This window comes from Mycetocola sp. Y719 (assembly GCF_056713205.1).
Genome location: NZ_JBWYGY010000001.1, coordinates 572021 through 628892 on the forward strand (window position 1 = coordinate 572021; position 56872 = coordinate 628892).

The window sequence follows — 56872 nt, forward strand, 5'->3', positions numbered from 1 at the left end:
CACGGTGTTTCCTGACCGGCCCACGGCTCCCCGGCATCCCAGTGTTTATATGGTGGGGCGTGCGGGACTTGAACCCGCGACCGACGGATTATGAGTCCGCTGCTCTAACCAGCTGAGCTAACGCCCCCGGCGGTGCCTAGTCGTCTGACACCTGGATGGGAATCGCCTCGGTGACGGGATCCGTCACCGGTTCCCCACGATACATGCTCTCGAAGATGGCCAGCGTGCGCTGGATGTCGTGCGCCTTGATCATGTGCAGGGATTCGCGCTTCATCGCCGTGAGTTTCTCGGGTGACGCGGTGAGGACATCCGTCAGGCGCGCGGCCAGCTCGTCGACGTTGCCCGGCTCGAAGAGGTAACCATTGGCGTTGTCGTGCACGAGGTGAGGAAGCGCCATGGCGTTCGCGGCGACGACGGGCAAAGCGGATGCCATGGCTTCCATGGTCACGATGCTCTGCAGTTCGGCGATCGACGGCATCGCGAGAAGCGTTGCGCGCGTGTATGTGGAGCGGAGCTCCTCATCGCTGACGTAGCCGGTGAAGGTGACACGATCGCCGAGCCCGAGTTGCACCGCGAGGTGCTCCAGGTTGCGCTTCTGGTCCCCTCCGCCGACGATCTCCAGCTTTGCGTCCAGGGACGGGTCGAGCTTTGCGAATGCCTTGATCAGCACATCGATCTGCTTCTCACCTGTCACACGACCGACGAACAGGATCCGGTTCTCGGTGCGCGGTTCGAAGTTCGGCGTGTACATGTGCGCGTCGATGCCGCACGAGATCGCGTGCACGTCGGTGAGGCCGGTGTACTTCTCGAGGAAGTCGGCAGCGCGGCGGGTCGGCGTTGTGACGACCTCGGCGAGTCCCAGGTTTCCGCGGGCGAGCTTCCAGGCCCAGCGGACGAGACCTTCGCGGAAGCCCTCGGGAAGAAGGGTGAACTCGAGGGCGTTCTCGGGCATGAGGTGGTTCGTGGCGATGATCCGGATGCCCCGCTTCGTGGCCTCGTTGGACAGGCCCCGGCCGACGATCAGGTACGACTGCGAGTGAATCACGTCCGGCTTCACCGCATCGATGATGCGCGCCGAATTGCGGTTGATCGCCCACGGCAGGGCGAATCGCAGCCAGTCGTGCGGGTACCAGCGCCAGCTCTTGAGACGGTGCACCGTCATCTGCTGGCCTTCGTGCGTCTCGGTCCACGTACCCCGCTTGCGCGAGGCTGCTGGAGCGACGACGTGCACCTCGTGCCCGCGTGCCACCATACCTGCGGCCAGTCGTTCTGCGAAGCGAGCTGCCCCGTTCACATCCGGGGAGAAGGTGTCGGCTCCGATGAGGATACGCAACGGACGCTTCCCTGCGGGTGGGGTGGTGTTCGAACCGGTGCTGGTCGAATTGAGTGAGTCTGGCAAGATGGGGGTTTTCCTCCGTCATCGGCCGGAGCGGAGGCTACCGACCACATCCCTCGGCTGATGGCCTCCCGGGATCGATCGATCCATTCTACGGGTCACCGGCTCCGTGATTGCGAACCCGAACGGCGAGCCTGCTGGCGGCGTGTCTGCACCGAGCCAGTCACAACACCTGCGGGTGGTGACGAGCGAGCTGGAACACGCCCCAGACGGCGAGGGCTCCTGCCACGGCGAATCCGATCATCGCCCAGAGCGGTGCGCCGCTGGCCTCGTCGAGGACGACGATACCGATCGCAACGGCCACCATCGGGTCGACGACCGTGAGACCGGCGATCACCAGATCAGGAGGTCCGGATGAATATGCCGTCTGGACGAAGTACGCCCCGATGCCCGTGGCAGCGAGAAGCGCGACGACACACAGCATCGTGAGCCAGTCGAAGTTCTCGTTGATGATCCTGTTGATGACGACCTTGGCGAGTGTCGCCACGAAACCGTAGATGATGCCAGCCGCGAGGATGAAGAACAGAGCCTTCGACCGCTTGCGGAAGAAAACGAAGCCCAGGCCGAACAGGATGAGGACGACGCCGAGCATGATGAGAATCGTCAGCAGGTCCTGGTCGGTGACGGGCTTCTCCCCCGCGACGAGAGCAGCGATGGTGACGAACAGGCCGACACCGCCCACACAGGCGGTGATGGCTATCACAGAGGGTCGGTTGAGCTTCACCTTGTGGATCCGCGCGTTGAGGATCGAGGTGATCACGAGGGCGATGGCACCGAGCGGCTGCACGATGATCAGCGGCGACCAGACGAGTGCCGTGAGCTGGAACGCGATGGCGAACGCGAGCATCAGCGTGCCCAACACCCACGACGGCCGAGCCAGCAGCAGCTTCAGCTGCGCGATGCTCAGCCCGCTGCGGGCATCGACACCGCTGGTCGCCTCCACTTTGGTGACGCCGCGGTGCTGGAACTGCGCGCCGAGCGACAGGAATACGGCACCGACGATGGCGAGCGGGATGCCGATCAGCTGGCTGGGATTGCGAACAAACTCCGCCGTCAGGTCGCCGAAGTCGTTGCTCGCAAAGATCACCATGCGAGCCTACAACGGGCACGTCTTGGTTAGGCTCAGCAAATGGCCATTCTCCCTATTCGCATCGCGGGCGACCCGGTGTTGCACTCCCCAGCCGACCCGGTGACGGACTTCGACGACTCCCTCCGCCAGCTCGTCTCAGACCTGTTCGAGACGATGGATGCCGCGCCAGGCGTGGGGCTCGCAGCCCCGCAGGTCGGCGTGCCGCTCCGCGTCTTCGTCTACGGCTACGACACCGATGAGCACGGTCCATGGCGTGGCGTGGTGATCAACCCCGAACTCTGGATCACTCCTCCCCCCGCAGGTGAACCCGACGAAGAGCTGGAATCCGAAGGATGCCTGTCGTTCCCCGGCGAGCGATTCCCGCTCCGCAGGGCCGACGAGGCGCTCGTCACGGGGGTCGACCTCGACCAGAACCCGGTCGAGCTCCGCGTCGACGGCTGGCGCGCCCGAATTCTGCAGCACGAATATGACCACCTCGACGGCTATCTCTACGTCGACCGGCTGGGCCGTCACGACCGCAAGATCGTGCAGAAGGTCACCCGCAAGATGGGCTGGGGTGTGCCAGGGGTGAGCTGGATGCCCGGCGAAGACGATCTCGACGGCTGAACCATGAGGGCAAAAGAAAGGACCACAGGGGTGGAGCCCTTGTGGTCTTCTCAGCTCCTCGACTTGGACTCGAACCAAGAACCTACCGGTTAACAGCCGATTGCTCTGCCAATTGAGCTATCGAGGATTACTTGTTGCGCATTTACTTTACCAAAGGAATTGCAGACTCCAAATCGAGGGCGGGATTCGCCTCAATCGACGTCTGCGTGAACCCGGTGATCGGATTCTGAGAGCCCGACGAGGAACGGATGCTCCCCTCCGGCGAGCAGGTCGTCGATCGGCGCCAGTCCGACGATCCGGCCCTGGTGGAGAGCTGCGACGCGCCGAGTGGTGTGCCGCAGCAAGGGCAGATCGTGGCTGACGAGCACCGCAGAAAAGCTTCCCTCTGCACGCAGTCGGGCGACGAGTTCGTTGATCGAGCTGCGCACGGTCACGTCGATCCCGGCTGTCGGTTCATCCGCCACCCACAGCTGGGGCCCGAGCACGAGGGACCTGGCGATGGCCACACGCTGGCGTTGCCCGCTCGACAACTCGAACGGATACTTCTCGAGCACGGCAAGCGGCAGCTGAACGGCATCGAGCATCGTCGCCACCCGCAGGCCGACCGCCTTGCGGTTGTAGTGCTTGTCACGCTGGAGGATCGGCTGCCCGATCACCTCGGCCACGGTGAGCTCGGGCGCGAGCCGTGAGGCGGCATCCTGAGGAAGGTAGGCGACGTCGAAGGTCAGCCGGCTGAGCTCCCTGCGACGGATGCCTCTGAGCCGGTGGCCGAGAACCGTCGCGTCGCCGCCGACGATCACCGGGGCGGCATCGGAACCTTTCGGAGCGATCAGGTCGCCGGCGAGCACCCGAGCGAGCGTCGATTTGCCCGAACCCGATTCACCGATGACACCGAGGACCTCATCCGACGCGATGTCGAGCGTGACCCCGTCGATCGCCCGATGGACAGGGCTGGGCCGGCGCGCCGGGTACTCGATGGCCAGGTCGTCGATACGGACGCCTGAACCTGCGGTTCCCGAAGCAGTCATGGCTCCATCCTGCCCTAAACGAGGCACAGAGCCGCCAGCACGCGCCGGTCACCCTTCGCGGAGCCTCCGCCGTTCCACTTCGAGGGCCATGAGCTCGCCCTGCAGCGCGCGGTAGCTCTCCCTCTCCTTGGGGTCGATCCGCTGCAGTCGCCCGAGCATGTCGTGGGACTGGCGCAGCAGGTCACGATCGATCAATGCGACGGTGATCTCCCGGACGTAGCTCGTCAGGTCACGCTCGGCGCGTTCCGGGATCGGAGCGACCGCGAGCTGTTGCACCAGGCTGGCCATCGGCGTCGGCACGGTCTCGGTCACGGTGGCGAACCAGCCGGGAGTGCCGAAGCTGTCGAGGGTGGCGGCGATCGCATCGCGGACGACGGCGAGAGTTGCGTTTCCGAACCCGGTGAGCACGGCTCTCTGGACGAGCTCACGACCGGCGAGGTCGGGATGCTGGAGGATCGCCATCAGAGCGTCCCGTTCGAGGCGCGTGGTCGGGTCCCCTGGGAGGTCGCGGAGCGATGCGGGGCGTTCCACCGGCGGTTCATCGGCGGCTGCGGCCGAGTTCCGGGTCGCAGTTGCGCGGTTCGCTCCCTTGCCCGCCCTGGTGATCGCTCCCTGCACCTCACCGAGGTCCATTCCGAGATGGCGTGCGAGGACGCGGGTGTATCCGGGGCGCAGGGACGGGTCCCTGATGTCGGCGATGACGGGAGCGGATGCCTTGAGCGCCCCCACGCGGCCTTCGACGGTCTCGAGGTCATATGCGGCGAGGGTCTGCCGGATGACGAACTCGAACATCGGCTCCTTCGTGTCGATGAGCCGCCGAACGGCGTCGTCTCCACGGTTGAGGCGCAGGTCGCACGGGTCGAGGCCGTCGGGGGCGACGGCGACGTAGGTCTGGGCGGAGAAGCGCTGCTCTTCGGCGAACGCACGCATCGCGGCCTTCTGGCCGGCGGCATCCGGGTCGAACGTGAAGATGACCTCGCCCTTGGCACTGTCATCCCCCATCACCCGGCGCAAGGTCTTGATGTGGTCGACGCCGAACGACGTGCCACAGGTCGCGACGGCCGTTGTCACTCCGGCCAGGTGGCAGGCCATGACATCGGTGTAGCCCTCGACGACGACCACACGACCACTGCGGGAGACATCGCGCTTGGCGAGGTCGAGCCCATACAGCACCTGGGCCTTGTGGTAGACGGCGGTCTCGGGGGTGTTGAGGTACTTGGGTCCCTTGTCATCCTCGAGAAGCTTGCGCGCGCCGAAGCCGACGGTCTGGCCGGTGACATCGCGGATGGGCCAGATCAGGCGGCCGCGGAACCGGTCGTACACTCCCCTGTCTCCCTGGGAGACGAGTCCTGACGCCGTGACCTCCTCGACGCTGAATCCCTTGCCCCTGAGAAAACCGGTCAGGGCGTCCCAGCTCTTCGGCGCGAAACCGACGCCGAACCGCTCAGCCGCGAACTGGTCGAATCCTCGTTCGCCGAGGAATCGCCGACCCGGGTCCGCGCCGGGCGTGCCGAGCTGTTCCTGGAAGAACGTCGCAGCTGCCGCGTTGGCGGCGAGCAGCCTGGCACGGTTGCCGTGGTCTGATGCGCCCTCGCCGTCTTCGTAGGTGAGCTGGAAGCCCGCTCGCGCTGCCAGCCGCTCGACGGCATCCGTGAAGGTGACGTGGTCCATCTTCTGGAGGAAGGAGATGGCGTCTCCCGATTCACCGCAGCCGAAGCAGTGGTAGAAACCCAGTTGTGGACGCACGTGGAAGCTCGGGCTGCGCTCGTCGTGGAACGGGCAAAGCCCTTTCAATGAGCCGACTCCTGCCGACTTCAGGCTGACGAAATCGCCGACGATATCGGCGATGTTCGTGCGTGACTTGACCTCGTCTATGTCGCTTGAGCGAATGCGGCCGGCCATCATCCCATCCTATCGAGGATCGCCATCCCGGGTGCCCTCCCCACAGGGAGGGGATGCCGCCTACACCCGCAGCGTGAGCCGCTCGTGCCAGGCGAGTGCGGACTGGTCGGTGAGGCTCGCGACCTGGTCGACCACGACACGCTTGCGGGCCGCGTCATCGGGTGCTTCGGCCCAGTCGTCGGCAAAGCTGCGGTCGAGCGAGTCGGGGCCTGCCTGGAACAGCCCGTCTGCCAGGTCGGTGAGGATGTCACGCTGCTGGCGATAGATGGGCTGGCGGGCGTCACTCGCCATCACGAACGCGGCGACGACGCCTTTGAGCACGGCGATCTCGGCCTGGACGTCGTGCGGCACGATCACGCTGGCGCCGAACCGGATCAGGCTGGATTCCGGGTAGGCCTCGCGGGTGGCCTGGGTCGCCGACTGGGAGAAGTGGCCGATCATCTGGCTGGTGAAGTTCTTGAGCTTGCCGAGGTCGCGCCGTGAAGCATCCCAGCCGGTCATCCACACGTCGTACCCGGCCAGCCGGTCGAACGCGGCAGCCATGTCGTCGATCGTGAAGCTGTCCCCCGCCCACGCCTGCACGGCGCTGATCAGCGAACTGTGGCCGGCGCGGGCGCTGAGGAACGCCGGGTCGATGTACTCGTTGACGATGGCGTCTTCGAAGTCGTGCACCGAATACGCGATGTCGTCGGAGAGGTCCATCACCTCGGCTTCGATGCAGCGCTGCCGCTCAGGGGCGTCGGCACGGAGCCAGACGAACGCGTCGCTGTCTTCGTCGAAGAAGCCGAACTTGGCGCGCCCGCCCGGATCGTGAACGGCCTGCGCCGCTGGCCAGGGGTACTTGCAGCTCGCGTCGAGGCTCGCCCTGGTGAGGTTCAGCCCGTACGAGCGGCCGTCGGTGCCGAAGACCTTCGGCTCGAGCCTGGTGAGGATGCGGAGGGTCTGCGCGTTGCCCTCGAACCCGCCGATGTCTTCGGCCCAGCTGTTGAGCGCCTTCTCCCCGTTGTGACCGAACGGCGGGTGCCCGAGGTCATGGGCGAGGCAGGCGGTGTCGACGACATCCGGTTCGAGGCCGAGACTTGTGGCGAGCTCCCGGCCGACCTGGGCGACCTCGAGCGAGTGGGTGAGCCTGTTGCGGGCGAAGTCGAGGCCGGCCGTCGGGCTGAGCACCTGGGTCTTGGCGGCGAGGCGGCGGAGGGCGCTCGAGTGCAGCAGTCGGGCGCGGTCGCGGGCGAAGTCGGTGCGGCGGGACGAGTGCTGTTCGGGCAGGGCACGCTCGTTGTCATGCTCCGAGTAGGCCCCGCTATCCGCCACTGGTGTCCGCTTCCGTCTCGGTGAGTGTGCCGCGTTCGGCCGTGCCGAGCGTGCGGGAGTCGAGCCAGCCGTCAGGCAGCACGGTGCGCTTCGGTGAACCAGCACGGCCGCGCTGGCCCTCTGCCGCTTCTCCCGGGTACGCCTCGTCCCAGTCCAGGGTGCCGAGCAGGTCGTCGAGCTGGGCGAGCGACTCGACGGTTGCCAGGCGTGCGCGCAGGTCTCCGCCGACCGGGTACCCCTTGAAGTACCAGGCGACGTGCTTGCGGATGTCACGGCATCCGCGCTCTTCGCTCTCGAAGAATTCCGCGAGAAGTTCGGCGTGCCTGCGGAACGTCGTGGCGACCTGACCGAGCGATGGGGTGAAGCGTGTATCCGAGCCGGTGAACGCGGCGGCGAGGTCTCCGAACAGCCAGGGTCGGCCGAGGCAGCCTCGGCCGACGACGACGCCGTCGCAGCCGGTCTCGCTCATCATCCGGAGGGCGTCCTCGCCTGACCAGATGTCGCCGTTGCCGAGCACCGGGACGCTCGTCACCGTCTCTTTGAGCTTGGTGATCGCCGACCAGTCGGCGTGGCCGGAGTAGAACTCGGAGGCGGTACGCGCATGGAGGGCGATGCTGGCGACGCCAGCGCCTTCTGCTGCCTTACCCGCTTCGAGGTAGGTGAGGTGGTCCTGGTCGATGCCCTTGCGCATCTTCACCGTGAGCGGGATGTCGCCTGCCGCCTTCACCGCGCCCTCGACGATGTCGCGGAACAGGTCCTGCTTCCACGGCAGCGCCGAGCCGCCACCCTTGCGGGTGACCTTGGGCACAGGGCAGCCGAAGTTCAGGTCGATGTGGTCGGCGCGATCTTCGGCGACGAGAATCGTGACGGCTTCTGACACCGTCTTCGGGTCGACGCCGTAGAGCTGGATGCTGCGGGTCGTCTCCGACTCGTGGTGCGTGATCAGCCGCATCGTCTCCTTGTTTCGCTCGACGAGCGCGCGGGAGGTGATCATTTCGCTCACGTACAGTCCGACGCCGAACTCGCGGCAGAGCCGGCGGAAGGCGGTGTTGGTGATCCCGGCCATGGGCGCGAGAACGACCGGTACGTCGAGCTCGAGCGAGCCGATCGACAGTGCCGGGGCGTGGCTTATCGTTGGGATGACAGACATGTCCTTCAATTCTCCCAGAAAGCTGGCGAAATCATGACCGAGCAGGGCTCAGGCGGTGGACTCGACCGGATGCAGGCTGATGCCGCGTCCCGCGGACTCCAGGTCGAGGTCGTTCCCCGGCCCGCTGCGTCGAGTCTCGAGGAGGCGGCCGGCATGCTCGGCATCGAGCCCCGCGAGATCGTGAAGACTCTCGTGGTGAAGCGCCACGACGGCGACTTCCTCTTCGCGCTCGTGCCAGGTGGCCGGAAGATCTCGTGGGCGAAGCTGCGCGGTCTCGTCGGTGTGAACAAGCTGTCTCTGCCTCCTGCGGATGCCGCTCTCGCGGCGACCGGGTACGGTCGCGGCACGATCACCCCCCTCGGCAGCACCACGGCCTGGCCGGTGTACGTCGACGAGTCGGTGACAGGATGCCGCGTCGCCATGGGGGCAGGCGAACACGGCTACAGTGCCTTCGTCGACATCGACGCGCTCGTCGGGGCCTACGACGCGACCGTGGCCGACATCACAGACCCCGAGTAAAGGCCTTCTCGACTGCAGCGGTGACCTCGGCGAGGGAAGGAATCGCGCAGGCGTCGCCTTCGCAGGTGACGGCATCCGTCGCGCCGAGCAGGGTGAGTGGCTGGCGGGTGTGCTTGTCGGTCATGATCGTGCTCCTACTCGTTCGTTCCAGACCTGGTCGAGGACGCCGGCGAAGGTCTCTGCCTCCTGGGCGCCCGATACGCCGTATTTTCCGTCGATGACGAAGAACGGCACGCCCTGAATGCCGTACTCCTGGCCGAGCGCCTGATCTGCGCGGACGGCGGCGAGGTACTCGTCGGCCTCGAGGGCGCGGACGACGTCATCGCGGTCGAGTCCGATCTCGGCGGCGAGGTCGGCGAGATCCGCCGGGCGGCCGACATGTTTTCCTTCGGTGAAGTACGCCTTGAGCAGACGTTCCTTCGCCTCGATCTGCTTGCCGTGCGCCTTCGCGTAGTGGAGCAGCTGGTGCGCCTTCACCGTGTTGGTGTGCTTGAGCGTGTCGAAGTTGTAGTCGAGCCCGGTTTCGCCGGCGATACCAGAGACGCGGTCCAGCATCTGGGTGACCTGCTCGGCAGGCAGTCCCTTGTGGGTGGCCAGGAAGTCGATCTCGCTGCCGTCGAAGTCGACAGGGGTATCCGGGGAGAGTTCGTAGCTGTGGTACTCGATGACGACGTCAGGTGCGTCTTCGCCGGTCTTCCGGGCGAACGCCGCCGCACCGTTCTCGAACTTGCGCTTGCCGATGTAGCACCAGGGGCACGCGATGTCTGACCAGATGTCGATTTTGATGGATTCACTCACGATGGGTGAAACGTGCGCCACCGCTCAGTATTCCCCCGCATGCATGGAACTTCGCGTGGATGTCCTGGCGTTCATCCGTCGCGTGTGACGGGTCTCGTGGCCGAAAGCTGGCATTCGTGACGGATGAATCGCCGTGATGGCGGCGTCAGGCGGTACCGGGCTTGTCGACCGCACCGCCGAACCGCCTGTCGCGGTCGATGTAGAGGCCGATGGCCTCCCACAGGTCCTCCCGGGAGAAGTCCGGCCATAGGGTGTCGAGGAACACCATCTCGGCATATGCGCTCTGCCAGAGCAGGAAGTTACTCGTTCGCTGCTCCCCCGAACTGCGCACGAACAGGTCGACGTCGGGAAGTTCAGGCGTGTACAGGTGCCGCTGGATCGACTTCTCGGTGATCCCCGACGGCTTCAGCGTGCCCGCCTTCACTTCCTCGGCGAGCTGCCGGACGGCATCCGTGATCTCCGTCCGACCGCCGTAGTTCACGCACATGGTGAGCGTGAGGGTGTCGTTCCCAGCAGTGAGCTTCTCGGCGAACTGCAGCTCCTTGATGACGGATGCCCACAGTCGCGGTTTGCGGCCGGCCCACCGCACGCGCACGCCCCACTCATTGAGCTGGTCGCGCCTGCGGTGCAGCACGTCGCGGTTGAACCCCATGAGAAACCGGACCTCATCGGGAGACCTGCGCCAGTTCTCGGTCGAGAAGGCGTACACGGAGAGGTGCTTCACGCCGATCTGGATAGCGCCTGCGACGACGTCGAGGAGCGCGGACTCCCCCGCCCGGTGTCCTTCGACCCGCGGCAGCCCCTTGCGGTTCGCCCAGCGGCCGTTGCCGTCCATCACGATCGCGACGTGCTCAGGAACCGAGCCGGCGGGTACCTGTGGCGGGTGGATGCCTGTCCAGTCCAGTGGACGGTACTCGACGGCGTCTCGGTGAGTGAATGGCTTCGGGGTCAACTGTCTGCTCGCTCTCGGGAGACGTGGACGAGGGATTTCAGGCCGCGTTCCAGGTGCCACTGCGTGTAGGCGGCTGCGACCCCGCTGGCACGGGAGCGGGTGTCGTCGTCTGACGCGTCCGCGTGTTCCCAGTCCCCGGTGAGAAGAGCAGACAGCAGCGAGATGGTCTGGGTGTCGAGCCGCGGGCTCCCCGGCGGCGCACACTGGTCACAGACGACGCCGCCGAGCTGAACCACCGCGTGGCTGTGCGGCCCGGGGGCCTGGCATCGCGCGCAGTCGAAGAAGCTCGGCGCCCACCCAGCGAGCGACAGGGCGCGCAGCAGATAGGAGTCCAGGATCAGGGTCGAGTCGTGGTCGTGACGGGACAGCGACCGAAGAGCCCCGACGAGCAGCAGGTACTGCTGGAGCGAACCCTCGGACTCGGTGAGCTTGTCTGCGGTCTCCACCATCACCGTCGCCGCGGTATAGCTGTTGTAGTCTGCGGCGATCAGGGCACCGTACGAGGCAAGCGTCTCCGCCTGGTTGATCACGTCGAGCGACCGGCCTTCGTAGAGCTGCAGATCGGCCACCATGAACGGCTCGAGTCGGGCTCCGAACTTCGAGCCGGTGCGGCGCACCCCTTTCGCGACGGCGCGGACCTTCCCGTGCTGGCGCGTGAGCAGCGTCACGATCCGGTCGGCTTCGCCCAGCTTGTGGGTGCGCAGCACGACGGCTTCATCACGGTAAACGGGCACAGTCCAGTATCCCGCGCTTATCGTGACGAAGCCGACGCCTCGCCTAGACCTGTGCCAGCGTGCGGTCCCCGGTTGTCGTCCGGATCGCCCGGTTGACGGCGGAGACGACGGCCTTGAGGGATGCCGTCGAGATGTCGGCATCGATCCCGACGCCCCAGAGTCGACGGTCGCCGACCTGCAGTTCCACATACGCTGCGGCCTGCGCGTCGCCGCTCGCACTGAGGGCGTGCTCGACGTAGTCGTACAGGGTCACCTCGATGCCACGCTCGCGCAGCACACTGAGGAATGCCGCGATCGGGCCGTTTCCGGTGGCGGTAGCCTCTGTCACCTCTTCGCCGTCGCGAAGGTCGACGGTCAGTTCCACCGAACCGGCCAGACGGCTGGAGGTGCGGGTCGCCTGCAGTTCGAACCTGCCCCACTTCTCCGACTCGGTCTCTGACGGCAGATACTCGTCCTGGAAGACTCCCCAGATGGCGTCGCTCGTGAACTCGCCGCCCAGCTCGTCCGTCTTCGCCTGGACCACCCCGGAGAACTCGATCTGGAGCTTCCGTGGCAGGTCGATGGCGTGGTCGGCCTTGAGCAGGTACGCGACCCCGCCCTTGCCGGACTGGGAGTTCACCCGGATGACAGCTTCGTAGCTGCGACCGAGGTCCTTCGGGTCGACCGGCAGGTACGGAACGGCCCAGTGCAGGTCGTCGACGTCCTTGCCCTGCGCTGCGGCATCCGCGGCCATGGCCTCGAAGCCCTTCTTGATGGCGTCCTGGTGCGATCCGCTGAACGCGGTGAAGACCAGGTCGCCTGCCCAGGGGCTGCGCTCGTGCACGGACAACTGGTTGCAGTATTCGGCCGTGCGCTTGATCTCGTCGACGTCGCTGAAGTCGATCTGCGGGTCGATCCCCTGGGTGAACAGGTTGATGCCGAGGGCGACGAGGTCGACGTTGCCCGTGCGTTCGCCGTTCCCGAACAGGCAGCCCTCGATTCGGTCGGCGCCGGCCATGTAGCCCAGCTCGGCTGCCGCGACGGCGGTGCCCCTGTCGTTGTGCGGGTGAAGCGAGATGATCACGTTCTCGCGGTTGTTGAGGTGCCGCGACATCCACTCGATCGAGTCGGCGTAGACGTTCGGCGTCGCCATTTCGACGGTGGACGGGAGGTTGATGATGACCTTGCGCTCCGGCGTCGGCTCGAACACCTCGAGCACCTGGTTGCACACGTCGACGGCGTACTCGAGCTCGGTCCCGGTGTAGCTCTCGGGTGAGTACTCGTAGTACACGGTGGTCTCGGGGATGAGCTTCTCCATCTCGCGGCAGACGCGAGCGCCGTGGAGGGCGATGTCGATGATGCCCTGTTTGTCCGACCGGAAGACGACCTCACGCTGCAGCACGCTCGTCGAGTTGTACAGGTGCACGATGGCCTGCTTCGCTCCGGCGATTGACTCGTAGGTGCGCTTGATCAGGTGGTCCCTGGCCTGCGTCAGCACCTGGATGGTGACGTCGTCCGGGATCGCGTTCTCTTCGATGAGGCTGCGCACGAAATCGAAATCGGTCTGGCTCGCGCTCGGGAAGCCGACCTCGATCTCCTTGTATCCGATCCGGACGAGCAGGTCGAACATGATCCTCTTGCGCTCGGGGCTCATCGGGTCGATGAGAGCCTGGTTGCCGTCACGGAGGTCGACGGCGCACCAGCGCGGCGCCTCGGTGATGCGCTTGGTCGGCCAGGTACGGTCGGGCAGGTCGACGGTGATCTGCTCGTGGTACGGGCGGTACTTGTGAATCGGCATCGCCGACGCAGTCTGGTTGTTTCTCATTGTTCTATTCTCCTCGCGTGTGTGGAAAGCCAACGACAAACCCCGCGACGAGAGGGCTTAGAAGGAAGCCTCGTCGCGGCAGCTAAGGAGCAGAGCGCCAAACAACACAGAAACAGGCTAACACCGATTAGCCTGCCCCTGTGTCGAATGGGTGCACTCTGTTATCTCAATGTGCGTTTTTCGACAGAAATGCTCTATCCCTCAGTCGATCGCGAGAGCAGCGACGGGCGAGATGCGAGTCGCGCGGCGCGACGGAGCGATCGAAGCCGCCATCGACAAAACAGCAGCAGCGACGATCGCGAGCACGATCACGAGCCACGGCACCGATGGCAGGGCGAATTCCCCTCCGAGGATCGACCCGAGAAGCGACATCGCGCCCGCCCAGCCATAGACCACTCCGAGCACCAGCCCGAATCCAACGGCGGCAACACTCATCTGGATGCTCTCGGCGAGGATCATCCGCCGGATCTGTGCGCGTGTGAACCCGAGGGCCCGGAGCAGCCCGAGCTCGCGGGTACGCTGCAGCACGCTGAGCGACAGGTTGTTGACCATGCCGACAGCGGCGATGACGGCCGAGAAGCCGAAGAGGATCGCGAACACCGTGATCGTCAGGGCGAGGATCTGATCCGAGTCGCCGTAGTCGGCGGGATAGGCTTCCCTGCTCCGGTTGATGATGTCGACATAGCTCTGAGCGGCCACCGCGAACATCGTCACCAGGGTGACCCCGATGACGAGACCGATCGTCGCCCTCGTGCTGCGCGCCGGGTTCCGAACGGCGTTCGCCGCGGCGATCCGTGCCGCGGGACCTGTGCCGAGCATCCGCCCGACCAGACGGAGGATAGGCGGCATGAAGAACGGGGCGCCGAGCACGATCCCGCTGAACGACAGGATGCCTCCCACCAGGCCGACGAGCACCCCGAGCATGCTGACCTGGCCGAGCAGCACTCCCCCGGCGAGGAGCACGGCGCCGATCCCGATCAGCGTGAACGCGGTGGCGTTCCTCACCGTCCTGGATGCCGTCTCTTCCTGCGACGGCTCGACGGCGGCCGCTCCGGCCTGGATCGGGGTGACATCGAGGATCCGCCGCGATCCGACCCAGCTGGCGAGCCAGGTCACCAGCACGACGGCGACGACGGGAGCGGCAAGCTGCACCGAGAAGATCTCGTACGAGGACGCGGGAATGGTCCCGGTGGCGACGCCGACATTCAGCGCGATCGACGCGATGAGGCTGGCCACGCCCAGGCCGAGGACCGAGCCGACGACTCCGACGAGCAGGCCGTCGATGGCAACCGTCCTGCGGAGCGTTCCGGCGCTGGCTCCGACCAGGCGGTACAGGGCGATCACCCGGGTCCGACCGGCGATCACGGTTCCGACGGTGTTCGCCGTGACGACTCCCCCGACGTAGACCGCGATGGCGAAGAACACAACGGCGACGAGACTCAGAGCGACCTGCACCGATTCCTTTTCGCCGATGTCGTCGCCGGCGATGAGGGTCGTGAGCACGGACGTGCCCTGCAGCAGCAGGACGCCGAACGTGCTCGAGAGCATCGTGACGAGGATCGACGCGGTGTAGTCCCGCAGGCGCATCCTCATGACGCGCGGTCCATGGCGAGCATGAACCCGGAGATCTGCTCGGGAGTCGAACGGTCGAGTTCGTGGACCACCCGGCCGTCGGCAAGGATCAGCGTACGGTCGGCATAGCTGGCGGCGACCGGGTCGTGGGTCACCATCGCGATGGACTGGCCGAAACGGCTGCACGCGTCAGCGAGCAGCCCGAGCACCTCGCGGCCGGTACGCGAATCGAGGTTGCCAGTGGGCTCATCGGCGAAGACGAGATCGGGCCGTGTGGCGAGTGCCCTGGCGATCGCGACACGCTGCTGCTGGCCACCGCTCAACTCGTGCGGCCGGTGGGTGAGCCGGTCGGTCAGGCCGAGAGCATCGCAGAGCGTGTTGATCCAGCCCTGCTCATCGAGCGTCGGAGTGCGACCGTCGAGTTCGAACGGGAGCAGGATGTTGTCCCGTGCGGTGAGCGTCGGAACGAGGTTGAACGACTGGAAGACGAAACCGATCCGGCGGCGGCGAAGTTTGGTCAGCGCAGTGTCGTCGAGCCGCGTGATCTCGGTGTCGCCAAGCCAGGCCTCGCCCGACGTCGGCTGGTCGAGGCCTGCCATCACATGCATGAGCGTGGACTTACCGGATCCGGACGGACCCATGATGGCGGTGAACTGACCGCGGCGGATCCCGATGGACACGTCCGCGAGCGCGACGACCGCACCCTGACCGACACCGAAGCTCTTGCTGACGTGGACGACACGGGCAGCGAGGCCGATGTCCGTTGGAGTGATTTTCATGGTTCCACGTTAGGAACTCCGGGTCACGTGCCGCGTCGCCCGCGAGGGTGAACCGCTGTCATCCTGCCGGATGATCCCCTGCGGCAAGTCCGTGTTCATACGCGAAGATCACGAGCTGAACCCGGTCACGGAGTCCGAGCTTGCCGAGCACGCGTGAGATGTGTGTCTTGACCGTTGCCTCGCTGAGGTACTCCTGGGCCGCGATCTCTGAGTTACTCATGCCCCTCGCGGCGAACGCGAAGATCCCGCGCTCCCGGCTGGTCAGGGTGGCGAACTCCTCTGGGATGACGGGCGTACTCGCGGGGGCGCCGAAGTGAGCGAACAGGGCATGGGTTGCGCCCGGTGCGATCACGGCGTTCCCGGCGTGGACCGTGCGGATGGCGGCGAGAAGGAACTCCGGCTGCGTGTCCTTCAGGAGGAACCCGCTTGCGCCCTTCCGAAGGGCGGATGCCGCCCCCTCGTCGAGGTCGAACGTGGTGAGGACGATTATGCGCGGCGCCGGCCGGCCTGCCGCATCCGCGGCGTCGAGGATGGCGATGGTGGACGCGATGCCATCCATCACGGGCATCCTCACATCCATGAGGATCACGTCGGGCCGCACGGACTCCGCAAGCGCGAACCCGGCACGCCCGTCGCCCGCTTCGCCGGCGAACTCCAGGTCCGGCTGTGAGTCGATGAGCATCCGGATACCCGCTCGGAACAGCTGCTGGTCGTCGACGAGCGCGACGCGGATCCGGTCCGTGGTCATCGGAAACCTCCCTGAACGATGGCTGACGGCACCGGGACGAAGGCGGTGACGAGGAACCGGCCGGCCGCGGTACGTTCGGCGGTGAGGTAGCCGCCGACGAGGGCGGCCCGTTCGCGCATGCCCGGTATCCCGTGGCCGAGTGGATCGCTGGCAGGCACAGTCGCAGCGAGGTTCTCGACCCGCACGGTGACCCCCGCGTCCCGCCAGGAGACATCGACGAACACGGTCTCGTTCTGGGCGCCGTGCCGGAGTGCGTTCGTCAGCGCTTCCTGGAGGATGCGGTAGACGGCGATCTGATGACCGACCGGGAGCGCCTGTTCGGTTCCTGAGACCGAGCGCTGCAGGTGAAGACCTGCGCCGCTCATCTGTTCGAACAGGGCGTCGAGATCGGTGAGGAGAGGCTGGGGTCCCTCTCCCTGCCTGTGGCGCAGCTCGGCGAGCAGGAGTCTGACGTCACCGAGAGCGCTTCTTGCGGTGTCGGCGATCGTGGCGAGCGTTCCGTCCATGGCGACCGGATCGCCTTTTTGCGCGTACCGGGCTCCGTCCGCCTGCGCGATGACGACGGCAAGCGAGTGGGCCACGACATCGTGCATGTCGCGCGCGATCCGGTTACGTTCCTGCTCGATCACGACGGCCTGCTCGGCCTGGCGCTGGTCCTGCTGCGCCTGATAGCGCCGCGCCCCTTCCTCCCGTGCCTCACGGGAGGTGCGAACGAGAAGGCCGATCGTCCAGGACAGTCCGAGGACGAAGATGGCGGCGATCGATCCGACGAGCGACGTGAAGACGACTTGCGGCATGCTGCCGATCACGAAGGGATCTGACTGGCCATAGAGGGTGAGGGTCGTGTACACGGCCGCAATGGCGCCACCGGCGACCGCGGACACGAGGCCGGCCCACTTCACCACCGGCCCGCCATATCTGCCGGTGGCGTAGAGAACGGCGAGGATGGCGATGTTCGACGGAACCGCCTGCATCCCGCTGCTGAGCTGGACGAGAACGGTGAGCCACGCCACGCCGAGGGCAGGCCCAGGACCCAGACGGCGAAGCGCGAGGGCAAGAGTCATGCCGAGAACGACGAAGACGGCGCTGATCCCGTCGACACGGCCGATTTCCGTCGGAATCAGCACAAGGCCGAAGACACCCGCGACGACGATGTCGATGGTGACCTGAAACGGCGTGAGGCGGCGGAACATGATTCAACGCTAGTTCGTCGTTCGGCCGCCGGCCCCGGATTCGGCGCTTATCGGCCGAAGATCATCCTCCCGATGTACGGCTAGAACCCGAGCCGGCCGAGCAGCTTCGGGTCGCGCTGCCAGTCCTTTGCCACTTTGACCCGGATCGAGAGGTAGACCTGCTTGCCGACGAGCTTCTCGATCGGGATCCGCGCCTGCTGGCCGACGTCGCGCAGGCGTGAGCCGCCCTTGCCGATGATGATGGCCTTCTGGCTGTCGCGCTCCACGAAGATGTTCGCATAGATGTCGAGGATGTCTTTGTCCTCGCGCTCGATCATGTCGTCGATGGTGACCGCGATGGAGTGCGGCAGCTCGTCGTGCACACCTTCGAGGGAAGCCTCACGGATGTACTCGGAAATGCGATCCTCAAGGACCTCGTCCGTGACGGCATCCGACGGGTACAGCGGTTCAGACGTCGGCATCAGGGCGATGAGCTCGCGGACGAGGATGTCGAGTTGGATGCTGCTCGTCGCGGAGACGGGGATGATGAGGTCCCAGTCGCGCAGCTCCTGCACCTCGGCGAGCTGTTCGGCCGTTGCCGGCCGCGGCGCCGCATCGATCTTCGTGACGATGGCGACCTTCTTCGCCCGCGGGTAGTGGTCGAGCTGTTCGTTGATGAACTTATCGCCCGGGCCGATCTTCTCGTTGGCCGGGATGCAGAGACCGATCACATCGACGTCGCTGAGTGTCGACTGCACCAGGTCGTTGAGCCGTTCGCCGAGGAGCGTACGGGGGCGGTGGATGCCGGGGGTGTCGACGATGATCAGCTGCCCGGTCTCCTCATGGACGATGCCGCGGATCGCCTTGCGCGTCGTCTGCGGCTTGGAGCTCGTGATGGCGACCTTCTGGCCGACGAGCGCGTTGGTCAGCGTGGATTTGCCCACGTTGGGGCGGCCGACGAACGAGACGAAACCGGCGCGGTAGCCGCTGTCAGGCAACACCTCTGGCTCCGGCTGCTGCGGCTCGGTACGGCCGTGTTCTTCGGTTGGTTCGGTGTTCTGATCGTCATTTGTCATGACTACTCCTCTATCGATTCAAATGATCTCTGCACGTCGCGCAAGGCCGCGCTCCGTGTCACGATCACGGTGCTCACCCGTTTTCGCCTGCCCTCGGTGCGTTCAGCGGTGAGCAGCAGGCCATCGGTCTCGGCGACGGAGCCGGAGACCGGCAACCGCCCGAGAACCTTGGTGAGCAGTCCGCCGACGGTGTCGACCTGGTCGTCGTCGAGTTCGAGGTCGAACAATTCGCCGAGCTCATCGACGGGGAGCCGCGCACTCACCCGGTACCTGTCGCCATCGAGCTTCTCCACATCGGGCGAATCCGTGTCGTACTCGTCGGAGATCTCGCCGACGAGTTCTTCGAGGAGGTCCTCGAGGGTGACGAGACCGGCGATGCCACCATATTCGTCGACGACCATGGCGAGGTGGTTGGATTCGAGTTGCATCTGCTGCAGCAGCGAGTCGGCCTTCTTCGACTCGGGCACGAACAGCGCAGGGCGGGCTAGTGACCGCACGCTGACGCTGTTGGCCGCAGCGTCGCCTTCATGGATGAGCCGGACGACATCCTTCAGGTAGAGGATGCCGGCGACCTCGTCGACTTCACCGTCGGTGACCGGGATGCGGGAGACACCGGTGCGGAGGAACAGGCTCATCGCCTGTTGCACGGTGACCCCGGCATCGACGGTGACCATGTCGGTGCGCGGAATCATCACTTCACGCACGACGGTCTCGTTGAATTCGAAGATCGAGTGGATGAGCTCCCTGTCGTCTTCTTCGAGCACGGCGAGCTCCGTGGCTTCGTCGACCATGTTGAGCAGTTGCTCTTCGGACGAGAAGGATGCTTCGCGGGCGACGCCGGGCGTGACCCTGTTGCCGAAGGCCACAAGTGCGTTCGCCAGCGGACCGAGCAAGAGCCGGACCGCCCGGATGGTCGGAGCGGTGACCCGAAGGATCGCATCGGCGTGCGTCCGGCCGAAGCTCCGCGGGCTCGCCCCGACGAGCACGAACGACACAGCGGTCATGATCAGCGCTGCAAGCAGCAGGACGAGCCACGGGGAATCGATCGTGAAGGCAAGGGCGAGCGTCACGAGGACGGCCGCCGTCGTCTCCGCGAGCACCCTGATGAAATTGATCGCGTTCAGGTGGGCGCCGGGGTCATCGGCGATCGCGAGGAGAGAGCGTGGCCGACGGGACGTCTCGGCCAGTTCGACCAGGCCCGCCCGAGACGTGACGCCGATGGCTGCGTCGACAGCGGCCATCAAACCGCCGAACGCGACGAGGAGCAGTGCGATGCCGATGAACCAGTAGAGGATCATCAGCGGGCGGCACGCTCCTGCACGGAGAAGCCCAGCAGGATGTCGCGCTGGATGCCGAACATCTCACGTTCCTCGGCCGGCTCGGCGTGGTCGAATCCGAGGAGGTGCAGGATGCCGTGGGTCGTGAGCAGCAGGAGTTCCTGCAGGGTGGAGTGACCTGCGGTCTCGGCCTGTCCCTCAGCGACCTGGGGGCACAGCACGATGTCTCCGAGCAGCCCGGCCGGTGTCGGGGTGTCCTCGGTGCCAGGGCGGAGTTCGTCCATCGGGAAGCTCAGGACGTCGGTAGGGCCTGGCTCGTCCATCCACTGCACGTGAAGCTGTTCCATGGCGGCCTCATCGACGAGCACGATGTTGAGGTCGGCTTCCTGGCTCACGTGCATGGCGCCGAGCGCGTAGTCCGCGAGGCGAAGCAGCGCGGCCTCATCGACGGGGATGGTCGACTCGTTGTTGATTTCGATGCTCATGAACTCTTGCCCCTTCTGGGCATGCGGTCGCGGGGCGATGCGCCCCGGCGCTCGGCGCGGTTGGCGAACTCCTGGGCCTGGCCGCGCTCGAACCGTTCGGCCTGCTTGACCGCGTCGTATTCGCTGTAGGCGTCGACGATCTTCGCCACGAGGGTGTGGCGGACCACGTCGTCGCTGGTCAGGCGCGAGAAGTGGATGTCGTCGACATCGGAGAGCACTCGCGTCACCAGGCGGAGGCCGGATGATCCGGCCGGCAGGTCGATCTGGGTGATGTCGCCCGTGACGACGATCTTCGATCCGAAACCCAGCCGGGTCAGGAACATCTTCATCTGCTCCGGCGACGTGTTCTGCGCTTCGTCGAGGACGATGAAGGCGTTGTTGAGCGTGCGTCCACGCATGTAGGCGAGGGGCGCGACCTCGACTGTTCCCGCGGCGAGGAGTTTGGGAACCAGTTCGGGATCCATCATCTCGTTGAGAGCGTCGAACAACGGGCGCAGGTACGGGTCGATCTTGTCGGTCAGCGTCCCGGGCAGAAAACCGAGCCGTTCGCCGGCTTCGACGGCGGGGCGGGTGAGGATGATCCGCTCCACCTCCTTGCGCTGGAGAGCCTGCACCGCTTTCGCCATGGCCAGGTAGGTCTTCCCTGTTCCGGCAGGGCCGATGCCGAACACGATGGTGTTCTCATCGATGGCGTCGACGTATTCCTTCTGGCCGAGTGTCTTGGGCCGGATGCTCTTCCCGCGCGAAGTGAGGATCGCCTGGCCGAGGAGGTCGGACGGTTTGCCACCGTCTTCGAGGATCCTGGCGGACGAACGTACTTCGACCGGTTCGAGGTCCTGTCCCTGCTTGACCATGTCGATCAACTCCGCGATGAGGTTGTGGGCGGCGCGCACCTGTGCGGCGTCACCGGTGAGAGTGATGTCGTTGCCCCGGACGTGCAGCGAGACCGCCGGGTACTGCGTTTCGATCGTCGTGAGCAGCCGGTCCTGTGCGCCGAGCAGCCGGACCATGGCCACTCCGTCGACGTGGAGCTTCGCTTCGGCGAGATCGGGCTGCACCACCGGATCGCTCACGGGGAGAATCGGGTCATTCGTTTCCGGCACTGGAATCCTCTCCGAGGTTGCCGATGAGCACGTGCGCGTGCACGTGGAAAACGGTCTGGCCGGCGCGTTCGCCGGTATTGAACACGAGGCGGAACTCGCCGCCGTGCGCGTCCGCGAGTTCCTGGGCGAAGGCGACGAGCTCGGCCAGGAGTGCAGGGTCACCCGCTGCGAGGGCAGCGACGTTGGCATACTGCTCGGTCTTCGGCACCACCAGGATGTGGACGGGAGCCTTCGGGGCGATGTCGTTGAACGCGATCAGCCGGTCGGTCTCGCCCACGATCGTCGCGGGGATCTCGCGCGCGATGATGCGGGTGAAGATGCTGGGTTCGGTTCTCGACATGGTCCTATCCTACGAAGCTCTGGCGATCGGTGGGCGGCTGCGCGGGTTCACCAGCGGCCAAGGGAGACATTGAGGACGGCGAGTGCGGCTGGTCCGGCTGAGGAGGTCCTCAGCACGGTGTCCCCGAGTCGCACCCGGACGGCGCCAGCGGCGGTAAGACCGTCGAGTTCGGAGTCACTGATCCCGCCCTCCGGTCCGACGACCAGCAGCAGATCACTGTCGTCTGCGTCGGCAGGGAGGTCGCTCAAGCGATCGGTGGCGGTCGGGTCGAGGAGAACGACTCTGGAGGTCGCTGCGAGCACCTTCAGGTCTGCGGTCGAGGCGATCGGGAGCACCGGGGGAACGAACGAGCGGATCGACTGCTTCGACGCTTCCCGCACGATGGTCTCCCAACGCGCCCGGCCCTTCTCTTTCTTGGCACCCTCCCAGCGTGAGACACTCCGCGATGCCGCCCACGGGATGATCGCCGAGACGCCGAGTTCGGTAGCCGCCTGGATGGCGAGTTCGTCGCGGTCGCCCTTGGCGAGTGCCTGGACCAGCACGAGGCGGGGCGCTGGCTCTGCCCGCTCCTCCACATCGGTGACGCGGACGGCGACAGCTCCGGGCTCGATCGACTCGATGATCCCGGTAGCGACGAGTCCGCGACCGTTGCCGATGCGGATCCCGTCGCCGACCCGAGACCGGTTCACGGTCACGGCATGCTTCGCCTCTGCGCCGCCGAGCTCGATGAGCGCACCGACCGTGGTCTCACCGAGGTCCTCGCGCAGGTACAGGCTGCTCATGTCAGCCGAGGAACCGGTCGCGCAGCTTGGAGAAGAGGCCCTGCTGGAAGGATCCGAGCTGGGTGCCCTTCTGGTCACGGCCGGCGGCGAACGTCTTGATGAGTTCCCGTTCGCGGTGGTCGAGCCGTGTCGGTGTGAGGACCTGGACGCCGATGCGCAGGTCGCCTCGACCGTTGCCGCGCAGCTTGGTGACTCCGCGGCCCTTGACCGTCAGGACCTCTGAACTCTGGACGCCCGGCTTGAGTTCGACGTCCACGTCCCCGTCGAGCGCGTGGATGGTCGTGGTGACGCCGAGAATGGCATCCGTCATCGGGACCTCGAGGGTGCAGAGCAGGTCGTCGCCGTTACGGCTGAACCGCTCGTCGCTGCGGACCTTGATCTCGAGATAGAGGTCACCGTGCGGTCCACCGGCAGGCCCGATCTCGCCGCTGCCCGGCATCTGCAGGCGAAGTCCGGTGTCCACCCCGGCCGGGATGTCGACGGGGACAGTCCTGCGGTCGCGCACACGGCCCTGGCCCTGGCAGGTGACGCACGGGTTGGGGATGACCGTACCGTGGCCGCGGCAGGTGCCGCACGGCGTGGAGGTCATGACGTTCCCGAGAAGGGAGCGCACCGCCCGCTGGATCGAGCCGGTGCCTCGGCAGATGTCGCAGGTGATCGGCGACGTGCCCGGCTGGCAGCATGACCCCTGGCAGGTCTCGCAGAGCACTGCGGTATCGACCTCGAGGTCGCGGTGGGTGCCGAAGATCACCTCGGCGAGGTCGACCTCGACACGGAGCAGCGCATCCTGACCGCGTTCGCGCCGGGATTTCGGCCCGCGTTGCTGCTGTCCGCCGAAGAAGGTGTCGAAGATGTCGCCGAAACCGCCGAAACCGGCGCCACCCATTCCACCTGAGCCACCCATGTCGTACTGCTGACGCTGCTTGGCGTCGCTGAGCACGTCGTACGCGTGCGTCACTTCCTTGAACCGCTCGGATGCTTCAGCGCCCGGATTGACGTCGGGGTGCAGTTCCCGTGCCAGTCGGCGGTACGCCTTCTTGATCTCGTCGGTCGTCGCTTCGCGGGACACTCCGAGAACTTCGTAATGGTCAGCCACTCAAGGCCTTTCGTCGTGGGGTCGTCGCTGTGCTCGGGGGACGACCAGGGGATGTGCGCTGCGCCGGGCTCAGCGTGCCACTCAGTCGTCGCCGAGTTGGCGTGACAGGTAGCGGGCGACGGCCCGGACGGCCGCGAGATTGTTGGAATAATCCATTCTCGTCGGTCCGAGCACGCCAAGTCTGGCAAGTTCGCCAGAAGAGGAACGATAGTTGCTTGCGATGATGGAGGTCTCACCGAGTCCGAACGAGGCGTTCTCCCGTCCGATCGAGGCCGAGACGCCGTTCAGGTCGGTCGCCATCTCGCCGAACAGGCGCAGGAGAACGACCTGCTGCTCGAGTGCTTCGAGGACCGGGTAGATGCTCCCCGAGAAGTCGTCCTCGGTCCTGGCGAGGTTCGCTGCGCCCGCCATCACGAGCTTGTCGTGTCGGTATTCAGCGAACTGCTCACTCAGTGCCTGGCTGACCCGCCCGACGAGAACCTCGTCTTCGGGCGCCGCTTCCGCCCTGATGGCATCGAGGATCGCCGCCGATGCGTCGACGTTCGACCCGATGAGCAGCGCGTTGAGCTGACCTTTGAGCCGCTCGAGCGTGTGGGCCTCGACCGGGTGCTCGATCTCGACGACGCGTTGTTCGACCCGGCCGGTATCGGTGATCAGAACGGTCAGCAGTCTGTGGTCGGTGAGACCGACCAATTCGACGTGCCTGACCTGCGCCCGGGCGAACGACGGATACTGCACGATGGCGACCTGGTTGGTGATCTGGGACAGCAGCCGCACCGTGCGCATGAGCACGTCGTCGAGCCCGACGGATTGACCGAGGAATGTCTCGATCGCCTCCCGCTGTGCCGCTGTGAGCGGTTTACGGTCGGCGAGCTGGTCGACGAACAGACGGTAGCCCTTGTCGGTCGGGACACGCCCGGACGACGTGTGAGGGGCGGAGATCAGCTCCTCCTCCTCCAGCTGGGCCATGTCGTTGCGGATCGTCGCCGCTGACACACCGAAGGAGTGCCGTTCGACGATCGCCTTCGAGCCGACCGGCTCACGGCTGGCGACGTAGTCCTGCACGATGACGCGGAGAACCTCGAGGCTTCGCTCAGAAACCATGGCGCACCCCTTCCGCGTGAACGGGCCCGAGCTTTGGCACTCAGCAACCCTGAGTGCCAATTCTAGCGTGCGCCTCGCGGCAGGGGTAATTGCCTAACCCCCTGAACAGCAGTACTTTTAGCTCAAGCCCGCGACACCGCTCCCTTCGGGGGACTGGCACGTTCGGGCCCCACAGCAGCAGCGCCATCGATCGAAAGGCTTGGCCATGACCGACCCCAACGCGCAACCACCGGTTGACCCCAACCAGAACCAGCCGCAGGCCCCCCAGAACCAGCCGCAGCCTCCGCAGGGCCCACCGGCTCCGCAAGCTCCCCAGCCGCCATACGGCGGACAGCAGCCGTACGGAGGCCAGCAGCCGTACCCCGGCCAGCAGCCCCCACCCGGACAGGCTCCGTACGGTCAGCAGCCGTATCCGGGACAGCAGCCTCCGCAGCAGTACGCGTACCAGGGCCAGGCATCGCCCCCTCTGACACAGGCTGAGGACAAGCAGTGGGCGTCGTTCGCGCACTTCGGCGGGGCTCTCGGCGCATTCCTCGGTGCAGGCACCGCCGGGTGGATCGCCCCTCTCATCATCTTCCTTGTGTTCAAGGATCGCGGACCGTTCACGCGCCAGGAGGCGAAGGAGTCCCTCAACTTCCAGCTCACCGTGACGATCTTCGTCGTCGGCCTCTACATCCTCGGGTCGATCCTCGCGCTGGTCCTGATCGGCTTCCTGCTGTTCCCCCTTGCCTGGATCGTCGGCATCCTCGGTGTCATCTTCGGAATCATCGGAGGCGTCAAGGTCAACAACGGCGAAGCGTACCGCTACTTCTTCGCCATCCGCATGGTGAAGTAGCCGTCTGATCCGCCGGCGGGCTCACACCGTCAGCCGGCGGACCACCGCATCGGCAAGAAGCCGCCCTCGCAGGGACAGTTCCACTCTCCCGCGCAGGGCGGCTTCGGCGTTGACGAGGTCGTCTGCGATGAGCCCGGCCACTGCGACGCGCGCCTCCGAGGCAAGCGACGGGATGGCGATGCCGTCCCTGGTACGTGCGAGCAGCAGGATGCGTTCGAGTTCGCGGGTGTCTGCGGAGAGAGTCTCCCTCCCCGCGCCTGGCGATACGCCCTCGCTCATTCGCCCGGCGTATGCGGCCGGATGTTTGACGTTCCACCACCGGACACCGCCGATGTGGCTGTGCGCCCCTGGCCCGATCCCCCACCAGTCCTGGCTGCGCCAGTAGGCGAGGTTGTGCCTGGACTGGAACTTCCGACCGCGGGACCAGTTGCTGACCTCGTACCAGTCGAATCCGGCCGCGACGAGTTTCGCGTCGACGAGTTCGTACATGTCCGCCTGCAGGTCCTCGTCAGGCTGGGAGACCAGCCCCGACTTGATCTGCCGAGCCAGTTTGGTGCCGGCCTCGACGATGAGCGAGTACGCGGAGAGGTGGTCGGGACTCGTACCCAGCGCAGCATCGATGGAGGTCTCCCAGTCGTCGAGAGTCTCCCCCGGTGTGCCGTAGATGAGATCGACGCTGACCTGGAGGCCGGCGCGTCTGGCCCAATCGACGACGAGAGGCACCCGATCCGGGTCGTGCGTGCGCTCGAGAGTCGCGAGAACGTGCGGGACCGCTGACTGCATGCCGAAGGAGACGCGGGTGAATCCAGCGTCGGCCAGCGTGGCGAGGTAGTCGGCGTCGACGGAGTCCGGATTCGCCTCAGTGGTGATCTCGGCGTCAGGGGCCAGCCCGATCTCGTCGCGGACAGCGTCGAGCATCCTCGTCAGGTCGGCCGCCGGCAGCAGCGTCGGCGTTCCTCCGCCGAAGAAGACGGTGCCTGCGGGCCGCTCCGGAAGCCCGGATGAGCGCAGTGCGCCTGCTGCGAAGGCGACCTCTGCGGAAGCCTCTGAGGCGTAGTCGGATTGCTTCGCCCCGCGGAGCTCGGTTGCCGTGTATGTGTTGAAGTCGCAGTACCCGCACCGCACCCGGCAGAACGGGACGTGCAGGTAGACGGACAGCATCCGCTCGGCCGCGCCGTCGAGAACGGATCGCGGCAGTGATCCGTCGGGTGGTGCTGGGTCACCGATCGGCTGGGGACCGGCCATCAGGAGCGCCCCGGGTGAATTCGGGTCACGTCAGGCCGTCGGTGTCGACCACAGAGGAGACAGGGACCGCAGGTACGCTGTCGTGAACCTCTTCCGGCGCATCTTCACGAGCGGAGGGAACAGGCGGTACAGAAGCGACACCGGCCGACTGAACGACCGAACCTCGAACCAGACCGAGTCGTCCTCGCGTCGCTCGACGCGGAACGATTCCTCCCCGCTCACCCGGTGGGCGCCGACGGTGCCGAAGGCGAAGGCGACGATCGTGGGTTCCTCGATGACGTAGACCACACGAACACGTTCGTCCATCCTGAACGAGCGGACGTGGCCGCGCAGGCGTGCCGTCGTGCCGGACGAAACGAACGGCGTGCCGTCAGCAGCGAATCTCTGCTCGGTCGACACCGCGATCGGTTCGAGGGCAGTGCCGTCCTCGGCGTAGCGGATGCCGCCGTACCGCTGCCCTGAGTCAGCCTTGACGTCGAGCACGGCGATCCCCGCTCCGCGAAGGATGTCCCAGCCCAGCAGAGACGCCGTCGCCGTCTCGAACCGTTCCTCGCCGCTGCCGAGCCGGATGGAGGCCTCGAACGGGGTGAATCCCTTCGGCGGGTATTGCATGAGGTCGTGCGCCTGCGTGGCGCCCACGGCCGCATAGTCGACCGGCTGATCCTCGAAGTTGCTGCGACGCATCCCGTTACTTCTTGTCTTTCGTTTCCGTGTCTCCGCTCAGCGCGGCGATGAACGCCTCCTGCGGAACCTCGACCCTGCCGACCATCTTCATGCGCTTCTTGCCCTCTTTCTGCTTCTCGAGCAGTTTGCGCTTACGGCTGATGTCGCCGCCGTAGCACTTGGCGAGGACATCCTTGCGCATTGCGCGCACCGACTCGCGGGCGATGATCCGCGCACCGATGGCAGCTTGGATCGGAACCTCGAACTGCTGGCGCGGGATGAGCTTCTTCAGTCGCTCGGTCATCAGCAGGCCGTATGCGTAGGCCTTCTCGCGGTGCACGATCGCGCTGAACGCGTCGACCTGCTCGCCCTGCAGCAGGATGTCGACCTTCACAAGGTCGGCTGTCTGCGATCCGGAGGGTTCGTAGTCGAGCGAGGCGTACCCCTGCGTGCGGCTCTTGAGGTGGTCGAAGAAGTCGAAGACGATCTCGCCGAGCGGCATCGTGTAACGGAGTTCGACGCGATCCTCGCCGAAGTACTCCATGCCGAGCAGCGCGCCGCGGCGGCCCTGGCAGAGTTCCATGATCGTGCCGACGTAGTCCTTGGGCGAGAGGATGCCGACCTTCACCATCGGTTCCTCGACCGAGGAAATTTTGCCGCCGGGGAACTCGCTCGGGTTCGTGACCGTCACGGTCTTCTTGTCGTCGGTGGTGACCTCGTAGGTGACGCTCGGCGCCGTGGCGATGAGGTCGAGGTTGAATTCACGTTCGAGTCGCTCGGTGACGATCTCGAGGTGCAGCAGTCCGAGGAACCCGCAACGGAAGCCGAAGCCGAGGGCGACGGAAGTCTCCGGCTCGTAGTTCAGCGAGGCGTCGGACAGCTTGAGCTTGTCGAGTGCGTCGCGCAGAACCGGGTAGTCGCTGCCGTCGATCGGATACAGGCCCGAGAACACCATGGGCTTCGGGTCGGTGTAGCCGGGCAGTGCCTCTGTCGACGGCTTCGACGCCGTGGTGACGGTGTCACCGACCTTGGACTGGCGCACATCCTTCACACCGGTGATGAGGTAACCGACCTCGCCGACGCCGAGCCCCTTCGTCGGGGCCGGCTCAGGGGAGCTGACACCGATCTCGAGAAGTTCGTGAACGGCGCGGGTCGACATCATCTGGATGCGTTCGCGCGGGCTGAGGTGACCGTCAATCATCCGCACGTAGGTGATGACTCCGCGATAGGTGTCGTAGACGGAGTCGAAGATCATGGCGCGGGTCGGGGCGTTCGGGTCGCCGACGGGGTTCGGGATCTTCTGCACGACGCGGTCGAGCAGCTCCTCGACGCCGACGCCGGTCTTCCCGGAGACCTTGAGCACATCGGACGGTGACCCGCCGATGAGGTTCGCGAGTTCCTTGGCGTACTTCTCCGGGTCGGCCGCAGGCAGGTCGATCTTGTTGAGGACCGGGATGATCTCGAGGTCGTTCTCCATCGCCAGGTAGAGGTTCGCGAGGGTCTGCGCCTCGATCCCCTGGGCGGCGTCGACGAGGAGGATGGCGCCTTCACACGCCGCAAGGGATCGGGAGACCTCGTAGGTGAAGTCGACGTGACCGGGGGTGTCGATCATGTTGAGCGCGTAGGTCTGACCGTCGAGCTCCCACGGCATCCGCACGGCCTGGCTCTTGATGGTGATACCGCGCTCGCGCTCGATGTCCATCCGGTCGAGGTACTGGGCGCGCATGTCACGATCGGAAACCGCGCCGGTGACCGACAGCATCCGGTCGGCGAGCGTCGACTTGCCGTGGTCGATGTGCGCGATGATGCAGAAGTTGCGGATGAACGACGGGTCGGTAGCGGCAGGCTCGAGTGCCTTCGCAGCTTTAGGGCTCACGCGTTCCTCAGAAAGTTCGGGGGTGGAAAGGACTAACTCCCCATTGTCCCATGAACCGCCCGGCGGCTGGGCCGCCCCGTCGACTCGACCGGATGCCGCTGCGAGAATGGGGAGATGACCGGCAAGCCTGCGATCGTGCTCGTCCACGGCATCCGCACGTCGTCGTCGATGTGGCGCCACCAGGTCGACGACCTGTTGCAGGCGGGCTACGAGGTGGAAGCCATCGATCTTCCCGGGCATGGGTCACGCATGGGCGAAGTCTTCAGCATCGACGGGGCCGTCGCCGCGATCGATGACGCGGTAGGGCGCCACGAGGGTCCTGCGCTCCTCGTCGGGCTCTCCCTCGGCGGGTATCTCGCCATCCACTACGCCGGCCTGCACCCTGACCGGATCGCCGGGCTGGTGGCTGCCAGTTGCCAGACCCTGCCCCGCGGTGTCGGCCTGTGGGGCTACCGGGCGCTGGCACGGGGAATCCACCGGCTTCCCGACCGAGGGGCCTGGCTCAACGACACGATGGCGAGGCGGTTCCTGCCGCCGGAGGGTGTCGCAGACATGGGCGCAGGCGGCGTCGCGCTCGACGTGATGGACACCGCGCTGACCGCTGTCGGCACCCTCGACCCGCTCGGCAGCCTCCGCCGGTATCCGGGCCCTGTCTGGTTCGTCATGGGCAGTCTTGACCATTTCCGGCTCGACCAGCGGGCGTTCCTGCGGGCGAAACCGGAGGCATCCGTTCTCGTCGTCCCCCGCGCCACGCACCTCGTCAGCCTCGTCAAGCCTGCCGAGTTCACGCGGGCGGTGGTGGCTGCCGCGGAGACGCTCACACCTCCCGCCCGGCAGATTTCAGAGAATGGCACCGGGACTGGTATCGTTGGTCCTTGACTTGCGTGTGGGTCGCCCCGCACGATTTTCGCCGCAAAGCGCCCTCTCTCGCCCAGCGGCACTCCATTCGATCACAACGGAAGCGTATAAACGTGGCAAACATTAAGTCGCAGATCAAGCGAATCGGCACCAACAAGAAGGCAACTGAGCGCAACAAGGCGATCAAGAGCCAGCTCCGGACCGTCGTCCGCCAGGCACGCGAAGCCATCCTCGCCGGTGACAAGGACAAGGCCCAGGCCACCCTGAAGACCGCAGCGAAGAAGCTCGACAAGGCCGTGAGCAAGGGCGTTATCCACAAGAACCAGGCTGCGAACCGCAAGTCGGCTCTCGCCAAGAAGGTTGCCGCTCTCTAAGCAGCACTTTCTTTCACACTGGGCTCCGCTTCGGCGGGGCCTTCTGTGTTTCCAAGGAGGGATTTCGGCGGTCTGTGGTTCGAGGAGCTTGTCAGCGACCGCGACCAGCCACCGTGTGGATCATCCGCTCGAGGGCGTAGACCGGGTCGCGCCCGCCACCCTTGACGTTCGCGTCGGTGTCGGCGAGGACCTGGATGCAGCGACCGAGTCCCTGATCGGTCCAGCCGGACAGGTCGCGCCTGGCCCGGTCGACCTGCCACGGTGCGAGACCGAACTGTCTTGCCAGATCGGCGGACGACCCGCGACCGCCCTGGATCTTGGCCATGGTTCGGAGCTTGCTGGCGAAGGCGGCGACGATCGGGACCGGGTCCGCGCCGGAGTCGAGGGCGTGACGGAGCCCGACCAGCGCTTCGGCGTAGCGGCCGGCTATCGCGGCATCGGCGACGGCGAACGCGTTGGTTTCGACGCGACCCCCGTAATATCTCGTGACGGTGGCTTCGGTCACCTCTGCGCCGCTGTCAGCGATCAGCTGTGCGCAGGCACCGGCCAGTTCGGCGAGGTCGTCGGCGAAGGCCGAGACAACGGCGCGCAACGCCGCAGGCCGGATCGGTTTGCCTGCGGCCTTGAACTCGGCTGCGGCGAAGTCGTACTTGTCTGACTCCTTCTTGAGCTCGGCACAGACCACCTCGATCGCCGAGGCCTTGCTGGCGCGGACAGCGTCGAGCAGTTTCTTGCCGCGTACTCCCCCGGCGTGACGGAGCACGACGTAGGCACCGTCCGCAGGGGACTCCAGGTACGACAGGGCCTCGGCCATGAAGTCGTCAGACCCCTTTTCGACGTTCGTCACGCGGATCAGCCGCGGCTCACCGAACAGGGACGGGCTGGCCAGGGTGATGAGCTCCCCCGGCGCGTAACTGTCGGCTTCGATGTCGTTGACCTCGAGACTGGGGTCCTCAGCTTTGAGGTAGTCGCGGAGGAGTCGGATCGCGCGGTCGGCGAGGAAACCCTGGGTGCCGGAGACGAGGACGACCGGCGCGGGCCGAACGGCGTTCCAGCCGAGCTGGGGAATGGCGACCTTTGCGGTCGCCTTGGCGGATGTCCCGCTACGTGCAGCTGCCACAGCCCACCTTCCTCACAGTTCCAGCCTACCGGCGACCGCCGACGCGCGGACCTCAACAGGACCGCTCGGTCCAGACCACCGGGTTCACCGATGTGCCCCCGACAACGATGAGACCGCAGCGGTCGGTCCTGAAGCCGGTCGTACCCGCCGACGCGAGCATCGCCAGCGCGGCCGGGGTGGGATGCCCGTATCCGTTGTCCGCGCCGACCGAGATCAGGCCGATCGACGCGGACGCAGCCAGGTAGATCCGTGCACTCTGGTCCGCCGAACCGTGGTGCGCCATCTTGACGAGGTCGACCGGGCCGCCGATGCGGTGCCCGGCAAGGATGCGCTCCTGCGCCGACTCGCCCAGGTCGCCCAGGAAGAGCGAACGGATGCCGCCGGCGTCCGGTTCGAACACCATCGTCACGCTTCCCGAGTTGCCGACCCAGAGCTCGCCGGAGCGCGCAGGCGGCCACAGCACCCTCCACCGGATCCGACCGAGGTCACCCGTGCCTCCGGCGACTCCGCGGTGAATCTGCGCGCCGCCGGCGGAGAGGTCGGCGAGGATCCGCTCATCCGTCGCATTCTGCGGCTCACCGGCGAGGACGACGGAGGCCCGACCGACCACGGCTGACACCCCACCCACATGGTCGAGGTCGAAGTGGGTGAGCACCAGCAGGTCGAGCCGACCGATCGCCAGGGTGTCGAGGCAGGCGGTGAGCAGGCGCGGGTCGACACCGGTGTCGATGAGCGCGACAGCATCGTCGCTCCTGACGAGAACGGCATCGCCCTGCCCGACGTCGCACGCCGCGTGGCTCCAGTCGGCGGGCATCGACAGCGCAGGGGCGAAGCGCTGCGCAGCGCGGCTACCGGCATACACTCCGCCGGCGACGACGAGAATCACGGCGCTCGCAACCGCCAGCATCCGATTCCCGGTCTCGACGGATCTCACCCCAGCCACGAACACGGCGGTGAGAAGCGCGAGAAGCAGTGCCCCAGCTGCGCCAGGCAACCATGGCAGGCTCGTGAGCGGCAGGGTGTGAACGGTCGTGGCGATGGCCGAGATCCAGGTCGCCGGGATCCAGCCGAGCCAGAGCGCCACGCCGGCGACCGGCCCGAGGATCGGCGTCAGGAGGCAGCCGAGAAGACCGAGAAGAGTGGCGATCGGAGCCGCGGGTGCCGCGAGAAGGTTGGCGGGAACGCCGAGCAGGGGCAGGGACGGTGACAGCAGGATGATGACCGGCTGGCAGGCCAGTTGCGCGGCGAGCGGGATGGCCATCGTTGCCGCGAGCCATCGCGGCAGGATCCGTGCCAGCAGACGGGTGAGCGGCCCGGTCAGCGTCAGGAGGCCGGCGGTCGCGAGGGCGGAGAGCACGAACCCGTAGCTGCGTGACAGCCACGGATCGGCGACCACCACCACGAGGACGACCAGGCTGAGCACCGGCAGCCCTGCGCTCGGGCGCCCGGCTCCGAGCGCGAGCAGCACGGCCAGCGCCATCAGAGCGGCGCGGACCACGCTCGGCTCGGGTGTGACGAGCAGGACGAAGAGTCCGAGCCCGACGAGGGCGCCGGTGATCCGCAGCCGTCGTGGAGCTCCGAGTGCGGCGAGAAGACCGGTGAGCACGGCGACGATCACGGCGCAGTTCGCCCCGGACACGGCGGTGAGGTGGCTCAGAGAACTGGACTTCATCGCCTCGTCGAGTGACGCGCTCACCGCGGTGGTGTCGCCGACGGCGAGACCTGGGAGGAGTTCACCACCGCCTCCGGGAAGGGCCGAGGCAGCGTCGACGAACCCGGTTCGCAGTCCCGCCGCCCAGGCCAGGTACCAGCGCGGACTCTCCACGAGCGTCGCCGGTCTGCCCGCGAAGAGCAGAAAGGCCGCTGCGTCTCCAGCCGGGGTAAGTCGAAGCGCCACGGGAGCCTCCAGCACGCTGCCGATCGCGACGGGGTCCTTGCCGGGAACAGTCGCAAAGAGAAGGGCGGGCACAGAGGCGCTGTAGCTCTCGTCGCCGATCTCGAATTCAGAGATCGTGCCGCGCACCCTCTGCGGGACGCCGTCGTTTGCCTGCTCGGCGGCATCCGTCGACCGGTCCCAGAGCGACGGCGAGTGGCGGTCTTCGATGACGGACTTCTCGGTGACCAGCAGCCTGACTGTGACCGAACGGTGAGACTCTGCCGCGGTGACGAGTTGGCCAGGGGTGCGTGCGTCGTGACGTGCTGCGATCGCTGTCGCCGCGAGGGTCGTTGCAAGGAGGGTGATGGCGGCGAGGGCCCACCACGCCGACCGGTGTCCGGCGCGTGCAGGCGCTCTCCGCCGGCCTCGACGACCGCGTCGACCGGGACGCCGCGCGGCGAGAACGGCGCACAGAGCGGTCGCCACCGCGCCGACGGATGCCGCGACCCACGCGGCGTCCGGCACGCCGATCAGGGTGGCGGCCGTCAGCCAGGCGGCGATCGCCGGGAGCACGATCCGGTGCGCTGCGCTCACACAGTCACCAGTTCCCGCAGGGCTTCGAACGTCTTGTCGCCGATCCCGGTCACTCCGAGGAGGTCGTCCACGCTCGTGAACCGACCGTTGGCGTCGCGCCACGCGATGATCCGTTCCGCCATCGCCGGCCCGACCCTGGGCAGTGTCTCGAGCTCGGCGCTCGTAGCGGTGTTGAGGTTGACCTTGCCGCCAGGCGTGCCAGGAGTCGGTGCCGCCGGCGGTGCGGCGCCCTGAGCAGGCACGGCGATCTGCTCCCCGTCGGTGACGAACCGAGCGAGATTCACGCCCTGCTGATCCGCGACAGCGGTGAACCCGCCCGCCGCAGCGATTGCATCGATCACCCGGTCGCCGTCGCGCAGCTGGTATACGCCGGGGCTCTGAACCTCGCCGAGGACGTGCACATAGACGACAGCCCCAGTGACCTCCGTCGCCACCGGAGACGGTTGCGCGATTTCGCGAGTCTGGCCCGATGCCCCGAGCAGGGAGACGACGACCGCAGCGATCAGGCCGGCGAGAAGCAGGAGGACGAGCGCGCCCACGCTGAGGCGGACACCGGGCGAGGACCGTGTCGCCAGCGTGGGTCGTCGGTCTGCGCCCGCTGCGCCCAGCGGCCTCGCGGGAGCGTGCCTGGCCATGCCTCCCAGTCAAACGGGCAACGGGAACGACGACCGATCGGCGTCGGTTTCGTGGATGGATACGACAGCGCCCGCCCCTGTGAGGGACGGGCGCTGAACGGCCGGAAGCCTGTCTACGGTTTGGTGGCGATACTGACGATGCGAGGCGGCCGCACCACGACGTTGACGATCGACCTGTCGCCGATCGCCCGCTGCACAGCAGAAGACGCCCGCGCGAGTGCCTCGAGTTCGTCCGCGCCGATCTTCGGTGAGATCACCAACCGGTCGCGCACCTTTCCGTCGACCTGCACGACGCAGGTCACCGACTCCTCGACGAGGAGGGTCGGGTCGGCCTTCCGCCAGAGCACATGTGCGACGGTCGGCTCGTAGCCCAGCTGGGCCCACATGTCTTCGGCCGTGTACGGCGCGAACAGGTTGAGGGCGACGGCGGTGACCTCCGCTGCCTCCCTCACCGCAGCATCCGCCGGGCCTGCGCCGGTGTCGATGACCTTCCTCGTCGCGTTGACGAGTTCCATCAGGCGGGCGACCACGACGTTGAACTTGAACGACTCGACCAGCCCAGGCGCGTCGGCCAGGAACCGGTGGGTCGTCCGGCGAAGTGCAGCGTCGCCGTTCTTCCAGACCACGTCAGGCGCACTCGTGACATCGTGCGCCACCCGCCAGGCGCGGGCGAGGAATTTGGCCGAACCGGCCGGAGAAACATCCGCCCAGTCGATGTCGTCCTCGGGCGGCCCGGCGAAGATCAGCGTCACCCGGAGGGCGTCGGCACCGTACTGCTCGAGTTCACTGGCGAACTCGACGAGGTTTCCCCTGCTCTTCGACATCTTGGCGCCGTCCATCAGCACCATTCCCTGGTTGAGCAGCGACGAGAACGGCTCGGTGAAGCCGAGGTGCCCGAGGTCGTAGAGCACCTTCGTGATGAAGCGCGAATAGAGCAGGTGCAGGATGGCGTGCTCGACGCCACCGACGTACTGGTCGACCGGCGCCCATTTGTCGGCCTGCCGGGGGTCGAAGGCAATGGTGTCCGACTGCGGGTTGAGGTAGCGCAGGTAGTACCAGGAGCTGTCGACGAACGTGTCCATCGTGTCCGAGTCCCGCTTCGCGGGTGCACCGCAGCGGGGGCACGGCACGTTCATCCAATCCTCGGCGGCCCCGAGCGGGCTCGTGCCCTTCGGCTGCAGGTCGAGACCGTCCGCCGCGGGCAGCTGGACGGGGAGCTGGTCTTCGGGAACCGGCACCTCACCGCAGTCGGCGCAGTGGATGATCGGGATCGGAGCGCCCCAGTAACGCTGGCGCGAGATCAGCCAGTCACGGAGCCGGTAGTTCTTCGCCGAGGCTCCGAGACCGGATGCCGTGAGGGCATCCGTGATCTTCGCGATCGCCGAATTCTTGCTCAGCCCGTTGAACGGCCCCGAGTTGATCAGGCGACCAGGACCGATGAGCGCCTGGCCGGTCTCTGCCGGGCTCTCGGGTGGCAGGTCGTCGGGGAGTTCACCGTCGACGAGTACGGGGATCGCTCCGGTGACCGGCTGGTTGGTGTCGACGACGACGCGGACGGGCAGGTCGAACGCCCTGGCGAAGTCGAGGTCGCGCTGGTCGTGTGCGGGCACGGCCATGATCGCGCCGTGGCCGTAGTCGGCGAGCACGTAGTCGGAGACCCAGATCGGGATCCGTTCGCCGTTGAGCGGGTTCACCGCGTACCGCTCCAGGAACACGCCGGTCTTCTCGCGCTCGGTGCTCAGCCGGTCCATGTCGGTCTCGCCCTTGACCCGGTCGAGGTACTCGGCAAACGCGGCCTTCGTCGCGTCAGGGGCGTCTTCGACGAGTTCGGCCGCGAGATCGGAGTCCACAGCGACGACCATGAACGTGACACCGTAGAGAGTGTCGGGTCGCGTCGTGTAGACCGGGACAGGCGCAGCCCTGCCTTCGATGACGAAGTTGACGTCTGCGCCTGTGGACCGTCCGACCCAGTTGCGCTGCATGCTCATGACCTTGGTCGGCCACGCACCCTCGAGCTGCTTGAGGTCGTCGACGAGACGGTCGGCGTAGTCGGTGATGCGGAAGTACCACTGGGTCAGCTTCTTCTTCGTGACCAGGTTCCCGCAGCGTTCGCAGTGGCCGTCGACGACCTGCTCGTTCGCGAGCACGGTCTGGTCGAACGGACACCAGTTGACGGCGCTCGCTTTGCGGTAGGCCAGGCCCTTCTCGAACAGCTGGAGGAACAGCCACTGTGTCCAGCGGTAGTACTCGGGGTCTGACGTGTGGATCTCACGGTCCCAGTCGAACGACGGCGCGTAGGTGCGGAAACTGGTCTTTTGCTGTGCGATGTTGTCGTACGTCCAGCCGCGCGGGTCGACGCCGCGCTTGATCGCCGCGTTCTCGGCGGGCAGCCCGAACGAGTCCCAGCCGATCGGGTGGAGCACGTTGAATCCCTGCTGGCGCCAGTACCTGGCGACGACGTCACCGAGGCCGAAGGCCTCCGCGTGTCCCATGTGCAGATCGCCAGACGGGTACGGGAACATGTCGAGGACATACTTGCGCGGCCGCTTGTCGGTGTCGTCGCTCGTCGCGAATGGCTTGATCCGGTCCCAGACCGGAAGCCACTTCTCCTGGATGGCGGCGAAATCGTACCGTTGTCCGGCCTGGCTCTGCTCGTCGTTCGACACGTGACTCTCATTCATAAGCGGGTGAAGACCGGCGGGTGCGTGGTTCTGGTGTTGAACCCGAGGTCCAAGGATCTAGCCTACTCACTGTTCCGATGCGCCCAGCGCGGCGAGAAGTGCGGCAGCTTTCACCCGGGTTTCCTCGATCTCGTCCGTCGGAACCGACAGCGCGGTGATCCCACCGCCGGTGCCGATCGACGCGCCGGTCGGGTCGATCAGGATGCTCCGAATCACCATCGCGAGGTCGACAGCGCCGTCGGCGCCGAAGTAGCCGAACGCGCCCGAATAGACACCGCGAGGGCCGGACTCCAGTCTGTCGAGGATGGTCATGGCCGAGAGCTTCGGCGCACCGGTCATCGAACCGGCCGGGAATGCCGACTCGACGGCATCCACTCCGCTCACGCCGTCGGCGAGTACGGCGGTCACCGTGCTGACGAGCTGGTGCACCTGGGCGTAGCTCTCGACGGCGAGCAACTGGGTGACGGACACGCTGCCGGTCACGGCCACACGTCCGAGATCGTTGCGCATGAGGTCGACGATCATCAGATTCTCGGCGCGTTCTTTGTCGCTGCCGAGGAGTTCCGCCTCGAGAGCCGCATCGTGCTCCGGCGTCGCCCCGCGCGGCCTGGTGCCCTTGATCGGACGTGTCGTGACAGTGCCGTCAGGCGTGACCCGGAGGAATTGCTCGGGCGATGAACTGACCAACGCGGTGTCATCCGCGCGAATGAGACCGCCGTGATGGGTGGGACTGGCCTGGCGGAGCCGACGGTACACCTCGACCGGATCGAACGCGCCGTCCACGCGGATCTCGTTGGTCAGACAGAGCTGATAGGCGTTCCCCTGGCGGATCTCGGCCTGGGCTTCCTCGATGAGCGCGGAGTACTCTGCAGCAGAGTGCCGCCAGCGTGCAGCGTGAGTGCCGGCGCGGCGAGGTACATCCTGGGCTCCGTTGCCCGGCGCTTTCAGCCAGCCGAACGGCTCGGCGCCTGTCGCACCGCTACCGCGCTCGACAGCGGTGACCACATGAGCGGCGTGGTCGAAGACCAGCATCCGGTCGGGGCGGAGCAGGGCAGCGTCCGGGTACCGCGACGGATGCGCCGGCGTGCCCGCCGATTGCGCGCCGACCTCGTACCCGATCCAGCCCACAAGCCCCGGGGCGAACTCGCCCGCGGACGGCTCATCTCCGGAGTCGGCGAACTCCGCGCGGAGGGCGTCGAAGAGCCCGACAGGCGCAGAGATGTCCCCGTCGGCGGTCGACCAGCTCGCCGTTGCCCGCGCGACGTTCGCAGTGAGGAGTTCGGCGCCGTCGCCGAGATAGCTGTACCCGCTCGCGGCGTGCGCCCCGCTGTCGAGCCAGAATGATCGCGCGGCACCGGCGAAATACCGGAGATAGGCGGTTTCCGGGTCGACCCAGTGACTCAGCCGACGGGTGTTCGAGCGGGGAATCACGCATCCCACCCTAGAGCGCCGCAGCGCGCGTCCGTCCGCGAATGTGACTCGGGCGAACTTTCACTTAGGTAAGGCTTACCTATAGAGTGTCGACATGCTCGGTCTCGACCTCACCCTCTCGTACAACGGCTCGCCCGTTGTCCACGGTGCGACGCTCGCCCTGGAGCCGGGGCGGATCACCGCCCTCGTCGGGCCGAACGGCAGCGGAAAGTCGACCCTGCTTCGGGCGCTCGCCCGGCTCCATCCGATCGACGGCGGACGCGTGTACCTCGGAGCTCCCGATGCGGATCCCGCCGTGACGACCTCCGCCGATTCGGGTTTCGACGCCAGCGGCATCGGCAAGCGCGAATTCGCCCGCAGGGTCACCCTCCTGGCACAGACCCGGCCGACGCCGGCCGGGCTCAGCGTGCGCGAGGTCGTCGAATTCGGGCGCCACCCCCACCGCGGGCGCTGGAATCGCGGCGACGAACACGGCTCCGACGTGGTCGAACGGGCGATGGAACTCACTGGAATCGCGTCATTCGCCGACCGCCCCGTCGACCGGCTTTCCGGGGGGCAGTTGCAACGTGTGTGGCTGGCCGGGTGCCTTGCCCAGGACACAGAGGTATTGCTGCTCGACGAACCCACGACCTACCTCGACCTGCGCTATCAGGTGGAGCTGCTCGACCTGATCAAGGACCTCGCCGTCGTCCACGACGTGACGATCGGGGTCGTTCTGCATGATCTCGACCAGGCTGCCGCGATCGCCGACACCGTCGTTCTCCTTGAATCGGGGCAGGTGCGGGCGACAGGAACTCCGCGTGACGTCTTCGAAACCGAACTCCTCAGCTCCGTGTACGGCATCCGCGTCGACGTCGACGTCGTGAGCGGCCGGATCCGCACCCACGCGCGCAGCCGCCACAGCGTCGCATCCGAAGTCCCCGCCCGCACCGATCACACCAGCACCACCGTCGTCGCCTGACCACCCGGTCGCCTCACCGGCACGGCTTCAGCCTGCCATCACCCAGCAAAGGACACGCATGACCACGCGCCCACTCCCCCTCATCGCCTCCGCAGCAGCGGCGGCCCTGCTCCTCGCGGGCTGCGGAACGACGGAAGCACCTGCGAGCCAGAAGGACACCGCGACGACCATCACCGTCACCGACGACCGCGGCGAGAAGATCTCCCTCAGCGAGCCCGCGACCGAGGTCGTCGCGCTGGAGTGGAACACGGCCGAGAATCTCGTCGCGCTCGGAGTGATGCCGGTCGGCGTCGCGGACGTCGATGGATACGGCACCTGGGTGAAGTCGGAGTCCCTGGACGAGTCGGTGACGGATGTCGGAATGCGCGGGGAACCGAGCATCGACTCCATCGCCGGACTCGCGCCCGACCTCGTCGTGACGACATCTGACCTCTCGGAAAGCGCCATCGCCCAGATCGAGGAGTTTGCTCCCGTCCTCGTCGTTCGCGGAGCGGACGCGTCCAACCCGATCGGCCAGATGGAGAAGAACCTCACCAACATCGCCGCCGCAACGGGCACGGAAGACAAGGCCGATGAGCTTCTCGCCGGGTTCGACGCGAAGGTCGACGAAGCCGCTGCGGCGCTGACCGAGGCAGGGGTGGATGGCGACGAGTTCGTCATGTCAGACTCGTGGGCCGCAGGAGGCCAGGTCTCGATCCGTCCGTTCGCCGAAGGCGCGCTGCTCTCCGCTGTCACGGAGGAACTCGGCCTCGTCAACGCCTGGACCGGTGAGGGCGACAAGGACTACGGACTCGGTTCCACCGACGTCGAAGGACTCACGTCGCTCGGGAACGTCCACTTCCTCTACATCGCCGGCGGCGGAGTCGATGCATACGGTGAAGAACTCGCAGACAACGCCGTGTGGACCTCTCTCCCGTTCGTGAAGAGTGGCAACGTCCACCGTCTCGCCGACGGTATCTGGATGTTCGGCGGTCCTTCGTCCATGAACGACTACATCGACGCGGTCGTTGCAGCAGTCACTGAGTAGCCCTCCGGCGACCGCCCGGCCCGTACAGGGGCCGGGCGTCGCGCGGAGCCGATGGTTCCGACTCGGTGCGCTCTTCGCCACGGGGCTCGCCACAGCGATCGTCCTCGCCGTCGTGCACCTCACGCAGGGAACCGCGGGAGTCGGCGGGCTCGACCTTCTCAGACTCCTGGGCGGGTCGGGCGACGACCAGGCCGGAGCCGTGCTCGTCTCCTCACGGCTCCCCCGGCTTCTCGCCGGGCTTCTCGTCGGTGTGGCGCTGGGTGTCGCCGGCGTCGTCATGCAGACGGTCGCCAGGAACGTCCTCGCCTCCCCCGATACGCTTGCCGTCAACGCAGGCGCGTATCTGGCGATCGTCAGCACAGCGGCCCTCGGCGTGACACTCCCGTTGCTGGCGCAGGGACTCGTGGCGTTCGCCGGTGGCCTGGCCGCTGCGGCACTCGTCCTCGGCCTGTCCGCTGGAGGCGGCAGCGGCACTGTTCGGCTGGTCCTCGCCGGGTCTGCGATCGCCCTGGCCCTGACAGCCCTCACCACGGTCCTCATCCTGCTTTTCACCGAGGAGACCACGGGGATGTACGCGTGGAGTGCCGGCTCGCTCGCGCAGACAGGCGTCGACGCCGTCTCCAGGTTCGGTCCGGTCGTCGCCGTCGGAGTGGCCGGCCTCCTCATCCTCGCGTCCAGGCTAGACGTCCTCTCGCTCGGAGAGGATGCGGCATCCGTCCTCGGTCTGCGAGTGCGCAACACCCAACTCGTCGCCGTGCTGCTCGCCGTCCTCCTCTCGGCGGCCGCAGTGACGGTCGCCGGACCGATCGGATTCGTCGGCCTGGCCGCTCCCGCGATCATCCGTCTGATCGCCGCACGGGTCCCCGGCCTGCAGCGCCACCTGCTGCTCATCCCCGCCTCAGCGCTGATGGGGGTCATCGTCGTCCTGGGTGCCGATGTCCTGCTGCGCCTCGTGTTCGGCGGGCAAGCCGGCGTCGATGTCCCGACCGGGGTCGTGACCTCCCTGTTCGGTGCCGTCTTCCTCGTGATCCTCGCCCGTCGCACCGGCGATGCGAGAGCGGGAACCCAGACCCAGAGCGGCGCACAGGGCAGGACGACGTCCGCGCGCACCCGACGCTGGATCCTCGTCGCGCTCACGGTTGCTCTCGCCCTCGTCTCCGTGGTCTCGCTGATGCTCGGTGACACGAAACTGCTCGCTGGTGACATCCTCAACTGGCTGACCGGGCAATCGGGTCCTGTCGTCAGTTTCGTGATGGACACCAGGCTCCCCCGCGTTCTCGCCGCCGTGCTCGCCGGAGCGGCCTTAGCGCTGTCAGGAACGATCGTGCAGGCCGTCGCCAGGAATCCCCTCGCCGAGCCCGGCATCATCGGGGTCACGGGAGGCGCAGGACTCGGCGCGGTCATCGTCATCACCCTCGCACCTGTCGCGAGTTTCTGGCTGGTGACGGCGGGCGGGCTGACCGGTGCGGCGCTCGCATCGGCGCTCGTCTTCGGCCTGGCGGCCTCCGGCGGGCTCAACAGCCAGCGGCTGATCCTCATCGGAATCGGTGTGTCTGCAGGAGCTGCCGCCCTGGTGAGCATGGTGATCATCTCGACAGACCCGTACAACGGCGCGAAGGCGCTCACCTGGCTGTCCGGCTCCACCTACGGGAGAACGCTGCCGCAACTCGTGCCTCTCGGCGTCGCGTTGGTCGTTTCGATCCCGCTGCTGGCCGTGGTCGATCGTGAACTCGACATCCTCGCGCAGGACGACGACACCCCGCGGCTGCTCGGCATCCGTCTCGGCAGGACCCGTCTCCTCCTGCTGTCCATCAGCGTCGTGCTCGCGGCGACAGCGGTCGCCGCCGTCGGTGTGATCGGATTCGTCGGGCTGGTGGCTCCGCACGCTGCGCGGGCGCTGGTGGGTGGACGCCATCGACTCGTCCTTCCCACCGCAGCCCTTCTCGGCGCGATCCTCGTCGGCGTCGCCGACACGCTCGGCCGGACCGTCATCGCGCCGGCGCAGCTCCCGGCGGGGCTTCTCACCGCCCTCGTGGGCGCACCGTACTTCGTGTGGCTGCTCTGGCGTTCACGGCGGGCGGGCTGACCGGGTGGTCGCGGGGCCCTCGTCCAGCCTGTACTCCTACACTGCGGTCATGAGCTTCAGGACGAGGATGACGGACGCGGGGATGCGTGCGATGAACATTGTTCACCGTGGCATTCTCGCTCTTTCCCGCGGCCGGCTCGGCTGGAGCGTCGGCCCCATGCTCGTCGTCGAACTGCACACGACCGGCCGCAGTTCCGGGCGTCGCCGGTCCACGATGCTCACCTCTCCCGTGCACAGCGGCGGGCGCTACGTCCTGGTGGCGTCCAAGGGCGGGGACGACCGCAACCCGGAGTGGTACGCGAATCTCAGCGCGAACCCTGACGTCGAACTGTCGATCAGAGGCGAGACGCTGCGATTCACCGCACGGACGGCATCCGAGGAAGAGAAGGCCCAGCTGTGGCCGCAGATCGTGTCCGCCTATCCCGGCTACGACGGATATCGGCGCCGGACCGCCCGGAACATCCCCGTCGTCATCTGCGAACAATCGGACGGCGGGGATCCGGAACGGGACTCAGTCGGCTGAGCCCTTCACGATCACCGAGATCAGCTCCGTGGCGTGGCTCAGCGTCTCGCGTGCCGACCGCGACGGCGGTTCGACCCGGCCTGGATCGTGCTCGGCGAAGATCCTCTGCAGGGTGTAGCGCAGCGCGGTGAATGCGAGCGCGACCACCATTCCGGCCTCGTCCCGCAGTTCGTCGACGGGGCGCCCCGCGCTGCGGAACCGGTCGAGCACGAGTTCGACCAGCTGGTTCTCCTGCGCGGTCATCCACTCCATCTGTTTGCCGAGGAGTTCAGGGGTGTTGGTGATGATGATGAAGCGCGACCGGAGGAGATCCGTGTCCTGGTCATCGATGATGGGAGCAGCCATCGCGGTGACGAGGTCAAGAACGATGTCGCCGCTACCCGCGTGGACGAACGCGTGCGCATCCTCTTCCGTCGTCATCGACGGCGCAGGGCCGAGGATGACGCCTTCCTTCGACCCGAAGTAGTTGAAGAATGTGCGCGGCGAGACCATGCTCGCATCGCAGATCATCTCGACGGTGACGTTGTCGTAACCGTGCTCGAGCGCGAGGCGGATCGCCGTCCGCTCGATCGCGGCGCGCGTGGCAGCGAGCTTGCGGGCCCGCAGTCCGTCGGTTCGTCCACCGTCATCTGTCATGATGCTTCTTTCTACCGCACCCGGTCGGGAGATCGCCTCACCCGTGCCGTCGCGGGTCAATCCGCGGGCTGCTCCGAGAGGATGCCGTCTGCCACGCGCACGCGGCGGTCGGCCAGTCCTCGCGGCACGTCTTCGTGCGAGATGAGAATGACCGTCCGATCGCCGCTCGCCGCGAGCAGGTCGTCCAGCAGCGAGCCGGCCAGGTCCGCTTCGACGTTCGCAGTCGGTTCGTCGAACACGATCACCGGGAAGTCGCGCAGCAGTGCCCTGGCCAGGGCGATGCGCTGCGCCTGCCCGCCAGAGACGAGCGCGCCTCGTTCACCGACGCGAGAGTCGAGTCCGCCCCGGTCGGCCAGCCAGCCGGAGAGCCCGACCCGGGCGAGCACCTCGAGCAGGTCGTCGTCCGTCGCGGTGTCGCGGGCGAAGAGCAGGTTCTGCCTGACGCTCTCGTCGAACAGATACGGGGTCTGTTCACAGAGCCCGACGATCGTCCTCACGGCGTCGTCTCCAATCGCACCGACCTCCTGTCCACCGAGCAGATAGCTGCCGTCGTGTGCGAGGAACCGCACGAGCACGTGAGCGAGCGTTGTCTTGCCCGAGCCACTGGCTCCCTCGATCAGCACGCGCTCTCCCCGACGGACGGTGAGTCGCGGAACGAGAAGCGCGGGCTCGGTCTGACCGGGCCAGCGCACGGCGACGTCGGTGAGATCGATGGCCGGAGCGTGAGGGTCCGGGTTCAGTGGTTCTCCGCCGGGGTTGTTGGAGAGCTCAGCGGGAGGGGTCGACGGCGCGAGCACGGTGATCCGCTCAGCGCTCGAACGGACCTGCCGCCACGCGCCGACCGCAAGCGGTACCGCCGCGATGATCTCGAACACGGCGAGCGGCACAAGGACGATGACGGCGAGTGCCGGTCCGTCGATTCCGCTCTCGCCCGGAGTCGCCAGAGCCGGGATTCCCGCGAGCAGCGCCCAGACGACGGCAAGACCGCCGAAGAGCGAGAGGACTGCAGCTGCCAGGCCTGCGCCACCTGCCCGTCGCGTCAGCGCCCGGGTGAGTGCCGCATCCGCCCGTGTCACGCGCTGCCGTGCCTCCTCTTCTGCGCCGTAGGCGATGAGGACGTCGAGGCTGCCGAGGTAGTCCAGCAGGGCATCCACCAGCGCACCCCTGTGCGGTGCGATGGACCGCTCGGCGGCTGCAGCGACCCTGCCGGCAGCAAGCCCGCCGACAACGGTGGCAGCGATCAGGCAGACGGCAAGCCCGACTGCAGCGACCGGCGAGATCAGCGCGACGACCCAGACCGCGATCGCCGCGACGCCGAGCGACGTCAGGAGGGGTTGCACGACCCGGAGGGGCAGGTTCTGGAGTTCGTCGACGTCGGAGACGAGTGCGGACAGCAGCGACCCCCTCTTCTTCGCGCCCAACCCGTCCGGCGCGAGCGGGAGAAGTCGGCGAAGGAGGTCGACGCGGACAACTTCCAGCTGGCGGAACGCCGCATCGTGGCTGGCGAGGCGTTCCAGGTACCGGAAGACGGCCCGTCCGAGCGCGAACGCACGGACACCGACAACGGCCATCGACAGGTACAGAATCGGGGGCTGCTCCGCCGCGCGGGTGATCAGGTAGGCACTCGTTGCGAGCAGAGCGACAGTCGACAGCGCCGCGAGGATGCCGAAGGCCACTCCGGTGAGCCAGCCGGCCGATCGTGGTTGCGCCGTGCGGAGCACGGCGGTGTGATCACGCAGTCCGGTCATCTCGTCACCACCGTGCTCGTGGCGAGGACGGGGACGACGGCATCCGCCGCCTCGATGACCGCCGTCCTGTGGCTCACCACCACGACGGCGACCCCGCGCCCGGCTACGGCACGGAGCCCGGAGACGAGTCGCTGCTCGGTCCCGTGGTCCAGCGCCGAGCTCGGTTCGTCGAGCATGAGCACGGCGCAGCCACTGGCGAGGGTGCGGTGGATCGCCCTGGCGACCGCGACGCGCTGAGACTGCCCCCCGGAGAGGCCCGATCCGGCAACACCGACGGGCGTGTCCAGCGCGATGTCCGGTGCCCCCGCAAGGTCGAGGGCTTCCCTGACGAGGTCGCGGTCGACGAGCGCTGTCCCGAGTGCGACGTTCGACGCGACGGTGCCGGCCACGAGCGAGGGTCGTTGCCCGGTCCATGCGAGCCATTCCCTCTCGGTCGCGTGCGGCGCGACGACCTGGTCGCCGACCCGGACGACGCCCGAATGCGGCGCAAACCCTGAGACTGCGGCCAGCAGGCTCGACTTGCCTGCACCGCTCGGCCCTGCGAGCACCGTCACGGTACCAGCGGCGAAACTCGCGGACACCGGCAGCGCCACCGGCCCGTCGCCGTAATCGACGGAGACGTCGGCGAGACTCAGCGGCCCGGATGCCGGAACGATCGCCTCCCCCGAGCCTTCGGTCGCGGTGTCCACACCCGTGCCGAGTCGGTCGTCATCGAGGATGGCGAAGGCGTCGTCGGCGGCGGCGACTCCCTCGGCGGCCGCGTGGAAGTTGGCTCCGACCTGGCGAAGCGGCAGGAACGCTTCCGGCGCCAGGAGGAGGACGAAGAGCCCGACGGAGAGGTCCATCGAACCGTCGACGAGACGCAGCCCGATGGACACCGCGACGAGCGCGACCGAGAGGCTGGCGGCGAGTTCGAGAACGAACCCGGAGAGGAACGACACCCGGAGGACCCGCATGGTCTCAACGCGGTACTCCCGGGTGATCGTCCGCATCCGGTCGATCTGACGGTGCTGCCTGCCGAAGATCTTGAGTGTGGCGAGTCCGCCGAGCATGTCGACGAACCTGGTCGAGAGGTCGCCGAGGACGCTCCACTGCCGGCGCTGCACGGCCTGGGTGGCCCACCCGATGAGGACCATGAAGACCGGGATGAGCGGCAGCGTGACGACGATGAAGACGGCGGAGACGACATCCTGGAGCAGGATCACGCCGACGATGACGGGGGTGACGATCACCGTGAGGAGCAGTTGGGGCAGGTACTTGGAGAAGTAGTCGTCGAGGGCGTCCATACCCCGGCCCAGCAGCGTGACGATCCTGGCGTCGCTGCGGCGGGCGAGCCACGCCGGCCCGAGCCGTCGTACTGCGGCGAGCACGGAGAGACGCAGTTCGCTCTTCACCCGGGCCGCCCCGTTGGCGGCGAGAAGTCCCTGGGCGTGGACGAGACACGCCCGCACCACGATGACGACGACGAGGGCACCGACCTGCGGCATGAGCTCATCGAGGCCTTGCCCGGCGATCGCCCCGGTGATGCACGCGGTGAGCAGCCACGCGAAGGCGATGATGCACGCCGTCGTCGCGACGCCGATCGCAGCGCCGCCGACGAGGAACCAGCGTGCGCTGACCGCGTATCGGAGGAGACGGGGGTCGAGGGGACGCACGATTACAGGCTAGTGCGCGGCACCGGCGCCGACCTCGATGTGCCCGCGGGTGACGCGCTTGCGGAAGATCCAGTAGGTCCAGGCCTGGTAGGCGAGGATCAGCGGCAGAAAGATCAGCGCCGTCCAGCTCATCACCTGGAGCGTGTACGGGCTCGACGACGCGTTCTCGATGGTGAGGCTGTTGGCCGGGTTGTTGCTGGCGGGCATCACCTCGGGGAAGAGCGAGGCGAAGAGGGTCAGGACGGCCAGCGCGATCGTTGCAGCCATCAGGCCGAAGGCGACCCCTTCCGCACCGCGGAGGTTGGCGACGAACGAACTCACCAGTGCGACTGCGGCCAGCACTGCGAGGATCGCCGCGGGGACGGTCCCGAACGCCAGCACGGTCCAGGCGAGGAAGACCGCGGCGACGAGGATCGTCACCACTCCGGCGCTGGATGCCAGCTTCCTGGCCCTGGCACGGATCTCGTCCTCGGTCTTCAGGGCGATGAAGAGGGCACCGTGCGTGAAGAACAGCAGCAGCGTCGTGAGCCCGCCGAGCAGGGCGTACGGGTTGAGCAGGTCGAAGAATGTCCCGATGTAATTGTGTCCTTCGTCGAGCGGCACACCCTGGACGATGTTCGCGAAGGCGACACCCCAGAGCAGTGCGGGAACTGCTGACCCGATCACGATCATCCGGTCGAAGCCGCGCTTCCACTCGAGGCCGGGTCGCTGGTGCCGGTACTCGAACGACACCCCGCGAAGGATGAGCGCAACGAGGATGAGGAGCAACGGCAGGTAGAACCCGCTGAACAGGGTGGCGTACCACTCGGGGAACGCCGCGAACAGCGAGGCGCCGGCGACGATGAGCCAGGTCTCGTTGAGGTCCCAGACCGGCCCGATCGTGTTGATGAGCACGCGCCGGTCCGTGTCGTCCTTCGACAGGAACGGCAGGTTCATCCCGACGCCGAAGTCGAAGCCGTCGAGCACGAAGTAGCCGACGAAGAGGAACGCGATGATGGCGAACCAGAGAGTTCCGAGGTCCATGATGTGCTCCTAGTAGACCGTCGTGTGGACGACGGGTTTGCCGGTTTCTTCATCGGTCGCCGGAACGTCGTCCGGCCCTTTTTGCGCCGCCTTCTTGATCAGCCCGAATTCGACGACGGCGAGCGACCCGTAGAGCAGGGTGAAGACCACGAGCGAGATGAGCACCTCGACGCCGGTAACACCGGGTGACACGCCATCCTCGGTTTTGAGGAGGCCGAAGACGAGCCAGGGCTGGCGGCCCATCTCGGTGAATGTCCAGCCGACGATCATGGCACCGAGCGAGAGCGGGAACGACCAGATCGCGGCCTTCCACACCCACGTGTTGCGCGGCATCCGACCCTTGCGGGTGAGCCAGAGCCCGACGACGGCAACGAAGATGTGCAGCAGCCCCAGGCCGATCATCCAGCGGAACGACCAGTAGGTGACCCATACGATCGGCGTGTAGTCGCCAGGTCCGTAGAGCGTGACGTACTGCGCCTGCAGGTTGTTGATTCCTTCGACCGTTCCGTCGAAGGTGTGGGTCGACAGGAACGAGAGCAGGTATGGGATTCGGATGGAGAACAGTTCGTGCACACCGTCAGGGGTTCCGAGGGTGAAGATCGAGAAGGATGCCGCTGCTCCTGTCGACGTGTTGTACATGGCCTCGGCCGCCGCCATCTTCATCGGCTGTGTCGCGACCATGGCCAGGCTGAGCTGGTCGCCCGCGAGCGTGGTGAGGGCGCCTGACACGACCATTCCCCAGAGGCCGAACTTCAGGGCTGGGCGCATCGTCTCCAGATGCTGGTTGCGCGAGAGGTGCCAGGCAGCCACCGTGATGATGAGCCCGGACGACACCATGAAACAGGCGAAGATCGTGTGAGGGAAGGCGGCGAGGGCGACGGGGTTTGTCAGCAGCTCGACGATGCTAGTGAGCTCTGCACGCCCCTTCTCCTCATTGATCCTGAACGCCACCGGGTTCTGCATGAACGCGTTCGCGGCGATGATGAAATACGCCGAGAGGATGCTCCCGGTCGCCACGATCCAGATCGTCGCGAGGTGGAGTTTCTCAGGGAGCTTGTTCCAGCCGAAGATCCACAGGCCGATGAACGTCGCCTCGAGGAAGAACGCGAGGAGTCCTTCGAACGCAAGCGGGGCGCCGAACACGTCACCGACGAATCGGGAGTAGTCGGACCAGTTCATGCCGAACTGGAACTCCTGGACGATCCCGGTGACGACACCCATGGCGAAGTTGATGAGGAAGATCTTGCCGAAGAAGTGGGTGAGCTGGAGGTAGTGGGCTTTTCCTGTGCGGACCCACGCCGTCTGGAAGATGGCCACCGTGAGCGCCATTCCGATGGTGATGGGAACGAAGAGGAAATGGTAGATCGTCGTCAAGCCGAACTGCCAGCGAGAAAGCAGCAGCGGGTCGAGTAGCTCGTTCACGTCACCTCCACAGCGAATTTCTACACCGTGTAGAAACGTCGTGTTTCGAGTCTATGGCCCATTTCTACGTCACGTAGAACATTTTTCTACGTTTCGTAGAAGATGTCTCGACGTCGCGGTATCGTTGACGCATGGCAACACTGGGAGATCTCGAACGTGCGGTGATGGACGTTCTCTGGAGCACGGACGGCGCGCTCAGCGCCAACGACCTCAAGGAGCGACTCGACGCATCCGATCGGGCGGGCGCGCGCGAGGTCGCCGTCACGACGGTCCTCACCGTTCTCTCCCGCCTCGAAGCCAAGTCGTTCGTGTCCCGCGACCGGTCGTCGAGGCCCCACCTCTACCGCTCGGTCACGACGCGGGCGGAACATACCGCCGGCCTCATGCACGAGGTACTCGGGAGCGCTCCCGACCGGGAAGCCGCTCTCGCGCGATTCATCGGGCAGGTGTCCGCCGACGAGGCCGAGACGCTGCGTGCCCTCCTGGGCAGTTCGACCAGCGGCGGACGAGAGGCAGGCACCCGACAGTAAACTCCGAAGGTGATGTTGTTCGCCTCGGTGGTACTCGCGTCCCTCGCCGTACTGCTGGCGTGGCCCGTTCCGCTGCTCCTCGCTCGAGCGGAGTGGCCGGACAGGGCGCCGGGGACCGCGCTCGTCCTCTGGCAGTCCATCGCCCTGGCCGGCGGACTCTCGATGATCGGTTCCCTCGTCACGTACGGGCTCATCCCGTTCGGCGAGAACCTCTTCGGCGGATTGTCATCGCTCATCAGCCACTTCTTCGCCGGGACCCTGCCCGAGACGGCGAATCTGGCCCACATCTTCGCGTTATGCCTTGCGGTGCTTCTTGCCGGGCACCTCCTCCTCAACCTCGGGCTGACCATCGCTCGGACCCAGCGCCAGCGCAGTCGGCACCTCTCCCTGATCAACCTGTTGAGCGCGCCGATGCCTGACCGGCCGGGCACCAGGGTGCTTGACCACCCGGCGCCTGTCGCCTACTGCCTGCCCGGCGTCACCCGCTCCGTCACCGTGCTCTCCGAAGGACTCATCACCCTTCTTGACCCACAGCAGCTGCAGGCGGTGATCGCTCACGAGCGTGCGCACCTCCGCCAGCAGCATCACCTGGTCCTGGTCGCATTCAAGTCCTGGCACAGCGCCCTGCCCTGGTTCCCGATCGCCAACCGTGCCGAGAATGCCGTCGGGCTCCTGGTCGAGATGCTCGCCGACGATCAGGCACGCCGAGTGGTCGACGACGAGACGCTCGCCACGGCCATCGCCCTCGTCGCCTCGGAGGGAACAGACCGACCGGACGAGTCCACGCTCGAGCACCTGCACGCGGGAGACAGCGCGCCGGGGTTCGCCGGCCGACGGGTGCAGAGACTCATGGTCAGCGCCCCGCCACTCTCCGCAGCCGCGCGGATCACCGTCCTCACCTGTTCCGTAGCGCTTCTTCTCGTGCCCACCCTCCTTCTCGTCATCATCTGATTCGCCTAGGCTCAGTCGCGTGAACGAGACACTCAGCTGGATCCTCGACCTCGTTCAGAGCGTCGACCCGGTGCTCCGCACCGCCCTGGCAGGGTTCGCGATCATGCTGGAGACATCCGTCCTCGTCGGGCTCATCGTTCCGGGCGACACGGTCGTCATCGTGGCGAGCACCGCTGTCGAGGGCCCACTGCAGTTCGCATCACTCGTCGTCGTCGTGGTGATCGGCGCTCTCATCGGGGAGAGCATCGGGTTCGCGCTCGGTCGATTCTTCGGCCCGAGGATCAGGGACAGCAGGCTCGGGATGTGGATCGGCCCCGCGCACTGGGCCAGGGCGGAGAACTATCTCGATCGCCGCGGCGGAATCGCGGTCTTCATCTCGCGGTTCCTTCCCGTGCTCCACTCCCTCATTCCCCTGACGGTCGGAATGAGCACGATGAGCTACCGCAAGTTCATCTCCTGGACCATCCCCGCCTGCATCATCTGGGCGGTGACCTATGTGTCCGTCGGATCGGCTGCGGCGGGTACCTACCGTGAACTCGCCGATCAGCTTCACTACGCCGGCTACATCTTTGTCGGCATCATCGCCGCGTTCCTCGTTCTCATCCTTGTGGTCAAAAAGGTGCTGCACCGGAGCCAGGAACGCCACATGCACAGCACGGAAGATTCCGGCACCAGAGCCGCCGACGAGGACGAGGTCGCTTCGTAGCAACCGCGGCATGGGAGACTGGCTGAATGCGAACACGCGAGCAGCCAGGACCCGGCGCGTCCAAGAAGACCCTCACTCTGCACCGGGCCGCCCGCATCGACGATGCGTTCCTCGACTGGCGGGCACGACGGGGCCGTAAGCGCGGTCTCACTGCCACGGTCATCCCGTACACCGGCTACGGATCCACCACACTGGTACGCGTGCTCGCCCGCGTGCTCCTGACCCGGCCGGACGCCACCCCGGCCGCCGCCCCCGTCCAGAGGGTCCGCGGCTGGCGCAGCTTCACGAGCATCCCCGTCGTCCACGCCGACGTGACGATCGTCGTCGGCGGCGAAACCCATGTCGTCCACGCTGATCGCGGCGGTGTCGTCGACGCCGAGATCAGCGTCGCGCTGACACCCGGCTGGCAGCAGATCACGCTGCAGAGCGAGAACTCCCGCCCCGTCGTCGCCAACATCTTCATCGCGGACCCGTCTGTGCGGCTCGGTGTCATCTCAGACATCGACGACACCGTCATGGTCACGGCACTCCCCCGCCCGCTCCTCGCCGCCTGGAACACTTTCGTCCTCGACGAGCACGCCAGGACACCGGTACCCGGCATGGCCGTGTTGCTCGAACGGCTGATGCAACGTCACGCAGGAGCGCCGATGATCTACCTCTCCACCGGTGCGTGGAACGTCGCGCCGACCCTCTCCCGGTTCCTCTCGCGGCACCTCTACCCGGCAGGAGCGCTGCTGCTGACGGACTGGGGCCCCACCCACGATCGCCTCTTCCGCAGCGGGCGTGAGCACAAGGCGGACAATCTCCGCCGACTGGCTGCCGAGTTCCCCGACGTTCGCTGGCTCCTCGTCGGGGATGACGGCCAACATGACGTGGAGATCTACGGCGAGTTCGCCGACGAATTCCCCGGGAGTGTAGCCGCCGTTGCGATCCGCCAGCTGTCTCCGGGCGAGGCTGTACTCGCCGGTGGTCGCTCCAAGGCCGAGGAGCACGGCCAGGAGACGGCCCCGTGGATCTACGCTCCTGACGGAGCGGGCCTCCTGGAACAGCTCGACAAGCTCGACCTCGTCTAACCGAGGTCGATCGAGTCGATCAGCTGTGGTCCGTTGTTCTTGACGCTGTTGACCGCCTTCGAAACCGGGTAATACCCGAAATCGTGCGCGACTTCGAACGACGTCGAGTCGAGCAGCTCGATGGCGCCATCCGGGGTCAGATCAGAGCCGAGCCAGGCATCGTAGGCATCCGGGGTCAGACAGGCGGGCATCCGATCGTGGACCTCCCCGGGTGCGACGTGCGCGTCACGCGTGATGATCGCCATCGACAACCGCCAGCGGTCGGGGTCATCGGGCGCCTTTGAGCGGTCGGCCCAGGCGCGGACGATGCCGGCCATGGCGATGTCCGTGCCCGCGTGGTGGATGAAGTACGGCTGTTTACCCGTCTCTGTCAGTTGCCACTCGTAGTAGCCGGCGGCGCTGACGATGCACCGCGACGAGGCGAATGCTCCTTTGAAGAGTCCGTTGGTGGCCACCGTCTCGATCCTCGCGTTGATGACCGGCTTGCCGCCGCCGAAGGTCGGAGAGCCGGGCGACACCATGCCCCATCGAACGGACTCGACCCGCCTGGCGCCGTGATGCTCACGGACGACGGGGACCTGATCGGTGGGCGCCACGTTCCATGATGGCGTCCATTCGGATGCCTCCCCGCCCGTCTCCGCCATGAATTCCCGGATGAGGTCGTCGGTTTCCTTGTCCATTGCAAATCGTCCGCACATGCTCTCATCCTGCCGCAGACCACCGACGCCGTCACCCGCCTCCCTGAACCGGGCGTCGGGACCGGGGTGTCTGATGTCGGTCGTTCGCGCCAGACTGGCACCATGGCAGGAACACGCCCCATCGACATCGCACGTCTCCGGCTCGTCGCGCAGGAGGTACACAAGCCCACCGCCGACGGACCGCTCGGTGCCGTCAGCCATCTCACCGCGATGCAGGGCCAGGACCTCCTGGGCGTGCTGTGGTCGATCGGCCTGCGGACGCCGGCGGCGACCGAAGCCGATGTGCGGTCGGCGTTCGATCGGCGGGAGCTCGTGCGCAGCTGGCCGATGCGGGGCACCCTTCACGTGTCGACTCCAGACGATCTGAGGCTGATCCTGCCGTTGTCCCGCCATCGGCTCGAGACCACGTTCGCCACCCGGCGCAGAGACCTGGGAATCGACGCACGGGACGTCGTCGATGCGACCGATGCCGCGCTCGCGAACCTGCCGGGCCGCCCGATGGTGCGGAAGGAGCTCTTCGCAGCTTTCGAATCAGCGGGCCAGTCGACGTCCGGCCAGCGCGGAGCACATCTGATCGGCGCAATCGCCCATGCCGGCCTGATCTGCCTGGGGCCGTTCGTCGGCAGGGAGCAGGCGTTCGTTCTTCTCGACGAGTGGGCACCCGCCGGTCGTGAGATACCACCCAGAGACGACGCCCTCGATGAGGTCGCGTTGCGCTACTTCCTCGGGCACGGACCGGCCACCGTGGCCGACCTGGCCTGGTGGGCGAACCTCACGCTCACCGACGTCAGGGCGGCGATCGCGCGTGTCGAAGACCGGCTGGCCACACTCACGGTCGGAACGACGACGTATTACGCCTCTCCGGAGCTCGCAGGCCACGCCTCCACGGTGCCAGGTGCCCGTTCGGTGCACCTCCTGCCCGGGTTCGATGAGAACCTGCTCGGATACACCGACAGGTCTGCTGCACTCGCCGTCGCCCATTCGCCCCTCATCGTCCCCGGCAACAACGGCATGTTCAAGTCGACGATCGTCGTCGGAGGGCGTGTCGTCGGCACCTGGTCACGCGCTGAGAAACCGAAGTCGATCCAGCTCACCGCGCACCCGTTCGGCGAGCTCGGGAGCAGCGCACGCTCCGCGCTTTCAGGAGCCGCGCGTCGGTATGGCCGTTTCAAGGGCAAGGCCGCCGAGCTGGCCTTCGCACCAGTGGGCGAGGGCTCCCCCGCGCTGTAGCGTTGGAGACGTGAGAGGCCTCCGAGCGCTGCGACTGCCGTCGCGACTGCGCGCGCCGGCCAGGGGGCCTCTGCTCCAGGCGGTGAAGACATCCGTCGCCACCGTACTGGCCTGGTTCGTCGCCGTCCTCCTGCTGCCGACAGAACTGCCGGTCTTTGCCGCGATCGCCGCACTGCTCGTCGTCCAGCCCAGTGTCAACCAGTCCTTCGGCAAGGCCCTCGAACGCAGCATCGGCGTCATCGCCGGTGTGTTGATCGCGTCACTCATCGGGCTCGTCTTCAGCAACCAGACCTGGGTGATCCTCCTGACGGTCGTGATCGCGATCTTCGTCGCCTGGGCGTTCCAGCTCACCCCCGCCGCCGCTAATCAGGTGCCGATCAGCGCGATGCTCGTGCTCGTGCTCGGCGCGACCACGCCGGGCTACGCCCTCGACCGCATCATCGAGACGCTCATCGGTGCGACGCTCGGCATCATCGTCAATGTGCTCATCGTTCCTCCCGTCGTTCTCGCGCCCGCCGAAAGGGATGTCTCGCTCCTCGCCACGGAACTCGCGGCGAGTCTCGAGCGGCTGGCCGCCGCCCTGACCAGCAGGCAGACCAGGCAGCAGCTCGACGGGCTCATGATCGAAGTCAGGCTCCTGCGGCCGATGCGGGAGTCGGCGGAGGCATCCGTTCGCCTGGGCGAGGAGTCGCTGACCCTGAACCCCAGGCAGAGTGCGCATCGCACGCGGCTGACGGAGACCCACAGCCTGCTCAACCGGCTCTCGCCGATCGTGACGCGCACCATCGGCATGACCAGGGCACTTCACGACCGCTACGACGAATCCCTCCACGACGAGCCGTCGATCCACTCGATCGCTGTGGAACTCAACAGGGCCGCTCACGACCTGCGCCTCCTCGCCCGCCCCGCCGGCGAGGTACCGGCGGAGGCGCCGGTCAAGACGGCGGAGATTCCCATCCTCACGGCCCCGCTCACGATCGTCACCCCGCATCCGGAACACTGGCTCCTGATCGGCTCACTGATGGAGGATCTTCGCCGGATACACGACGAGATCGTCGGAGACTGAGGGTCTCCGACGATCTCGTGGGTTCTGCTGGTGAGGACTATTCGCCCGCGTGCACAGCCTGAAGCTCAAGCGTGATGGTGACCTTGTCGCCGAGCAGGACGCCGCCGGTCTCGAGGGCCGCGTTGTAGTTCAGCCCGAAGTCTTCGCGGTTGATCACGGTCTTGGCCGTGGCGCCGCCCTTGTAGTTGCCGTACGGGTCCTGGCCGAAGCCGCCGAACTCGAAGTCGAAGGTCGCGGGCCTGGTGATGCCCTTGATGGTCAGGTTGCCGTCGACCTTGAAGTCGTCGCCATCCTGGCGCGCTCCGGTCGAAACGAAGTCGATGGTCGGGTACGTCGCGGCGTCGAAGAAGTCGCCCGTGCGGAGGTGGCCATCGCGGTTCGGTTCGTTCGTGTTGATCGATGCGACCTCGGCGGATGCCGTGACGCTGGAGTCCAGCGGGTTCTCACCGGTCACGAAAGTGGCCGAGAACTTCTCGAACGTGCCCTTCACCTTGCTGATCATGATGTGGCGGATGCTGAAGC

The 56872-nt window shown here is 66.7% G+C and carries 53 protein-coding genes and 2 tRNA genes (1 of these 55 only partly in view); 15 read left to right on the forward strand and 40 right to left on the reverse strand.

Features of this window, described 5'->3' with window-relative positions; genetic code table 11:
* Positions 1 to 50: 50 nt before the first annotated feature.
* From AC1M0F_RS02585 to AC1M0F_RS02595, 3 genes are all read right to left on the reverse strand, one after another.
* Positions 51 to 127: transfer RNA gene (locus AC1M0F_RS02585), tRNA-Ile, on the reverse strand.
* Positions 128 to 136: 9 nt separating this feature from the next.
* Positions 137 to 1399: a glycosyltransferase gene (locus tag AC1M0F_RS02590; protein WP_480236638.1), complete on the reverse strand. Its 1263-nt coding sequence runs from the start codon at positions 1397 to 1399 to the stop codon at positions 137 to 139.
* Positions 1400 to 1559: 160 nt separating this feature from the next.
* Positions 1560 to 2486 carry a DMT family transporter gene (locus AC1M0F_RS02595; protein WP_480236639.1) on the reverse strand — a complete coding sequence of 309 codons (927 nt, stop codon included), beginning with the start codon at positions 2484 to 2486 and terminating at the stop codon, positions 1560 to 1562.
* A gap of 39 nt (positions 2487 to 2525) precedes the next feature.
* Here AC1M0F_RS02595 and def point away from each other — a divergent pair, with 39 nt between their 5' ends.
* Positions 2526 to 3092 (forward strand): peptide deformylase, encoded by a 567-nt coding sequence (gene def, locus AC1M0F_RS02600; protein WP_480236640.1) that lies wholly within the window; start codon positions 2526 to 2528, stop codon positions 3090 to 3092.
* Positions 3093 to 3146: 54 nt separating this feature from the next.
* Here the strand turns inward: def and AC1M0F_RS02605 are convergent.
* From AC1M0F_RS02605 to dusB, 5 genes are all read right to left on the reverse strand, one after another.
* Positions 3147 to 3219: transfer RNA gene (locus tag AC1M0F_RS02605), tRNA-Asn, on the reverse strand.
* A gap of 64 nt (positions 3220 to 3283) precedes the next feature.
* The gene (locus AC1M0F_RS02610; RefSeq protein WP_480236641.1) at positions 3284 to 4120 is read right to left on the reverse strand and encodes an ATP-binding cassette domain-containing protein; all 837 of its coding nucleotides are present in this window, start codon (positions 4118 to 4120) and stop codon (positions 3284 to 3286) included.
* A 48-nt stretch (positions 4121 to 4168) separates the two neighbouring features.
* Positions 4169 to 6022 carry a DNA primase gene (gene dnaG, locus AC1M0F_RS02615; RefSeq protein WP_480236642.1) on the reverse strand — a complete coding sequence of 618 codons (1854 nt, stop codon included), beginning with the start codon at positions 6020 to 6022 and terminating at the stop codon, positions 4169 to 4171.
* 60 nt (positions 6023 to 6082) lie between these two features.
* Positions 6083 to 7336 (reverse strand): deoxyguanosinetriphosphate triphosphohydrolase, encoded by a 1254-nt coding sequence (locus AC1M0F_RS02620; RefSeq protein ID WP_480236643.1) that lies wholly within the window; start codon positions 7334 to 7336, stop codon positions 6083 to 6085.
* A complete protein-coding gene (gene dusB, locus AC1M0F_RS02625; RefSeq protein WP_480236644.1) occupies positions 7326 to 8486 on the reverse strand; it encodes a tRNA dihydrouridine synthase DusB in 1161 nt (386 codons plus the stop codon). The genes AC1M0F_RS02620 and dusB overlap by 11 nt, the downstream gene beginning before the upstream one ends.
* Positions 8487 to 8519: 33 nt before the next feature.
* On the opposite strand from dusB, the gene AC1M0F_RS02630 reads away from it, so the two are divergent.
* Complete coding sequence (locus AC1M0F_RS02630; RefSeq protein WP_480236645.1) at positions 8520 to 9005, forward strand: aminoacyl-tRNA deacylase; 486 nt, start codon at positions 8520 to 8522, stop codon at positions 9003 to 9005.
* Here AC1M0F_RS02630 and AC1M0F_RS02635 read toward each other — a convergent pair.
* The 17 genes from AC1M0F_RS02635 to hrcA all read right to left on the reverse strand — a co-directional run bounded on the left by AC1M0F_RS02635 (position 8989) and on the right by hrcA (position 24827).
* Complete coding sequence (locus tag AC1M0F_RS02635; RefSeq protein WP_480236646.1) at positions 8989 to 9129, reverse strand: hypothetical protein; 141 nt, start codon at positions 9127 to 9129, stop codon at positions 8989 to 8991. The genes AC1M0F_RS02630 and AC1M0F_RS02635 overlap by 17 nt on opposite strands.
* Positions 9126 to 9803 (reverse strand): DsbA family oxidoreductase, encoded by a 678-nt coding sequence (locus tag AC1M0F_RS02640; protein ID WP_480236647.1) that lies wholly within the window; start codon positions 9801 to 9803, stop codon positions 9126 to 9128. The genes AC1M0F_RS02635 and AC1M0F_RS02640 overlap by 4 nt, the downstream gene beginning before the upstream one ends.
* 145 nt (positions 9804 to 9948) lie before the next feature.
* Positions 9949 to 10755 carry an isoprenyl transferase gene (locus AC1M0F_RS02645; RefSeq protein ID WP_480236648.1) on the reverse strand — a complete coding sequence of 269 codons (807 nt, stop codon included), beginning with the start codon at positions 10753 to 10755 and terminating at the stop codon, positions 9949 to 9951.
* A complete protein-coding gene (gene recO, locus AC1M0F_RS02650; protein WP_480236649.1) occupies positions 10752 to 11489 on the reverse strand; it encodes a DNA repair protein RecO in 738 nt (245 codons plus the stop codon). Before recO ends, AC1M0F_RS02645 begins: the two co-directional genes overlap by 4 nt.
* Positions 11490 to 11532: 43 nt before the next feature.
* Positions 11533 to 13293, reverse strand: a complete 1761-nt coding sequence (leuA, locus tag AC1M0F_RS02655) for a 2-isopropylmalate synthase (RefSeq protein WP_480236650.1) — start codon at positions 13291 to 13293, stop codon at positions 11533 to 11535.
* A 201-nt stretch (positions 13294 to 13494) separates the two neighbouring features.
* Positions 13495 to 14886 (reverse strand): ABC transporter permease, encoded by a 1392-nt coding sequence (locus AC1M0F_RS02660; protein WP_480236651.1) that lies wholly within the window; start codon positions 14884 to 14886, stop codon positions 13495 to 13497.
* Entirely contained in the window at positions 14883 to 15644 is a 762-nt protein-coding gene (locus AC1M0F_RS02665; protein ID WP_480236652.1) for an ABC transporter ATP-binding protein, read from the reverse strand. Before AC1M0F_RS02665 ends, AC1M0F_RS02660 begins: the two co-directional genes overlap by 4 nt.
* Before the next feature lie 58 nt (positions 15645 to 15702).
* Positions 15703 to 16392, reverse strand: coding sequence for a response regulator (locus AC1M0F_RS02670; RefSeq protein WP_480236653.1), 690 nt, complete (start codon positions 16390 to 16392; stop codon positions 15703 to 15705).
* Positions 16389 to 17585 (reverse strand): sensor histidine kinase, encoded by a 1197-nt coding sequence (locus tag AC1M0F_RS02675; RefSeq protein WP_480236654.1) that lies wholly within the window; start codon positions 17583 to 17585, stop codon positions 16389 to 16391. The genes AC1M0F_RS02670 and AC1M0F_RS02675 overlap by 4 nt, the downstream gene beginning before the upstream one ends.
* Before the next feature lie 80 nt (positions 17586 to 17665).
* The gene (gene era / locus AC1M0F_RS02680; RefSeq protein ID WP_480236655.1) at positions 17666 to 18640 is read right to left on the reverse strand and encodes a GTPase Era; all 975 of its coding nucleotides are present in this window, start codon (positions 18638 to 18640) and stop codon (positions 17666 to 17668) included.
* 2 nt (positions 18641 to 18642) lie between these two features.
* The gene (locus AC1M0F_RS02685) at positions 18643 to 19938 is read right to left on the reverse strand and encodes a hemolysin family protein (protein ID WP_480236656.1); all 1296 of its coding nucleotides are present in this window, start codon (positions 19936 to 19938) and stop codon (positions 18643 to 18645) included.
* Positions 19938 to 20402: an rRNA maturation RNase YbeY gene (gene ybeY / locus AC1M0F_RS02690; protein WP_480236657.1), complete on the reverse strand. Its 465-nt coding sequence runs from the start codon at positions 20400 to 20402 to the stop codon at positions 19938 to 19940. Before ybeY ends, AC1M0F_RS02685 begins: the two co-directional genes overlap by 1 nt.
* Positions 20399 to 21412 carry a PhoH family protein gene (locus AC1M0F_RS02695; RefSeq protein WP_480237350.1) on the reverse strand — a complete coding sequence of 338 codons (1014 nt, stop codon included), beginning with the start codon at positions 21410 to 21412 and terminating at the stop codon, positions 20399 to 20401. The genes ybeY and AC1M0F_RS02695 overlap by 4 nt, the downstream gene beginning before the upstream one ends.
* Before the next feature lie 76 nt (positions 21413 to 21488).
* On the reverse strand, positions 21489 to 21845 hold the full coding sequence (locus AC1M0F_RS02700) for a histidine triad nucleotide-binding protein (RefSeq protein WP_480236658.1): 357 nt from the start codon (positions 21843 to 21845) through the stop codon (positions 21489 to 21491).
* A 47-nt stretch (positions 21846 to 21892) separates the two neighbouring features.
* Positions 21893 to 22627 carry a 16S rRNA (uracil(1498)-N(3))-methyltransferase gene (locus tag AC1M0F_RS02705; protein ID WP_480236659.1) on the reverse strand — a complete coding sequence of 245 codons (735 nt, stop codon included), beginning with the start codon at positions 22625 to 22627 and terminating at the stop codon, positions 21893 to 21895.
* A 1-nt stretch (position 22628) separates the two neighbouring features.
* Positions 22629 to 23723 carry a molecular chaperone DnaJ gene (gene dnaJ, locus AC1M0F_RS02710; RefSeq protein ID WP_480236660.1) on the reverse strand — a complete coding sequence of 365 codons (1095 nt, stop codon included), beginning with the start codon at positions 23721 to 23723 and terminating at the stop codon, positions 22629 to 22631.
* An 81-nt stretch (positions 23724 to 23804) separates the two neighbouring features.
* The gene (hrcA, locus tag AC1M0F_RS02715; protein WP_480236661.1) at positions 23805 to 24827 is read right to left on the reverse strand and encodes a heat-inducible transcriptional repressor HrcA; all 1023 of its coding nucleotides are present in this window, start codon (positions 24825 to 24827) and stop codon (positions 23805 to 23807) included.
* 205 nt (positions 24828 to 25032) lie between these two features.
* On the opposite strand from hrcA, the gene AC1M0F_RS02720 reads away from it, so the two are divergent.
* Positions 25033 to 25662, forward strand: coding sequence for a DUF4870 domain-containing protein (locus AC1M0F_RS02720; protein WP_480236662.1), 630 nt, complete (start codon positions 25033 to 25035; stop codon positions 25660 to 25662).
* 21 nt (positions 25663 to 25683) lie between these two features.
* Here the strand turns inward: AC1M0F_RS02720 and hemW are convergent, their stop codons facing one another.
* From hemW to lepA, 3 genes are read right to left on the reverse strand one after another with little or no spacing between them, the layout of a single operon-like run.
* Positions 25684 to 26907, reverse strand: a complete 1224-nt coding sequence (gene hemW / locus AC1M0F_RS02725; RefSeq protein WP_480236663.1) for a radical SAM family heme chaperone HemW — start codon at positions 26905 to 26907, stop codon at positions 25684 to 25686.
* Between the two features lie 30 nt (positions 26908 to 26937).
* Positions 26938 to 27591 (reverse strand): DUF1990 family protein, encoded by a 654-nt coding sequence (locus AC1M0F_RS02730; protein WP_480236664.1) that lies wholly within the window; start codon positions 27589 to 27591, stop codon positions 26938 to 26940.
* A 4-nt stretch (positions 27592 to 27595) separates the two neighbouring features.
* Positions 27596 to 29446: a translation elongation factor 4 gene (gene lepA / locus AC1M0F_RS02735; RefSeq protein ID WP_480236665.1), complete on the reverse strand. Its 1851-nt coding sequence runs from the start codon at positions 29444 to 29446 to the stop codon at positions 27596 to 27598.
* Positions 29447 to 29560: 114 nt separating this feature from the next.
* On the opposite strand from lepA, the gene AC1M0F_RS02740 reads away from it, so the two are divergent.
* Together AC1M0F_RS02740 and rpsT are read left to right on the forward strand one after the other, a co-directional pair.
* Positions 29561 to 30325: an alpha/beta fold hydrolase gene (locus tag AC1M0F_RS02740; RefSeq protein WP_480236666.1), complete on the forward strand. Its 765-nt coding sequence runs from the start codon at positions 29561 to 29563 to the stop codon at positions 30323 to 30325.
* A gap of 92 nt (positions 30326 to 30417) precedes the next feature.
* Entirely contained in the window at positions 30418 to 30678 is a 261-nt protein-coding gene (gene rpsT / locus AC1M0F_RS02745) for a 30S ribosomal protein S20 (protein WP_480236667.1), read from the forward strand.
* Between the two features lie 91 nt (positions 30679 to 30769).
* On the opposite strand, the gene holA is transcribed toward rpsT, so the two are convergent.
* The 5 genes from holA to AC1M0F_RS02770 form a co-directional block, all read right to left on the reverse strand.
* On the reverse strand, positions 30770 to 31798 hold the full coding sequence (gene holA, locus AC1M0F_RS02750; protein ID WP_480236668.1) for a DNA polymerase III subunit delta: 1029 nt from the start codon (positions 31796 to 31798) through the stop codon (positions 30770 to 30772).
* Positions 31799 to 31850: 52 nt separating this feature from the next.
* A complete protein-coding gene (locus AC1M0F_RS02755; protein WP_480236669.1) occupies positions 31851 to 34268 on the reverse strand; it encodes a ComEC/Rec2 family competence protein in 2418 nt (805 codons plus the stop codon).
* A complete protein-coding gene (locus tag AC1M0F_RS02760) occupies positions 34265 to 34903 on the reverse strand; it encodes a ComEA family DNA-binding protein (protein ID WP_480236670.1) in 639 nt (212 codons plus the stop codon). The genes AC1M0F_RS02755 and AC1M0F_RS02760 overlap by 4 nt, the downstream gene beginning before the upstream one ends.
* A 113-nt stretch (positions 34904 to 35016) precedes the next feature.
* Entirely contained in the window at positions 35017 to 37569 is a 2553-nt protein-coding gene (leuS, locus tag AC1M0F_RS02765) for a leucine--tRNA ligase (RefSeq protein WP_480236671.1), read from the reverse strand.
* 81 nt (positions 37570 to 37650) lie between these two features.
* Entirely contained in the window at positions 37651 to 39015 is a 1365-nt protein-coding gene (locus tag AC1M0F_RS02770) for an anthranilate synthase component I family protein (protein ID WP_480236672.1), read from the reverse strand.
* A 94-nt stretch (positions 39016 to 39109) separates the two neighbouring features.
* Here AC1M0F_RS02770 and AC1M0F_RS02775 point away from each other — a divergent pair, with 94 nt between their 5' ends.
* The 4 genes from AC1M0F_RS02775 to AC1M0F_RS02790 are packed head-to-tail and all read left to right on the forward strand — an operon-like array spanning position 39110 to position 43612.
* Positions 39110 to 39976 carry an ABC transporter ATP-binding protein gene (locus AC1M0F_RS02775; protein WP_480236673.1) on the forward strand — a complete coding sequence of 289 codons (867 nt, stop codon included), beginning with the start codon at positions 39110 to 39112 and terminating at the stop codon, positions 39974 to 39976.
* 58 nt (positions 39977 to 40034) lie between these two features.
* Entirely contained in the window at positions 40035 to 41003 is a 969-nt protein-coding gene (locus AC1M0F_RS02780) for an iron-siderophore ABC transporter substrate-binding protein (protein WP_480236674.1), read from the forward strand.
* A complete protein-coding gene (locus AC1M0F_RS02785) occupies positions 40984 to 43089 on the forward strand; it encodes an iron ABC transporter permease (RefSeq protein ID WP_480236675.1) in 2106 nt (701 codons plus the stop codon). The genes AC1M0F_RS02780 and AC1M0F_RS02785 overlap by 20 nt, the downstream gene beginning before the upstream one ends.
* A gap of 49 nt (positions 43090 to 43138) precedes the next feature.
* On the forward strand, positions 43139 to 43612 hold the full coding sequence (locus AC1M0F_RS02790; RefSeq protein WP_480236676.1) for a nitroreductase/quinone reductase family protein: 474 nt from the start codon (positions 43139 to 43141) through the stop codon (positions 43610 to 43612).
* Here the strand turns inward: AC1M0F_RS02790 and AC1M0F_RS02795 are convergent.
* Genes AC1M0F_RS02795 through AC1M0F_RS02815 form a run of 5 tightly spaced genes read right to left on the reverse strand, consistent with a single transcriptional unit; the run spans position 43601 to position 50096 of the window.
* A complete protein-coding gene (locus AC1M0F_RS02795) occupies positions 43601 to 44248 on the reverse strand; it encodes a TetR/AcrR family transcriptional regulator (protein ID WP_480236677.1) in 648 nt (215 codons plus the stop codon). The two genes, AC1M0F_RS02790 and AC1M0F_RS02795, sit on opposite strands and share 12 nt — an antisense overlap.
* Positions 44249 to 44304: 56 nt before the next feature.
* Entirely contained in the window at positions 44305 to 45996 is a 1692-nt protein-coding gene (gene cydC, locus AC1M0F_RS02800; RefSeq protein WP_480236678.1) for a thiol reductant ABC exporter subunit CydC, read from the reverse strand.
* Positions 45993 to 47651 (reverse strand): thiol reductant ABC exporter subunit CydD, encoded by a 1659-nt coding sequence (gene cydD / locus AC1M0F_RS02805; protein WP_480236679.1) that lies wholly within the window; start codon positions 47649 to 47651, stop codon positions 45993 to 45995. The genes cydC and cydD overlap by 4 nt, the downstream gene beginning before the upstream one ends.
* Before the next feature lie 9 nt (positions 47652 to 47660).
* A complete protein-coding gene (gene cydB, locus AC1M0F_RS02810; RefSeq protein ID WP_480236680.1) occupies positions 47661 to 48674 on the reverse strand; it encodes a cytochrome d ubiquinol oxidase subunit II in 1014 nt (337 codons plus the stop codon).
* A 9-nt stretch (positions 48675 to 48683) separates the two neighbouring features.
* Positions 48684 to 50096 (reverse strand): cytochrome ubiquinol oxidase subunit I, encoded by a 1413-nt coding sequence (locus tag AC1M0F_RS02815; protein ID WP_480236681.1) that lies wholly within the window; start codon positions 50094 to 50096, stop codon positions 48684 to 48686.
* Positions 50097 to 50227: 131 nt separating this feature from the next.
* Between AC1M0F_RS02815 and AC1M0F_RS02820 the strand changes: the two genes are divergently transcribed.
* From AC1M0F_RS02820 to AC1M0F_RS02835, 4 genes are read left to right on the forward strand one after another with little or no spacing between them, the layout of a single operon-like run.
* Positions 50228 to 50626 carry a BlaI/MecI/CopY family transcriptional regulator gene (locus tag AC1M0F_RS02820; RefSeq protein ID WP_480236682.1) on the forward strand — a complete coding sequence of 133 codons (399 nt, stop codon included), beginning with the start codon at positions 50228 to 50230 and terminating at the stop codon, positions 50624 to 50626.
* Positions 50627 to 50638: 12 nt separating this feature from the next.
* On the forward strand, positions 50639 to 51577 hold the full coding sequence (locus AC1M0F_RS02825) for a M56 family metallopeptidase (protein WP_480237351.1): 939 nt from the start codon (positions 50639 to 50641) through the stop codon (positions 51575 to 51577).
* Between the two features lie 19 nt (positions 51578 to 51596).
* A complete protein-coding gene (locus AC1M0F_RS02830; RefSeq protein ID WP_480236683.1) occupies positions 51597 to 52283 on the forward strand; it encodes a DedA family protein in 687 nt (228 codons plus the stop codon).
* A 26-nt stretch (positions 52284 to 52309) separates the two neighbouring features.
* On the forward strand, positions 52310 to 53356 hold the full coding sequence (locus tag AC1M0F_RS02835; RefSeq protein ID WP_480236684.1) for an App1 family protein: 1047 nt from the start codon (positions 52310 to 52312) through the stop codon (positions 53354 to 53356).
* On the opposite strand, the gene AC1M0F_RS02840 is transcribed toward AC1M0F_RS02835, so the two are convergent.
* A complete protein-coding gene (locus AC1M0F_RS02840; RefSeq protein WP_480236685.1) occupies positions 53353 to 54054 on the reverse strand; it encodes an SOS response-associated peptidase in 702 nt (233 codons plus the stop codon). The genes AC1M0F_RS02835 and AC1M0F_RS02840 overlap by 4 nt on opposite strands.
* 102 nt (positions 54055 to 54156) lie before the next feature.
* On the opposite strand from AC1M0F_RS02840, the gene AC1M0F_RS02845 reads away from it, so the two are divergent.
* Together AC1M0F_RS02845 and AC1M0F_RS02850 are read left to right on the forward strand one after the other, a co-directional pair.
* Entirely contained in the window at positions 54157 to 55284 is a 1128-nt protein-coding gene (locus AC1M0F_RS02845) for a winged helix DNA-binding domain-containing protein (protein WP_480236686.1), read from the forward strand.
* Positions 55285 to 55294: 10 nt separating this feature from the next.
* Positions 55295 to 56350 (forward strand): FUSC family protein, encoded by a 1056-nt coding sequence (locus AC1M0F_RS02850; protein ID WP_480236687.1) that lies wholly within the window; start codon positions 55295 to 55297, stop codon positions 56348 to 56350.
* Between the two features lie 37 nt (positions 56351 to 56387).
* Here the strand turns inward: AC1M0F_RS02850 and AC1M0F_RS02855 are convergent, their stop codons facing one another.
* Positions 56388 to 56872, reverse strand: partial view of a YceI family protein gene (locus AC1M0F_RS02855; RefSeq protein ID WP_480236688.1) — the 3' portion only. Its footprint extends 79 nt past the window's final position; the window shows 485 of its 564 coding nt (coding positions 80-564); its start codon lies beyond the right edge, outside the window — the gene reads right to left on this strand; the stop codon is at positions 56388 to 56390.

Excerpts from the sequence above, each read along its gene's own strand:
- AC1M0F_RS02795 (WP_480236677.1), bottom strand. The coding sequence starts at position 44,248 with ATGACAGATGACGGTGGACGAACCGACGGACTGCGGGCCCGCAAGCTC.
- AC1M0F_RS02665 (WP_480236652.1), bottom strand. The coding sequence starts at position 15,644 with ATGAAAATCACTCCAACGGACATCGGCCTCGCTGCCCGTGTCGTCCAC.
- AC1M0F_RS02700 (WP_480236658.1), bottom strand. The coding sequence starts at position 21,845 with ATGTCGAGAACCGAACCCAGCATCTTCACCCGCATCATCGCGCGCGAG.
- AC1M0F_RS02825 (WP_480237351.1), top strand. The coding sequence starts at position 50,639 with ATGTTGTTCGCCTCGGTGGTACTCGCGTCCCTCGCCGTACTGCTGGCG.
- AC1M0F_RS02845 (WP_480236686.1), top strand. The coding sequence starts at position 54,157 with ATGGCAGGAACACGCCCCATCGACATCGCACGTCTCCGGCTCGTCGCG.
- AC1M0F_RS02705 (WP_480236659.1), bottom strand. The coding sequence starts at position 22,627 with ATGAGCAGCCTGTACCTGCGCGAGGACCTCGGTGAGACCACGGTCGGT.
- AC1M0F_RS02610 (WP_480236641.1), bottom strand. The coding sequence starts at position 4,120 with ATGACTGCTTCGGGAACCGCAGGTTCAGGCGTCCGTATCGACGACCTG.
- AC1M0F_RS02595 (WP_480236639.1), bottom strand. The coding sequence starts at position 2,486 with ATGGTGATCTTTGCGAGCAACGACTTCGGCGACCTGACGGCGGAGTTT.
- ybeY (WP_480236657.1), bottom strand. The coding sequence starts at position 20,402 with ATGAGCATCGAAATCAACAACGAGTCGACCATCCCCGTCGATGAGGCC.
- AC1M0F_RS02685 (WP_480236656.1), bottom strand. The coding sequence starts at position 19,938 with ATGATCCTCTACTGGTTCATCGGCATCGCACTGCTCCTCGTCGCGTTC.
- AC1M0F_RS02835 (WP_480236684.1), top strand. The coding sequence starts at position 52,310 with ATGCGAACACGCGAGCAGCCAGGACCCGGCGCGTCCAAGAAGACCCTC.
- def (WP_480236640.1), top strand. The coding sequence starts at position 2,526 with ATGGCCATTCTCCCTATTCGCATCGCGGGCGACCCGGTGTTGCACTCC.
- AC1M0F_RS02670 (WP_480236653.1), bottom strand. The coding sequence starts at position 16,392 with ATGACCACGGACCGGATCCGCGTCGCGCTCGTCGACGACCAGCAGCTG.
- AC1M0F_RS02840 (WP_480236685.1), bottom strand. The coding sequence starts at position 54,054 with ATGTGCGGACGATTTGCAATGGACAAGGAAACCGACGACCTCATCCGG.
- hrcA (WP_480236661.1), bottom strand. The coding sequence starts at position 24,827 with ATGGTTTCTGAGCGAAGCCTCGAGGTTCTCCGCGTCATCGTGCAGGAC.
- AC1M0F_RS02775 (WP_480236673.1), top strand. The coding sequence starts at position 39,110 with ATGCTCGGTCTCGACCTCACCCTCTCGTACAACGGCTCGCCCGTTGTC.
- AC1M0F_RS02820 (WP_480236682.1), top strand. The coding sequence starts at position 50,228 with ATGGCAACACTGGGAGATCTCGAACGTGCGGTGATGGACGTTCTCTGG.
- AC1M0F_RS02660 (WP_480236651.1), bottom strand. The coding sequence starts at position 14,886 with ATGAGGATGCGCCTGCGGGACTACACCGCGTCGATCCTCGTCACGATG.
- AC1M0F_RS02790 (WP_480236676.1), top strand. The coding sequence starts at position 43,139 with ATGAGCTTCAGGACGAGGATGACGGACGCGGGGATGCGTGCGATGAAC.
- dnaG (WP_480236642.1), bottom strand. The coding sequence starts at position 6,022 with ATGGCCGGCCGCATTCGCTCAAGCGACATAGACGAGGTCAAGTCACGC.
- era (WP_480236655.1), bottom strand. The coding sequence starts at position 18,640 with ATGACAAATGACGATCAGAACACCGAACCAACCGAAGAACACGGCCGT.
- AC1M0F_RS02720 (WP_480236662.1), top strand. The coding sequence starts at position 25,033 with ATGACCGACCCCAACGCGCAACCACCGGTTGACCCCAACCAGAACCAG.
- AC1M0F_RS02630 (WP_480236645.1), top strand. The coding sequence starts at position 8,520 with ATGACCGAGCAGGGCTCAGGCGGTGGACTCGACCGGATGCAGGCTGAT.
- cydC (WP_480236678.1), bottom strand. The coding sequence starts at position 45,996 with ATGACCGGACTGCGTGATCACACCGCCGTGCTCCGCACGGCGCAACCA.
- dusB (WP_480236644.1), bottom strand. The coding sequence starts at position 8,486 with ATGTCTGTCATCCCAACGATAAGCCACGCCCCGGCACTGTCGATCGGC.
- AC1M0F_RS02740 (WP_480236666.1), top strand. The coding sequence starts at position 29,561 with ATGACCGGCAAGCCTGCGATCGTGCTCGTCCACGGCATCCGCACGTCG.
- AC1M0F_RS02675 (WP_480236654.1), bottom strand. The coding sequence starts at position 17,585 with ATGTTCCGCCGCCTCACGCCGTTTCAGGTCACCATCGACATCGTCGTC.
- AC1M0F_RS02635 (WP_480236646.1), bottom strand. The coding sequence starts at position 9,129 with ATGACCGACAAGCACACCCGCCAGCCACTCACCCTGCTCGGCGCGACG.
- cydB (WP_480236680.1), bottom strand. The coding sequence starts at position 48,674 with ATGGACCTCGGAACTCTCTGGTTCGCCATCATCGCGTTCCTCTTCGTC.
- AC1M0F_RS02760 (WP_480236670.1), bottom strand. The coding sequence starts at position 34,903 with ATGGCCAGGCACGCTCCCGCGAGGCCGCTGGGCGCAGCGGGCGCAGAC.
- AC1M0F_RS02780 (WP_480236674.1), top strand. The coding sequence starts at position 40,035 with ATGACCACGCGCCCACTCCCCCTCATCGCCTCCGCAGCAGCGGCGGCC.
- AC1M0F_RS02730 (WP_480236664.1), bottom strand. The coding sequence starts at position 27,591 with ATGCGTCGCAGCAACTTCGAGGATCAGCCGGTCGACTATGCGGCCGTG.
- AC1M0F_RS02695 (WP_480237350.1), bottom strand. The coding sequence starts at position 21,412 with ATGGTCCGGCTGCTCGGCGCACAGGACCGGCTGCTCACGACGATCGAA.
- hemW (WP_480236663.1), bottom strand. The coding sequence starts at position 26,907 with ATGGCCGGTCCCCAGCCGATCGGTGACCCAGCACCACCCGACGGATCA.
- leuA (WP_480236650.1), bottom strand. The coding sequence starts at position 13,293 with ATGAGAAACAACCAGACTGCGTCGGCGATGCCGATTCACAAGTACCGC.